Annotated in this window: 45 protein-coding genes and 1 tRNA gene (2 of these 46 only partly in view); 23 read left to right on the forward strand and 23 right to left on the reverse strand. The window is 55.4% G+C overall.

Annotated features, from left to right (window positions below):
- Nucleotides 1–1944 carry the 5' portion of a hypothetical protein gene (locus tag HG66A1_RS04895; RefSeq protein WP_145181113.1) on the reverse strand. 933 nt of this gene lie to the left of the window's left edge, so 1944 of the gene's 2877 nt are visible here — the first part of the coding sequence; its start codon is at nt 1942–1944; its stop codon lies beyond the left edge, outside the window.
- 504 nt (nt 1945–2448) lie between these two features.
- On the opposite strand from HG66A1_RS04895, the gene HG66A1_RS04900 reads away from it, so the two are divergent.
- Nucleotides 2449–2727, forward strand: a complete 279-nt coding sequence (locus HG66A1_RS04900) for a transcriptional regulator (protein WP_145037118.1) — start codon at nt 2449–2451, stop codon at nt 2725–2727.
- A 10-nt stretch (nt 2728–2737) separates the two neighbouring features.
- On the opposite strand, the gene HG66A1_RS04905 is transcribed toward HG66A1_RS04900, so the two are convergent.
- Entirely contained in the window at nt 2738–3706 is a 969-nt protein-coding gene (locus HG66A1_RS04905; protein ID WP_145181114.1) for a bile acid:sodium symporter family protein, read from the reverse strand.
- Between the two features lie 145 nt (nt 3707–3851).
- On the opposite strand from HG66A1_RS04905, the gene HG66A1_RS04910 reads away from it, so the two are divergent.
- The 6 genes from HG66A1_RS04910 (at nt 3852) to HG66A1_RS04935 (ending at nt 12466) form a co-directional block, all read left to right on the forward strand.
- Nucleotides 3852–5318 carry a UbiD family decarboxylase gene (locus HG66A1_RS04910; RefSeq protein WP_197996984.1) on the forward strand — a complete coding sequence of 489 codons (1467 nt, stop codon included), beginning with the start codon at nt 3852–3854 and terminating at the stop codon, nt 5316–5318.
- Between the two features lie 25 nt (nt 5319–5343).
- Nucleotides 5344–6060, forward strand: a complete 717-nt coding sequence (ubiE, locus tag HG66A1_RS04915) for a bifunctional demethylmenaquinone methyltransferase/2-methoxy-6-polyprenyl-1,4-benzoquinol methylase UbiE (RefSeq protein ID WP_145181116.1) — start codon at nt 5344–5346, stop codon at nt 6058–6060.
- Nucleotides 6061–6090: 30 nt separating this feature from the next.
- Complete coding sequence (locus tag HG66A1_RS04920) at nt 6091–6777, forward strand: UbiX family flavin prenyltransferase (RefSeq protein WP_145181117.1); 687 nt, start codon at nt 6091–6093, stop codon at nt 6775–6777.
- 135 nt (nt 6778–6912) lie between these two features.
- A complete protein-coding gene (mutL, locus tag HG66A1_RS04925; RefSeq protein WP_145181118.1) occupies nt 6913–8871 on the forward strand; it encodes a DNA mismatch repair endonuclease MutL in 1959 nt (652 codons plus the stop codon).
- Between the two features lie 1142 nt (nt 8872–10013).
- Nucleotides 10014–11357, forward strand: coding sequence for a DUF1501 domain-containing protein (locus tag HG66A1_RS04930; protein WP_145181119.1), 1344 nt, complete (start codon nt 10014–10016; stop codon nt 11355–11357).
- Between the two features lie 470 nt (nt 11358–11827).
- Nucleotides 11828–12466, forward strand: coding sequence for a hypothetical protein (locus tag HG66A1_RS04935; RefSeq protein ID WP_145181120.1), 639 nt, complete (start codon nt 11828–11830; stop codon nt 12464–12466).
- Between the two features lie 249 nt (nt 12467–12715).
- Here the strand turns inward: HG66A1_RS04935 and HG66A1_RS04940 are convergent, their stop codons facing one another.
- From HG66A1_RS04940 to HG66A1_RS04950, 3 genes are all read right to left on the reverse strand, one after another.
- Complete coding sequence (locus HG66A1_RS04940; protein ID WP_145181121.1) at nt 12716–15136, reverse strand: PAS domain-containing hybrid sensor histidine kinase/response regulator; 2421 nt, start codon at nt 15134–15136, stop codon at nt 12716–12718.
- Between the two features lie 337 nt (nt 15137–15473).
- A complete protein-coding gene (locus HG66A1_RS04945) occupies nt 15474–16046 on the reverse strand; it encodes a TetR/AcrR family transcriptional regulator (RefSeq protein ID WP_197996985.1) in 573 nt (190 codons plus the stop codon).
- Nucleotides 16006–16518, reverse strand: coding sequence for a cupin domain-containing protein (locus HG66A1_RS04950; RefSeq protein WP_145181123.1), 513 nt, complete (start codon nt 16516–16518; stop codon nt 16006–16008). The genes HG66A1_RS04945 and HG66A1_RS04950 overlap by 41 nt, the downstream gene beginning before the upstream one ends.
- A 349-nt stretch (nt 16519–16867) precedes the next feature.
- On the opposite strand from HG66A1_RS04950, the gene aroE reads away from it, so the two are divergent.
- The 3 genes from aroE to HG66A1_RS04965 are packed head-to-tail and all read left to right on the forward strand — an operon-like array spanning nt 16868 to nt 20206.
- On the forward strand, nt 16868–18364 hold the full coding sequence (aroE, locus tag HG66A1_RS04955; protein ID WP_145181124.1) for a shikimate dehydrogenase: 1497 nt from the start codon (nt 16868–16870) through the stop codon (nt 18362–18364).
- 12 nt (nt 18365–18376) lie between these two features.
- Nucleotides 18377–18904: a shikimate kinase gene (locus HG66A1_RS04960; RefSeq protein WP_145181125.1), complete on the forward strand. Its 528-nt coding sequence runs from the start codon at nt 18377–18379 to the stop codon at nt 18902–18904.
- Between the two features lie 24 nt (nt 18905–18928).
- On the forward strand, nt 18929–20206 hold the full coding sequence (locus tag HG66A1_RS04965) for a prepilin peptidase (protein WP_145181126.1): 1278 nt from the start codon (nt 18929–18931) through the stop codon (nt 20204–20206).
- Between the two features lie 111 nt (nt 20207–20317).
- On the opposite strand, the gene HG66A1_RS04970 is transcribed toward HG66A1_RS04965, so the two are convergent.
- On the reverse strand, nt 20318–21088 hold the full coding sequence (locus HG66A1_RS04970) for a hypothetical protein (RefSeq protein WP_197996986.1): 771 nt from the start codon (nt 21086–21088) through the stop codon (nt 20318–20320).
- Between the two features lie 592 nt (nt 21089–21680).
- On the opposite strand from HG66A1_RS04970, the gene hisH reads away from it, so the two are divergent.
- From hisH to HG66A1_RS04990, 3 genes are read left to right on the forward strand one after another with little or no spacing between them, the layout of a single operon-like run.
- Entirely contained in the window at nt 21681–22286 is a 606-nt protein-coding gene (gene hisH / locus HG66A1_RS04980; protein WP_145181128.1) for an imidazole glycerol phosphate synthase subunit HisH, read from the forward strand.
- A gap of 50 nt (nt 22287–22336) precedes the next feature.
- Nucleotides 22337–23077, forward strand: a complete 741-nt coding sequence (gene hisA, locus HG66A1_RS04985; protein WP_145181129.1) for a 1-(5-phosphoribosyl)-5-[(5-phosphoribosylamino)methylideneamino]imidazole-4-carboxamide isomerase — start codon at nt 22337–22339, stop codon at nt 23075–23077.
- Nucleotides 23078–23134: 57 nt separating this feature from the next.
- Nucleotides 23135–24037, forward strand: a complete 903-nt coding sequence (locus HG66A1_RS04990; protein WP_197996987.1) for a DMT family transporter — start codon at nt 23135–23137, stop codon at nt 24035–24037.
- A 60-nt stretch (nt 24038–24097) separates the two neighbouring features.
- On the opposite strand, the gene thpR is transcribed toward HG66A1_RS04990, so the two are convergent.
- Together thpR and HG66A1_RS05000 are read right to left on the reverse strand one after the other, a co-directional pair.
- A complete protein-coding gene (gene thpR / locus HG66A1_RS04995; protein WP_145181131.1) occupies nt 24098–24718 on the reverse strand; it encodes an RNA 2',3'-cyclic phosphodiesterase in 621 nt (206 codons plus the stop codon).
- 39 nt (nt 24719–24757) lie between these two features.
- Nucleotides 24758–27220 (reverse strand): Tex family protein, encoded by a 2463-nt coding sequence (locus HG66A1_RS05000; protein ID WP_145181132.1) that lies wholly within the window; start codon nt 27218–27220, stop codon nt 24758–24760.
- 553 nt (nt 27221–27773) lie between these two features.
- Here HG66A1_RS05000 and HG66A1_RS05005 point away from each other — a divergent pair.
- From HG66A1_RS05005 to HG66A1_RS05015, 3 genes are all read left to right on the forward strand, one after another.
- Nucleotides 27774–28469 carry a hypothetical protein gene (locus HG66A1_RS05005; protein WP_145181133.1) on the forward strand — a complete coding sequence of 232 codons (696 nt, stop codon included), beginning with the start codon at nt 27774–27776 and terminating at the stop codon, nt 28467–28469.
- Nucleotides 28470–28541: 72 nt separating this feature from the next.
- A complete protein-coding gene (locus HG66A1_RS05010; protein WP_145181134.1) occupies nt 28542–30086 on the forward strand; it encodes an ATPase in 1545 nt (514 codons plus the stop codon).
- A gap of 209 nt (nt 30087–30295) precedes the next feature.
- Complete coding sequence (locus HG66A1_RS05015) at nt 30296–31255, forward strand: tetratricopeptide repeat protein (protein WP_145181135.1); 960 nt, start codon at nt 30296–30298, stop codon at nt 31253–31255.
- 80 nt (nt 31256–31335) lie between these two features.
- Here HG66A1_RS05015 and HG66A1_RS05020 read toward each other — a convergent pair whose 3' ends face one another.
- Together HG66A1_RS05020 and HG66A1_RS05025 are read right to left on the reverse strand one after the other, a co-directional pair.
- Nucleotides 31336–32742, reverse strand: a complete 1407-nt coding sequence (locus HG66A1_RS05020) for an aminotransferase class III-fold pyridoxal phosphate-dependent enzyme (protein ID WP_145181136.1) — start codon at nt 32740–32742, stop codon at nt 31336–31338.
- 82 nt (nt 32743–32824) lie between these two features.
- Nucleotides 32825–34105: a Gfo/Idh/MocA family protein gene (locus tag HG66A1_RS05025; RefSeq protein WP_197996988.1), complete on the reverse strand. Its 1281-nt coding sequence runs from the start codon at nt 34103–34105 to the stop codon at nt 32825–32827.
- A gap of 260 nt (nt 34106–34365) precedes the next feature.
- On the opposite strand from HG66A1_RS05025, the gene HG66A1_RS05030 reads away from it, so the two are divergent.
- The 5 genes from HG66A1_RS05030 (at nt 34366) to HG66A1_RS05050 (ending at nt 38706) form a co-directional block, all read left to right on the forward strand.
- Nucleotides 34366–35082 carry a GntR family transcriptional regulator gene (locus HG66A1_RS05030; RefSeq protein ID WP_145181137.1) on the forward strand — a complete coding sequence of 239 codons (717 nt, stop codon included), beginning with the start codon at nt 34366–34368 and terminating at the stop codon, nt 35080–35082.
- 263 nt (nt 35083–35345) lie between these two features.
- A complete protein-coding gene (locus HG66A1_RS05035; RefSeq protein ID WP_145181138.1) occupies nt 35346–36365 on the forward strand; it encodes a sugar phosphate isomerase/epimerase family protein in 1020 nt (339 codons plus the stop codon).
- A gap of 107 nt (nt 36366–36472) precedes the next feature.
- On the forward strand, nt 36473–36712 hold the full coding sequence (locus HG66A1_RS05040; RefSeq protein WP_145181139.1) for a Trm112 family protein: 240 nt from the start codon (nt 36473–36475) through the stop codon (nt 36710–36712).
- Nucleotides 36713–36742: 30 nt separating this feature from the next.
- Nucleotides 36743–37546: a class I SAM-dependent methyltransferase gene (locus HG66A1_RS05045; protein WP_145181140.1), complete on the forward strand. Its 804-nt coding sequence runs from the start codon at nt 36743–36745 to the stop codon at nt 37544–37546.
- A 128-nt stretch (nt 37547–37674) separates the two neighbouring features.
- Nucleotides 37675–38706, forward strand: coding sequence for an IS110 family transposase (locus HG66A1_RS05050; RefSeq protein ID WP_145181141.1), 1032 nt, complete (start codon nt 37675–37677; stop codon nt 38704–38706).
- A 384-nt stretch (nt 38707–39090) separates the two neighbouring features.
- Here the strand turns inward: HG66A1_RS05050 and HG66A1_RS05055 are convergent, their stop codons facing one another.
- The 3 genes from HG66A1_RS05055 to HG66A1_RS31850 all read right to left on the reverse strand — a co-directional run bounded on the left by HG66A1_RS05055 (nt 39091) and on the right by HG66A1_RS31850 (nt 42141).
- Nucleotides 39091–40044, reverse strand: coding sequence for an IS110 family transposase (locus HG66A1_RS05055; protein ID WP_145181142.1), 954 nt, complete (start codon nt 40042–40044; stop codon nt 39091–39093).
- 348 nt (nt 40045–40392) lie between these two features.
- Complete coding sequence (locus tag HG66A1_RS05060; RefSeq protein ID WP_232106755.1) at nt 40393–41289, reverse strand: DUF1559 domain-containing protein; 897 nt, start codon at nt 41287–41289, stop codon at nt 40393–40395.
- 189 nt (nt 41290–41478) lie between these two features.
- On the reverse strand, nt 41479–42141 hold the full coding sequence (locus HG66A1_RS31850) for a hypothetical protein (protein WP_197993824.1): 663 nt from the start codon (nt 42139–42141) through the stop codon (nt 41479–41481).
- Nucleotides 42142–42568: 427 nt separating this feature from the next.
- Here HG66A1_RS31850 and HG66A1_RS05070 point away from each other — a divergent pair, with 427 nt between their 5' ends.
- On the forward strand, nt 42569–43708 hold the full coding sequence (locus HG66A1_RS05070; protein WP_145181143.1) for an MraY family glycosyltransferase: 1140 nt from the start codon (nt 42569–42571) through the stop codon (nt 43706–43708).
- A 120-nt stretch (nt 43709–43828) separates the two neighbouring features.
- On the opposite strand, the gene HG66A1_RS05075 is transcribed toward HG66A1_RS05070, so the two are convergent.
- Nucleotides 43829–43902, reverse strand: a tRNA-His gene (locus HG66A1_RS05075).
- A 246-nt stretch (nt 43903–44148) separates the two neighbouring features.
- Between HG66A1_RS05075 and HG66A1_RS05080 the strand changes: the two genes are divergently transcribed.
- A complete protein-coding gene (locus HG66A1_RS05080) occupies nt 44149–45195 on the forward strand; it encodes an SMP-30/gluconolactonase/LRE family protein (RefSeq protein WP_145181144.1) in 1047 nt (348 codons plus the stop codon).
- A gap of 57 nt (nt 45196–45252) precedes the next feature.
- Here HG66A1_RS05080 and HG66A1_RS05085 read toward each other — a convergent pair whose 3' ends face one another.
- The 9 genes from HG66A1_RS05085 to HG66A1_RS05125 all read right to left on the reverse strand — a co-directional run.
- Entirely contained in the window at nt 45253–46887 is a 1635-nt protein-coding gene (locus HG66A1_RS05085) for an RseA family anti-sigma factor (protein ID WP_145181145.1), read from the reverse strand.
- Nucleotides 46884–47471 carry a sigma-70 family RNA polymerase sigma factor gene (locus HG66A1_RS05090; protein ID WP_232102137.1) on the reverse strand — a complete coding sequence of 196 codons (588 nt, stop codon included), beginning with the start codon at nt 47469–47471 and terminating at the stop codon, nt 46884–46886. Before HG66A1_RS05090 ends, HG66A1_RS05085 begins: the two co-directional genes overlap by 4 nt.
- 188 nt (nt 47472–47659) lie before the next feature.
- Entirely contained in the window at nt 47660–48517 is an 858-nt protein-coding gene (panC, locus tag HG66A1_RS05095; protein WP_145181147.1) for a pantoate--beta-alanine ligase, read from the reverse strand.
- Between the two features lie 46 nt (nt 48518–48563).
- Nucleotides 48564–50066: a hypothetical protein gene (locus HG66A1_RS31855; protein WP_197996989.1), complete on the reverse strand. Its 1503-nt coding sequence runs from the start codon at nt 50064–50066 to the stop codon at nt 48564–48566.
- An 80-nt stretch (nt 50067–50146) separates the two neighbouring features.
- Entirely contained in the window at nt 50147–50644 is a 498-nt protein-coding gene (locus HG66A1_RS05105; protein ID WP_145181148.1) for a thioredoxin family protein, read from the reverse strand.
- A gap of 313 nt (nt 50645–50957) precedes the next feature.
- Nucleotides 50958–52844: a DUF4340 domain-containing protein gene (locus HG66A1_RS05110; RefSeq protein WP_145181149.1), complete on the reverse strand. Its 1887-nt coding sequence runs from the start codon at nt 52842–52844 to the stop codon at nt 50958–50960.
- Between the two features lie 63 nt (nt 52845–52907).
- Entirely contained in the window at nt 52908–55550 is a 2643-nt protein-coding gene (locus HG66A1_RS05115) for a Gldg family protein (protein WP_145181150.1), read from the reverse strand.
- Nucleotides 55551–55609: 59 nt separating this feature from the next.
- Complete coding sequence (locus HG66A1_RS05120; protein ID WP_145181151.1) at nt 55610–56377, reverse strand: ABC transporter ATP-binding protein; 768 nt, start codon at nt 56375–56377, stop codon at nt 55610–55612.
- A gap of 398 nt (nt 56378–56775) precedes the next feature.
- Nucleotides 56776–57671 carry the final stretch of a SurA N-terminal domain-containing protein gene (locus HG66A1_RS05125; protein ID WP_145181152.1) on the reverse strand. Its footprint extends 1690 nt past the window's final position, so 896 of the gene's 2586 nt are visible here — the last part of the coding sequence; the start codon falls outside the window, past its right edge; the stop codon is at nt 56776–56778.

A 57671-nucleotide genomic window follows, 5' to 3' on the forward strand; every position in this document is an offset into this window, starting at 1 on the left:
GGCTATTTTCCGTCGCAGATTTTCGATCAAGCCCTGATCCGACGTCATGATGATGATCGAGGTCATATCAAATTTGGGAATGCGGATCTGCACTCCACCGTTGACCCGTTTCCGGTCCAGGTTACGAATTTCGGTGGTGCTCACTTCCCAGACAGAAGCAGAAACGTTTCCGCCTGGAATGACGATAGTCGCGTCGTTCCCCGCCATCTGGTCCGGAACAAACTGGGCATCGTGACGATACCAGACCGGGAGAATCAGGGTTCCGAACTCGGATTGAATCACGGCGGCCTGCAGTTCCTCCGCTGTCTGTTTTTCCCTGAGCAGCTGCATTTCCCGCTCCGCGAGGCGCTCGTCACGGATCAGGCGATCTTTGCCGGCGGTCTTGAAGTCAGCTCCCAGCTGACCGATTTGGGGCGTTTCACGCTGTCTCAGACTAAAGGGAACGTGTGAAATCACGGTTCCCGCTGCCAGCCAGGGCTCGATCAGGTCGATCTCCAGGTTCAACTGCTCAATCGCCAGTTTTCGTTCCAGAGCACCTGGTGCAGAGGTCTCATCCAGTCTGCTGGTGGTCCAGTAGCCTGCCCCCCTGCAACCTGTGGAAAGTGCGCTATAGGTCTGCAGGCGAATCTGTTCCGGTTCCACTACGATCGGCAGTTTATTCGCAGTCTCCCGCCATTGACTGTTGGCTGCCGTCGGTTCCGTCTGGATCCAGGTCCACAGAAATCGGCCTGGTGCAACCTGTGTTTTTTCGATCAAAGTTTGCCGGTAGTCCAGCAGGCTGATATCGCTGTTCAGAATCCGCGGACTGGAACCGATCATCGAGACTTCACGTGAGATCTGTCGTTCTTTGCCCTGCACGTCCGCCATGATGGGACGTTTGAACTGCTGATCTGCACTCTGAATCTGACCGACGCGGCTGCGGATTTCGTTCCACTGATGACCGGGGATTCGGGTTCCCAGATTCCAGAAGATGATTGGTGCGGTCTGCTCATCAAAGGGGATCAGCGTCGCATCCCGAGAGGGGAGAAACGATCCCTGCGAGTCCTGGGGTCGGGGCGGGGTGGCCATCGCCCACAGACCCTGGCTGCGGAGTTGTCCCAGAAAATTGTAGTCGTCGAACTGGGGGGCCCAGATCACGTTCAGGCCCGCCTGTTTCATCGTGGCCAGGTTCTCGCCATGATAGCGGGACATCCGCGGAAACATCGGTTTCCCCTGCAGTTGAACCCGGTCCAGCAGGAACTCGACAATCGGTTTGACCTGTTCTTTCTGATAAGCGGCAGCAGTCTGCAGTACTGTCTCATTCGGATGGACGATGGGTGAGAGCTTCAGGTCATCCATCAGGAATTCCACTTTATCCGAAGAGGATCGGGTGACGACTAGCACCCGTTCCACATACATCTCGCGTGTATCCAGTTGGCGCAGTTTGCTGCGGCCCCGTAACAGTCCCAGCGACTGATTCACCAGAGGCTCTGAAGTCGTGCACTTCAGTTTCTGCCACTGTCCTTCGTCGGTATAGGTGTCGCCAATCAGATAAATGCGTGCTGCAGCGCCGGTTTCCGGGTCCACCTGGTGGGGCAGCACCGCTTCCAGTCCAATCCGTGTACCCCGGCGGTTCGATTTCAGCCAGAGTGAGACCGTCAGTTCATTGATAATCCGGCTGGCCGGCAGTGCATGCGATAACTCGATCAGCGATCCCAGATTTCCCGTTGAGACCTGCAGATGCTCGCAGGCAGCGCCCGCATGTTGAGCCGTCGTATTGCGGACATGCCAGTTCTTGCGGGCCATGTTGGGATCGAGGCGGACCTGCCAGCTGACACGGGAGGTGTCATCAAAGCCGGCTTCAAAAGACTCGGCGCGCAACGAGAGCGGTACTGATAAAACCAGCGGGAGAACGAGCAGCAGAACCCACGTTCTTGAAATCAGTTCACCGATTTTTCCTGGCATCAATGCCTGTTCTCAGCCCCATCCTGGGATAAAAAGATCTTGAAACTGTACCGGTCAGTCCGGTTTTGATCAGTCTGCAGGTTCAGATCGCTTTCGATCTTAAACCAAACTGGAGTCATACTTTTCCCAGCTTCAGCAGACAGATCACCGTTCAGCATTCTTTACGAAATGTTGAGCCCTGTCCGATTTTTGTTGCACATCGGCAACAGCCACGTTGTTAAAATACAACCCTTCGGTAAATCGCCTGAATCGAGCGATAAACCTCAGTGATTTTAGATGAAATTGCAATCTGGGCCAATACGAAGCCTCGCTTTTTTGCGAAACTGTCTGAACAGATGCTTTTTGTGCTGTATTTGCTAAGTCTCTGTGCGATCATGATTTACTGTGATTGTTTAATTAAAGATTCATATTCGGCATGAAATCTGTTCTATTGGTACCGTGAGTTTTCCATCTGAAATATGGATTGAGCAGCAATCGAAGGTCTCAACTGAGAAATAGAAACTGATGAATATGCGACTGACAGACGATTCCGATAGTGCCAGCCTCCCTCGCGAAGTCATTGACCTGGGCAAGAAAATTGCCGAGCTGCCTCGGGAGCATCAGGTGCACCTCGAAGTTTCCTACTCCCGTGTGGTTGAGTCCGTGAAACGCCGCCGCCGCATTCTGGGACTGATTCAGGAAGCACTCGCACAACTCCGCCTCGATGTGAAATACCTCATGTTCGACCTCGATATTACGAAAAAAGAACGTGATGAACTCAAAGCACGGCTGGAAGAAACCTAAGCGACACCGTTTACTCGTTTGACCCTTCTACCTGTTTTGCCTGGGACGCCGTTCTTCGCGACCAGATCTGTGCCAGAATCGTTCCCGTCAACATACAGCCAAACATATAGAGTGCGGGTGGCAGCGCAATCAATTCCTGATCGGGAAACAATTGCCCCGCCAGCACCGCACCCAGTCCTGCGTTCTGCATGCCGACCTCCAGTGTCAGTGCCCGCCGCTTCGCTTCGTCCAGTTCGAATGCCACTCCTGACAGGTACCCTCCCAGGTACCCCAGCAGGTTGATCACCAGCAGCACCAGCGCCAGTGAGAAAAACACCTGCTGCAGCCGCGCCGCGTTCAGGCTGATAATCGTGGCGATGATCCACAGGATCGAGAAGTTCGCAAACGTCGCTCCATAACGCTGCATCACCCTCTGAAACGAACCAACCAGCAGTGACAGCAGATGCCCGGTAATCACAGGCAGCACCACCTGGGTCAGCAGATTGACAAAACTGTTCTTCGCCAGTTGAACGGCGTCGATTTCCGTTCCCGAAACCGCCAGGTACAGAAACAGAGGCACCACCAGAGGCGAAAGCAGCGTTGCCGAGGTTGTCAGGCAGACCGAATAACTCACGTTACCCCGCGCCGTCAGCGTGAGCACGTTCGAAGCCATCGCACCCGGCACACATCCCACCAGGATAATTCCGATCCGCAATTCAGGCTGGTCCAGAAAGAACAGGCTCATCAGGTAACCCAGGCCCGGCATCAACGTGTATTGCACAAATGTGCCACTCAATACGGTATGCCAGCGTCGGAAGACCTCACGCACTTCCTCCCGAGGCAGCAGTGAACCGATCACGAACATGGTCGCGGTAAACAGATATCCCAGGTACGGCTGTGAATCGTGAAAGGGATGAAAATCTCCCGGGACGACGTCATCCCAGATGACAGCGACACCTGATAGCAGTATCAGCCAGAGCAGCAGAAATCGTTGCAGCATGGTTCACTTTTCCGGAAAGATGGTTGTTTCAGAATCGGAATATTCTATAAGGTTCACAGTCACCATCATTTGTTGACAGTCCGCAATCGGTTATGATTCCTGACTGTAAACAAAGCCTCCCTGAATTACTATGAACAGCACCAGAATGATAAACGCGGACCAGCTGGCTGATTTTGTCGCCGACTTTGAAGAACATGGACAACTCGTCCGCGTCTCTGCTCCCGTCGAGTCGGAACTCGAAATCGCCGCCATCACCGAGCAGGTTCTCAAAACCGCCTCGACTGATCCGCCCCCCGCACTCCTGTTCGACCAGGTCCGTGGCCACAAGGTTCCCGTGCTCACGAATCTGTATGGCAGCCTCCCCCGTATGCTCCAGATTCTCCGCAGCGACAGCCTCGACGCCGTCGCCGACCGCATCGCCGGACTCGTCGCACCGGATCTCCCCGAAGGCTGGTTCGACTCCCTGAAAATCATTCCCCAGTTCTCGCAGCTGCTCAACATCAAACCCCGCACCGTCAAAACCGCCTCCTGTCAGCAGGTCGTCAAACTGGGCCGCGATGTCAATCTGAGCGAGTTTCCCCTGCTCAGGAACTGGCCCGAAGAAGCGTTTCCCACAATCACCGCCGGCCAGATCGTCACACAGGATCCCGAACTCAAGAACCGCTTCGTCGACGCACGTCCGATTCAGGTCATCTCCGATCAGCAGCTCGCCATCCGCTGGAGCCAGCACGATGCCGGCTATCAGCTCCTGCAGCAATTCCAGGCCCGCCAGCAGCAGATGCCTGTCGCCATCGTCCTGGGTGCCGATCCGACCTGTCTCTACGCCGCTCATGCGCCACTCCCTTCGATTACCGATCCATACGCCTTCAGCGGTTTCCTCCGCAACCAGGCACTGGAACTCGTTCGCTGTCGCTCTGTCGATCTCGATGTCCCCGCCCAGGCCGAAATCGTAATGGAAGGCTTCATCGATACAACTGCAGATCCAATGACCGTGGGGCCCGTCGCTAATCCCACTGGTTTCTATAGTTCACCCACTGAAGTTTTCCCTTTACAGTTGTCTGCGGTCACACATCGCTCCAATCCGATCTGGCCCGCTTTGATTCCCGCTGCTCCACCTTCCGAGGCAGGTCTGTTCGCCCAGGTCACCGCGCGGCTCTTTCTGCCGCTGCTCAAACTGCTGGTCCCTGAAATCGTCGACGTCCATTTCCCCGCCGCAGGCATGGGACGCTACCTGTTATTTGTGAGCATCCGAAAATCTTACCCGCATCAGGCACGTCGCGTGGTAAATGCATTGTGGAGTCTGGAACGGTTACTATCATTAAAGATGATCGTGGTGGTCGACAGCGACACCGACGTCCAGGACGAACAACTCGTCTGGTCGCGCGTCTGCACCAACGTGAATCCGGGGCGGGACCTGATTTTTTCCGAAGGCCCCGGCGACGACGACGATCACAGCATGCCGGTGCAGGGGATCGGGCATAAGCTCGGTCTGGATGCCACCCGCAAATCCGCAGCGGAAGGGCACCCGCGTCCCTGGCCCGCCTCCCTGAGCATGCCCGCAGAACTACAAGAGCAGGTTCAGAGCCGCCTGGATGAACTCGGTCTGGCCTGATTACAGAAGAATTGATTGAAACGTTATGAATGTAGATAAAACCGGTTCCCGCGTACAACAGATGTTTGGTGAGATCGCGCCCCGTTATGATTTTATGAATCATTTCCTCTCGGGCGGCGTCGATTATTACTGGCGCTGGCGGACCGTACGGAAAGTCGCCCCTGCCGGCGAAGCACCTATTCTCGATGTCTGTACCGGCACCGGCGACCTGGCGCTCTCGTATCTCAAGAAGACCCGCGGCAAAAACCGCGTCGTGGGGGCTGACTTCACGCATGAAATGCTCCAGCTCGCGCTCACCAAAAACGACAGCGACGCGCTGACCTTCCTCGAAGCCGATACGCAGGAACTCCCCTTCAGCGATAATCAGTTCCAGATTGTCTCGGTCGCGTTTGGACTGCGGAACGTGTCTGATACCCGTCGCGGGCTCAAAGAGATGATTCGTGTCTGCCAGCCCGGCGGACAGGTCGCGGTGCTCGAATTTTCTATTCCCACCAATCCGCTGTTCCGCGCCTGCTACCAGTTTTATTTCAAACATATTCTGCCCCGCATGGGACAACTGCTGGCCCGCAACCAGCAGTCCGCCTATAACTATCTGCCCGAATCGGTCTCGGAGTTCCCCTACGGCAAGGCGCTCGCCGACATCATGGATGAGTGTGGCCTGGAAGGAACCCGCTGGTATCCGCTCACGTTTGGTATCGCCACCCTCTATACCGGCGTGAAACCCGCTGCCCCCGCTTCTTAAGTTTTCGATCCAACCGCGAGGTACTCGCTCATGTCCAACAATGTCGTAGTCGCAGTCACCGGCGCCAGTGGTGCCATCTATGCCGTCCGCCTGGTCGAAGTTCTGATGGCCGCCGGCCGCACCGTGCATCTCACCATCAGTGCTGCCGCCGCACACGTCTTGCGCCACGAACTCGGTCTGAAAATCGACCTGGAAAACTTCGATCCCAAGCAGCTGCTCCCCGATCCCGATAGTCAGCCCAGCGACAGCGTGCTCAGCAAAATGAAACCCACGAGCAGCGAAAGCTTCGCGCTCAGTTCCGTGCTGGGCGAGGCCGAGTTCAAACAGGGAGATCTGATCTACCACCACTACCAGGATTTCTCCGCAGGCATTGCCAGTGGATCGTTCCTGACCGAAGGCATGGTGATCTGCCCCTGTTCCATGGGCACCCTCGGCACCATCGCCGCCGGTTCCGGCAGTAACCTGATTCATCGAGCCGCCGACGTGCACCTCAAGGAACGTCGCAAGCTGATCGTCGTCGCCCGCGAAACCCCGCTCGGGCTGATCCCGCTGGAAAACATGGTCCGCCTCACCCAGGCAGGTGCTACCATCCTGCCCGCAGCACCCGGCTTTTATCACAACCCGGTCACCATTCACGACCTGGTCGATTTCATCTCGGGCCGCATCTGCGATCATCTCGAAATCAGGCATGAGATTCACCAGCGCTGGGGAAAATAACGCCCCGCTTCCCGGGTGAAACTGGTTTAACTCTGTTCATCATCGCTGAACTCCTTCATTGCGATTCCGCCTCGTTCCGGTTAAAAACAGAACTGGAACTGGCACAATTTCTTATCAATCGGACTGATCAAACTCATGGAACGGACCGCCGCCGTGCAATCGCTCTCCCGCATTCACCAACTCGATACCAGCGTGATTAATAAAATCGCCGCCGGAGAAGTCATCGAGCGGCCGGCCAGTGCGGTGAAAGAACTGCTCGATAACAGCATCGATGCCCTCGCGACCCGCATCGAAGTTGACATCATGAATGGCGGCGCCGATCTGATCCGCGTCGTCGATAACGGCGAAGGCATCCACCCCGACGACCTGCTGCTCGCCGTCTCCAGTCACGCCACCAGTAAAATTTCCAACGCGGACGACCTCTTCAGCGTGCAGACCATGGGGTTCCGCGGCGAGGCCCTCGCGTCCATTTCCGAAGTCAGCCGCTTCCGCATCCGCACTCGCACCGCCGACCAGACACAGGGACTCGAGTTCGAAGTCAACACAGGCACTCCCGGAAAACCACAACCCTGCGGCTGTCCACTGGGCACCTCGATCGAAGTTCGACAGCTGTTCGCCAACACGCCGGTCCGCCGCAAGTTCCTCAAAACCACCAAGACCGAATTCGGACACATCAGCGAACAGTTCACCCGGGCCGCCCTCGCGCATCCCCGGCTTTACATGGTCCTCAGACACAACAACAAAGTCATCTTCGATCTCCCGCCGTCCGATAACCTCATCGATCGGCTCCGCCTGTTCTATGGCAAGAAACTGTCCGACCACCTGATCTGGGTCGAATCGCAATTGGAAGACGTCCGCATCTGGGGCTATGTCTCGCATCCCAGCGAAAACAAATCGACCCGCAAAGGACAGTACCTGTTCCTCAACGGTCGCTGGATTCAGGATCGCACGCTGCAGCACGCGTTGACCGAAGCCTATCGCGGACTGCTCATGGTCGGCCGCCAGCCGATCTCGTTCCTCTATCTCGACATGCCCCCGTCCATGGTCGACGTCAACGTGCATCCCACGAAATCGGAAGTCCGCTTCCGCGACAGCCAGTCGCTGTACCGGCAGCTGCTCTCCACGCTCCGCAGCCAGTTCCTCAGCATGGATCTGCAGTCGCAGATGTCGCTTTCGAAAAAAGGCGACCTCCCCGAGCCGTCGCAACCCGCGGTTCCGACACCCGAACAGAAACAGACACAGCTGGAACTGACGACCTGGGCCAAGGAACAGCTTAAACAGGTCGCCGACGATCTTCCCGCTCAGAAAATCAGCGGCGAAGCCCGCATGATTTCGCCCCCCTCCGACCTGGCGGCTCCCTTTACCGCTGCCGACGCGATTCCGCTCTCGCACTTCCAGCAACAGCGCGAACAGGAACAGGCTGGAGCAGGGGAGAACGCATCTCCTACACCAGCTGAACCTGCGGCTCCCTTCATTCCCGACATCGATCGCCCCGCAGATCAGTTCGCGGAAGCCGCTACCGCCGATCTCAGACCGATCCAGGTCCTCAACTGCTACATCGTCGTCGAAGTCAAAGGCGCGCTGACCATCATCGATCAACACGCCCTGCACGAACGGATCATGTACGAGTACTTCCGCAAACGCGTACTCTCTCAGTCGGTCGAAGCGCAAAAGCTGCTCGTCCCGCTGACCATCGAAATGAGCGCCAAGGAAACCGCCCTCATCCTCGACCACGCTGAGATGCTCGCCAGCTTTGGACTCGGTATCGAAGAGTTCGGCGGCAACACACTGCTGGTCACCAGCTATCCCGTGATGCTGAAAAAAGCGAACCTCGAACAGCTCGTCCGCGACATTGCCGACAACCTGGACAACGCCAAACAGCCCTCCCGCCGCGATTTGCTGGATGAACTCATCACGATGATGTCCTGTAAAGCCGCCATCAAAGCGGGACAGCGCCTGACGCAGGAAGAAATCTACAGCCTGCTCGAACAGAGGCACCTCATCGACGATGCCCACCACTGTCCCCACGGTCGGCCTTCCGCACTGGTGCTCAGCCACGCCGAGCTCGACCGTCAGTTCGGACGCATGGGTTAAACACCGCACTCCAATTTCATCGTTGATGCACAGTGTCGGTTCCCACTCTCGCTGCACAAATAGAACTTGATCCGCCCCTCCCGATCCGTATGGTATTCCCCCTCTGGCTCGCGCGCGAGGCGGGTTCGCGTGCACCGGAACAGCCGGAACTGGTGTCGCATTCACACCTGAATTGGCGTCGCTGTTCACTCTCGGATCACTGGAACCTGTCGCATACATTCGCATTGTGCTCCCTCCCATGTTCAGGGCAGACCAGGACACACTCCGGCCAGACAGGGACAAAATCCAGGCCACACCAGGACAAAATCCGGCCACATCGGGACAAAATTTTGTCTTGACCTCCCCGTGCCGATCGGCAGAATCAGACCCATGATCAAAACAGGATGTTGGGGCAGTGCCTGTGTGCCTGCCCGCCTGGCGACACTCCACTTGCTTCAACGTCCAATGGACCTCCATAGAAAGCTCCCCCCGTGAGCGGAATGGCGCCAGCCACCGGTAAAACAGGGAGCGTCAACCCTCCCTCCCCGGCAGCCAACCTCCTCTACCTGCGAGATCAAAAAACAGAAACAACCAATCCTACAAATCGGCACCAGCAAGAAAAGACGAAGACCATCCACGGCACACCGACCACTACTGAATATCAAGCAGCACTTTGAATTAACCATCGCCTCGCCGCGGCAACTCAAAACTTTGGGACCACCCGCGGTGTGTTTCACAAACCAAGATCCACGCGTAGGGGCGCCCTTGTGTGGTCGCCCGCCTAAAGACAGACAATTTGCTTCCAATTCCAATGGCCCCCGGAAATACATCTCGGGTAACCCCGGATGCAATCCGGGGCGAGCAGGAGGTCACAGCTCACTCACACAATTCAGGACCGGTTTCAGCCATCATCTCTCCATCACAACTGAAAGATCTTTTCGTGTCTTTCGTGCTTTTCGTGGTAGTAAGCCCTTCGCACCTTTCGTGGTAGTCAAACCTCACAAACTAAACCTCCTTTAGTAATCCAGAACCACCGCCAACTTCTCTTCCCGACCCGTTTTCCGACCGGTACAATATTCCTGCTCACCCTGGCTGGTCAGAACCGAACCGGCAACCACCCGCCAGCTCACTACCGAGTCCCGCCCGTTTGGAGAACCCCCGCGATGCTCTCGATCCCCGGCTCATCACAGCGACAGTGTAACGGCTCGCGCCGGCAGTTCCTCAAGATCGGCGGACTGGCACTGGGTGGACTCTCGCTTCCGCAGATTCTCGCAGCACAAGACCAGGCCGGTACTCCCGCCGGCAAGCTGGGCCACAAAGCCATCATCATGATCTTCCTCTCCGGCGGTCCCTCCCACCAGGACATGTACGATCTGAAGATGGACGCCCCCTCGGAAATTCGCGGTGAATTCCGCCCCATCGACACCAATGTCCCCGGCATCCAGATCTGCGAACACATGCCCCGCCTGGCCGCGATGATGGACAAGTTCGCCGTCATTCGCTCCCTGCACGGATGCCCCGATCAGCACGCCTCCGATCTCTGCATGAGCGGCTGGCCCATCGGCGACGGAGAGCGGCAGTCAGGGCATCCCTCCCTTGGCGCGGTCGTTTCCAAAGTTCAGGGGCCGGTCGATAAAGCAGTGCCCCCCTTCGTCGGACTCAGCATCAAAAGCCGCCACGAACCGTACGGTAATCCCGGCTTTCCCGGTTTCCTGGGCAAAGCGCATGCCCCGCTGCAGCCGACTGGCGAAGGTATGGACAACATGCGTCTGCAGAGCATCACCCTCGATCGCCTCCGTGACCGAAAAGCGTTACTCGCCGGCTTCGATGCCTTCCGCCACTCCGCGGATCAGGCCTACGACGGTCTCGACGCCTATTCCCAGCGGGCCTTCGATGTGCTTACCTCCAGCAAACTGGTGGAAGCCATGGACCTCGAAAAAGAAGAACCCGCACTCCGTGACCGTTACGGACGGGGCGACGATTCACCCGCGTTCGGCGAAGACGCCGGCCCACACTGGATGGATCAGTTCCTGATGGCCCGCCGCCTGGTCGAAGCAGGCGTCCGTTGTGTCACGCTCTCCTTTGGCAGCTGGGACCGTCACCATTCGAACTTCGCCCGTCTGCCTCTGCAGCTCGCGAAACTCGACCAGGGCATCACCGCTCTCGTGGAAGACATCCATAACCGCGGTCTGCAGGATGACGTCAGCGTCATCGCCTGGGGCGAATTCGGACGCACGCCCCGCATCAACGAAAACGCCGGCCGCGACCACTGGCCGCAGGCCTCCTGTGCACTCCTCGCCGGGGGCGGCATGCGAACGGGTCAGGTCATCGGCTCCACCAACCGCCTGGGCGAAGTCCCCCTCGATCGACCGCTGCACTACCAGAACGTCTTCGCCACCCTGTACCGCCAGCTGGGAATCGACCCCGCCACCACCACAATCCCCGACCACGCCGGCCGCCCGCAATACACGCTCGATCTCCGCGACCCCATCGCCGAACTGATCTGATGGTGCGACCACGAATTGCTTGAAATATTTTCTACCACGAAAGACACGAAAAGCACGAAAGAAAAAGGGCTGGTATCGACATATCGAAAACAGTGAAAAAGGGTAGCCCCGAATGCAATTCGGGGTGAGCGGAGCGAACAAGAGGTCGCAGCTCATGCATCCAATTTCAGAACCAGGTCTCCTATGAACAAGCCGCATGAGGCACAACGATCACCAGTAGGCCATTTCGCAGAGACTTCCTGTTGTCTGCGACAATACTGGATTACATCCGGTACCCCCTCCCGGATCGATTATCTAAAATGACCGGATGCATCTCTTCTCCAGCCCCCATCTGATTTCCATTCGTGTCTTTCGTGGTTCCTCCCCACAATAAATCACAGTTTTTGATAGCCCTCAAGAAACGCACCTGTTTACAATAGGCCATCCGCCATTTCTCGTCCCTTGATTCCCATTTCAGGAAAGTGACCGCGATGCTCAAATCAACCCTCTGCTTCTGTCTGGCTGTGATGGTTCTGGCTCCCGCATTATTACAGGCGGAAAAGAACGCCACACTCAAACCGGCTCTGGTCAAAACCGGTCAGCCCACTCAGAGTGAAGCATTCGACCAGAAGAAACTCGGCAAGCAGTGGGGCGCCAACAAAGGGGAATGGACTGTCTCGGAAGGTCTGCTCGTCGGTAAAGAACTGCCCGCCGACAAACATGCAGCCGTGCTGACCTGGAAACTGCCGAACCGCAACTCCATGCTCCGCTGCTCGTTTCAGCTCAAGGATGCAAAGTTCTTTCACCTGAGTCTGAATCATCCCAAAGGGCATCTGTTCCGCGTGATGATCGACAAGAATGGAATGATTCTCCGCACCGACAAAGACAAGAAAGACCCGAAATCAAAACCGATTACGCTGGCAAAAGCCCAAGGCAAACTCGATCCCAACCAGTGGTACACGCTGCAGCTCGAAATGCAGGGCGATCAGGTCGTGGCCCAACTGGATAACGGCTTGAAAGTCGCCGGCCAGCATCCCTCACTCGACAGCCAGAAGACCGGCTACCGCTTCGTCCTCAAAGGCGACACACTCCTGCTCGACGACATGGCCGTCTGGAACCTCGACGATTAACCGTCACACATTCCTCCCAGTGAGCGGCAAGGCGCTAACCGCCGGTAATCACGGTTGTCGTTGACCACCAGAACCGGCGACGGGTTCCCTTCCGCTCACATCATCGGGTGAGCCCGAATGTAATTCGGGCCGAGCGCAGCGAGCAGGAAACCGTCAGTGCCAGCAAAAAATCAGCAACAGAATTGTAGCGGAGAACCTGTGTGTCCTCCCGCCGGAGTGCCACGTCCATTCACAAATAACAGATCAGCCCTACTCAGCCTCTCGCTGATCCCTGCGGGAATACTTCCACACGATCTCCACCAGCTGAGCATGATCGATCGGCTTGGAAAGGTAATCGTTACACCCGGCCTGCAGGCACTGTTCCCGGTCCCCTTTCATCGCATCCGCGGTCAACGCGATGATCGGCGTCTCAACCCCCTGGGCACGTAAAACCGCGGTGGCTTCCAGCCCGCCCAGGCGCGGCATCTGCATGTCCATCAGGATGACATCATACGCCGCGTCGCTCTCCCGGGCCGCCAGAATAGTGTCGACGCCTGCCTGGCCGTCTTGCGCCAGCTGAACCGTCGCGCCCGCTTTTTCCAGGAAGTGCTGACAGATGTGGCGGATCTCGCGGCGGTCGTCGACCACCAGCACCCGGCAGTTGAGCACGGGCAGCACGTCTGACTCTGCAGCGGTCTCTTCTGCTGACAGTGTTGTCAGGTCCGGTTCGATCAGCGGCACATCTTCCAGTGAATCCAGTGGCAGCCGTACGTGAAAGACCGAACCCTCGCCGACCTCGCTGGTCACCCAGATCGAGCCGTCAAGCATCCCTACCAGCCGTTTGCTGATCGCCAGCCCCAGCCCACTGCCGCCATACGCGCGGGTCACCGAAGTGTCCCCCTGCGAGAACGGCTTGAACAGTTTTTTCTGCTGCTCTTCAGGGATGCCGATCCCCGTGTCCTGCACTGCAAATTCAATCTCGGGAGGCTCGGAATCGGAGATGAGCCGCACACCCAGTCGGACTTCACCCTCGTCGGTGAACTTGATGGCATTGCCCAGCAGGTTGATCAGTACCTGCCTGAGACGAATTGAATCTGTCTGGATCGTCTCGGGGACCTTGCCCACGAACTTGACGGTCAGATCCAGCTCTTTCTCTTGTGCCCGCACATGCATCAGCGACTGGATCTCGCCAATCAACACCGGCAGAGATACCGGTTCGAGCTCGACCTCCAGCTTCCCGGCTTCGATCCGTGACAGGTCGAGAATATCGTTAATCAGTTCGAGCAGGTATTCGCCGTTCCGCTTCATAACGATCACACACTGCCGGTCGTCAGGCTCCTGCAGACGTTCCAGCAGCATGTCGGCGTAGCCCGCGATCGCAGCCATCGGCGTCCGGATTTCATGGCTCATGTTGGCCAGAAATTCACTTTTCGCCAGGTTCGCCTGCAAGGCCGCCTGCTCACTTTTACGCAACGTCTCTTCCAGCTGCTTGCGGTCGGTGATGTCCTGAATGATACAGCTGACGGCCCAGACCGCTTCCGTTTCATCCACGAGGGGATGAAAATTCATCAGCCAGCAGTGACGCTCCTCATCTCCGGGAGTCTGGGCATAGATTTCGTAGTTCTCAACCGGTTTACCTGTTTCAAACACGGTCTCATACAGGGGCTGAATCTGATCGGCAATCCCCGGCATCAGTTCTTCCACCTGCCGGCCCAGTTGCTGATGACGGGAGATCCCGTTCATCTGTGCGTGCCGCTCATTGATACGCAGACAGCGATGCTGCTGATCAATTAAACTCATCCCCACCGGGGCGGTTTCGTAAATCAGTTCCAGCTCCTTCAGTCGCTGGCTGGCCCGCGCCTCGGCGGCACTCAGGCTCTCTTCCGCCCGTCGCTGTTCGTGAATGTCACTCACCGTGCCCACCCATTCCCGGACCTGACCAGACTGATCGATCACGGGAACCGCTTCGGTAATCACCGGGCGATAGCTCTGGCTCTCCGCATGCCAGATGTGCCCCTGGATCTGGCGGCTGGACCGGTCTTTCGTTGATGAATTCCAGAGGCCCGTGATTTCAGAACGGTCTTCCGGCAGCACCGCATTCAGCCAGCCGCTGTCTTTGTGCTCAGTCCAGGGTTGCCCCGTGAATCGCTGCCAGGACGTCTGGGGCACGATAAAATTCCCCTGCGCATCCGTCGTCCAGATAATACTGCTGGTGCCGCTTAAAAAAGCTTCATACCGGGCCTGCAGCCAGCGGAGATCGCGTTCCACCTGCTTGCGTTGTTCTATCTCACTGAGCAGTTGCTTGTTGGTCGCCATCATGGAAGGCAGATGCAGCATCCGCGGCGCATAGCGGATTAAAATAATCACCGCGATCCAGGAAACGACAGCGGTCGCCAGCTTGAGCAGTCCCGAGACCCGATAAATCGGATACCAGAAGATAATCGCTTCCACCAGGTGCACGGTGCCGCACAGCAGAATGAACGCTGCGAACAGACCAAACAGTTTCGTGAACGGGAAATCTTTTCGCTTGGCGGCAAAGTACAGCAGCACAATCGGAATCGCGGTATAAGCCGACCAGGTGCCGATGTCCGACAGGATGTGCAACCAGCCTTCACCGTCGCTCCAGTTCCCGCAATCCCAGCGGGGGGGATAATCTGATGTGTCAAAAAGTTTGGTGAAAAACTCACCCATCTCTGCAGCCTTTTCTGTTGAACCAGGGGGACTTCTGGCGTTGTTTCCAGGCTGACTCCTGTGAGCGTAAGAGATCGGTGGACCACTACAGGATGTCGTCTAGGTTGTATCAATACGGGCAGGTTGCTCCTGGGAATCAGTTACGCCTGTACCAAGGGAGGCGTCAGCGTAACAACACAGGAACCTGAATAGATCTGGATCATAAAGTCTATTCTAACCCGGTGCTGAAAATATGAAAGGCTGGAAACAGTCCGGGTTTAGATTACAGAGCACCGGGCCCCGCAGTCGAACATAATTTCATCGACAGGCGCGATGGTAACGAGTCGACATGCGACAATTAGTCGCACTTCTGGATCGGCAACTGCTTCCGACAGGCGGAGAGAATCTGTCGGGACAGGGCAGGGGAGTTGACCGCGCGCGCCAGCGACAGACCGCCGAAACAGAGGGCCAGCGTTGCGAGAATTTCCTGGCGGCTGAATTCGTTGTCCGAGCGCTCCTGAAACTGCGCGACCATCCACTGGATGACCTCCTCGAACCGGGTCTTCGTCTCTGCATCCGCACGCCCCAGGTCGGACAGCAGAGGAGGGATCGAACATCCCTCCTCCACCTGTTCGCAATGCTTACTCGACAGGTACTTCTGCATGATTTCGATCAGTTGCTCCGGCGTTTCACACTCACTCAGGGCGCCGTTCATCGCTGCCTGATCTTCGATGAAAGAATGCACAAAGGCCTCGCCCAGCACGTCGGACTTTGAATTGAAATGACCATAAAACGCGCCGGAAGTCATTCCGGCGGCTTCCATGATGCCATCTACGCCACTGCCGACGTACCCCTGTTGTTTGAACGTACGCAGGGCGGCGTCCAGAATCTTATTCCGGGAGCGTTGTTTCCGATCCGGGGGCTGGTTCATCTGCAGGACTCTCTTTCCAGACAATCGGGTGTTGTTCCAGGCGTTCGCCATCCAGGGTGCCGCCGGTCACACTGCTGTCCGCACGGTACTGGATCACCAGATAGTATAACGGCTCCTCGCTGTGGTTTCGCCAGACGCGCGGCACTTCAGGCGAAAGTCGAATAAAGAATCCGTCCGAAACCTCAATCAGCTCCTCCCCCGCCTGAAACTGTCCCCGGCCCTGGATCACGAAGTAAATCTCGTCGTTAGCCTGGTGGCGATGGACGAACGGCATCTCGCGGCCCGCGGGCAGTACATTGACCGACATCTCCAGCCCGTCTGAGTTCAGCAGCTTCCGTAGAAAATATTTCCCACGGACCGGCATGGGCGAATCCGGCGGCGTGAGCTTGAACCGCGTCCAGCTCTCCAGTGGGCCCGCTTCAAAGCAGTCGTAGCCGTCTCCATGCACGCTCTGATCTGTCGCTTGAATCATGATTTTCTCCTGGTGAAAGTATTTGAATCTGTGAATATAACGATCGTTATATAACGTTCGTTATATTTGGTCAACCCGAATTCCGGTGGTGGTATAATCCCTCTAACCCCACCAGTCGTTGTCGGAGTGAGGGGAAAAGTCTGTCGGCCCTCCGCAGAGTTCCATCACAGAGCCTGAAACCGGGCAATAAACCTGACTTCCGGTCAGACTCTTGTTTGAGTCGCTTCAGGAGATTGGTTACACTGGGGAACACTTTAATGTCGCTTACTGATTCCAGGTTTAGGGGAAGGTACGTCCGGAACCGTCCGTGGAATCGTTCAGATCCCATATAGAAAGTCGAAACAGTCCCATGATTTGTGTCAGCATCGGTCGAACCCGGCACAAAATGATGATGATGGAACATCGCTCGCTCTCCGAGAAGGGGGCCGAACTCGTTGAATTAAGGCTGGACTGGATTGCCCGGACGCCAGACGTCACGAAACTGATTAAAGACCGGCCCACCCCGGTTGTCATCACCTGCCGGCGTCCTGAAGATAAAGGACGCTGGAAGGGTTCCGAAGAACAGCGGCAGGCCCTGCTGCGAACCGCCATCGTCTCCGAAGTCGAATACGTCGACATTGAAGATGACATCGCTGATAAGATTCCCCGCTACGGCAAAACCAAACGCATCATCAGTCATCACAACTTCGATGAGACCCCCGATAACCTCGAAGAGATTCACGAGTCGCTCTGCAAGAAAGACCCGGATATCGTCAAGCTGGTCACGATGGCCAACTCCCCCGGCGATTCGATTCGCATGCTCAAGCTGGTGGCCAGTGCCAAAGTTCCCACCGTCGGATTCTGCATGGGTGAGTACGGCGTAATCAGTCGTATTCTCTGCGGCAAGTACGGTTCTCCCTTTACGTATGCCACCTTCAGTCGCGAACGGGAAATGGCACCGGGGCAGCTCGCCTTTTCTGAAATGACCCAGATCTACCGCTACGATCAGATCGGCCCCGAAACACCCGTCTACGGTGTGATCGGCGATCCCATCGCCCACAGCCTGAGCCCGCTGATTCACAACATCGCCTTTCGGCACGATAAACTGGACGGCGTCTATCTGCCTTTCCGCGTTCCGAAAGACCGCCTGGAAGAGACGCTGAAGGAATTCGAGTTCCTCAACGTCCAGGGTTACAGCGTGACCATTCCGCACAAAGAAGGCGCCCTCAAGTTCGCGGGTGCCGCGGATCAGGCCTCCCAAACCATGGGAGTGGCCAACACCCTCTATAAAGATGATAAAAACGTCTGGCAGGCCCGCAATACCGACTACGATGCCGCCCTCGACAGCATCCGGCTCGGCCTCGATCCGGAAGGTAAATCCTCCGATGATCCCATCGACGGCAAACAGGTACTGCTCCTCGGTGCAGGCGGTGTCTCGCGTGCGATTGGTGCCGGGATCATCAATGCCGGCGGTGCGTTAACGGTTACCAATCGCAGCCGGGTACGCGGCGAAAAGCTGGCCCAGGATCTCGGTTGTGCCCACACCACCTGGGAAAACCGGGGCAGCGGACACTATGACATTCTGGTCAACGGCACCTCGGTCGGCATGCATCCGAATGTCAATGAAACGCCGTTCGCCCAGAACTTCATCCTCGATGGCATGCTGGTATTCGACACAGTTTACAATCCCGAAAATACGCTGCTGCTCAAACAGGCACGCGAGCGGGGCTGCAAAACCGTTTCCGGAATCGAAATGTTCGTACGCCAGGCGGCAGCGCAATACAAACTGTTTACCGGTAAGGAAGCCCCCCTGGATGTGATGCGGAACACGCTTCGCAAGGGGATTTCTGCGGTCGCGAAACTCTAAGGAACGCCTGGCATGTCCCTGATCACCCTGATTGGCTACCGAGGCAGCGGCAAGAGCAGCGTCGCCGCCCCCCTGGCCGAACAACGCGGTTATAACTGGATCGACGCCGACGATGAAATCGAACGCGTCGCCGGGAAAACCATCGCCGAGATCTTCGCCGAGGGAGGCGAACCCCACTTTCGCCAGATCGAACGGTCGGTCATGCAGCAACTGCTCTCCGGCGATCAACGCGTGATCGCCGCGGGAGGCGGTGCGATCCTGAATGACCAGACCCGCGCGGAAATGAAACAGGCCGGTCCGGTGATCTGGCTCAAAGCAGACGCCGCCGACCTCATCCAGCGAATCGACGGCGACAGCACAACCGGCAGTCGGCGTCCGGCGCTCACCGCCAGCAACTCGCAGCTCGAAGAAGTCGAGACCCTGCTCGCACAACGCGATCCCTTCTATCGCGATGCCGCCACCCTCACCATCGAGACCGGCGGCAAAACGGTCACAGAAATCGTCGCTGAAATTATCGCCGCCCTGGATGCCGATTCTTAATCCACAACGAAAGCATTTCCGATCATGACCCCCTTTGGTATCAATCCTTACCTGATGCTGACACTGCTGTTCCTGCTGGGAACCGCACTGGGGCGGATCATCAACCTCTGCATCGAGGAAATTCCCCGCGAGGAAAAAGTGGGGGCCGCCTGGAAACGGGTCTTCCGTCGCATGCGGCACCTCGGCTCCCGCTATCATCTGCCCCTCATCGGGGTCTATCTCACGCGGTCGAAAAACTCGAATTATTCCTACCGCCGCTCGCACCGAGAAGCACTCGTGGAACTGTTGAACGGCGTGATTTTCGTACTGCTCTACTGCGCCGAAGTTCCCCTGGGAGCCGGCGCACTGCTCCAGGACAGCGGCCTCTTTTCCTCCTATGCACCCGACCTGGTGACCGTCGATTCCTGGCTCTCTCCCGCGGGACTGCTCAACCTGCGTTACTTCTATCACCTGGTGCTGATCGAATCCCTGATGATCGCCACCTTTATCGACTTCGATCACAAAATCATCCCCGATGGCTGTACCATGCCCGCCCTGTTTGTGGGGGTGGTCGGCGCGTTTGTCTTCGGAGTACTCTACCTGGTGCCGGTCTGGTTTCAGGAGCCTTCGGTGGTCCGCCTGTTCGGAGTTTATTTCCCGGAAGATTATCGGCACCACTTCATTGTCGAAAAGATTCCGCAGTGGGTCGTCACCTATCCGCACCTGCACGGGCTGGCCGTCAGTCTGGTAGGGCTCGTGGTGGGCGGCGGTGTCGTCTGGGCCGTCCGCGTCATCGGTCAATGGACGTTACGCCAGGAAGCGATGGGCTTCGGCGACGTCATTCTGATGGCCGTCATCGGCAGCTTCCTGGGCTGGCAGGCGACGGTCACCGTATTTGTGATTTCCCCCCTGTGTGCCCTCCTGGTGGTGGCCGTTTCCATCTTCTTCAAGCTCTCGCGCGAGATTCCCTTTGGGCCTTACCTCAGCCTGGGAGCGTTGCTCGTCCTGCTCGGCTGGCCAAAAATCTGGCCGCTTGCCGAACGCATCTGCCATCTGGGACCGCTGCTGCCCATCCTCGCACTATTGATGATGGTCCTGCTGACGGTTTGCCTGTTGTTTACCCAGTTCATCAAATGGATCCTGGGCATCCCCCTCTACTGGCAGGACGAATGGGTCGAGGAATGGACGTCTGCCGACCAGCTGACCTACCAGTCGGGCGAGAATGTCAACGAAACCCAGGGCCGCTGGGATCTCAACACAAACAACCACACCCGGGCCGGACGGGGAACGCAACACTACCACCAGTGGAAAAACGGCCGGTAACTCAACTGGGAGAACTGTTGTCTCAGAAAACCAACCCTCGAGAACGGCCAGGATAACTCATGAGTTTCGGCTTGGGTTCATCGTACGGTTCTACGATGTAATAAATAGAGACTATTCCAGTGTATAATTCTTCCGGTCGCCGATTGGGTCAATGGCGAGCGTTATCCCGTTCGTTTCCGGAGCAAATGTGACGGTCGCCTGTAATGGATCGCACATAATGTCCGTTTGCAGAAAGGAACAAGCGGGATCGTCTTCTTCGGTTTCTTCTAAATTCTTTGATTTCAAGACCCCTTTTTTAAAACGGGTCATCCAAACGTCGGGCAGTGCGCGAACAGTCCACTCTCTTTCTGATCCGTTACCAGGAGAAGCCATCACCCAGTAACCTTCTTCATCTTCGTAGAAACGTGCGGGAGCGCGAACTAACTGAGCTGCCTCCTCTAACTGGCTTCTCGCAACAAGTGCGCAAAATCTTTCAACAGGATTGCCGTCTGTGGTTGGTGAAATACTGGTTTCATCAGGGGTGCAGCTAAAGAGCGACAATAAGACGATGCTTGCCGCATATCGGAAATTCATAGTTTCGATTCCAACATATGGTGATCCGCTATTTTGAATAGACACGTCAATCTGGCTGGTGATCATCGTGTCGTTTGATCTGGCGAATGTATTCAGACTCAGAACCATCCCATCCGCATTGAGAGCAGGTCTTCTGAGAAAAGATGTGATCACAGTTAGAGTAGCCATAAAGATAGTGAGCACACTCGGGGCATAGTCCGTCCATCTGTGATGCGGAGCCAAAAAACAATGATCTACATTCAGCACATTTTTTAGCGGCTGGTTCCATCTCGGGAGGGTTTGCCAAATCCGGTCTGTCTGCAACGCCATAAAATCGTATGTTGGTGTTGCCCTGATCTGACGATTCGAGGAAGCGAATGACCCCCGTTACGGTTTCTGTAAGTTGAAGCGAAAATACGTCCGATTCTGAGATAGAAATGCAAGATGCTGGAATCAGTGTTCCGTACCACAATGCAGCGGAATCCGGTTGAGTGGTTGATTGCGCACGGAACTTCACATCCACAACAGTGAGTTCAGCGAACACCCCACCCGTGTCTCGAAGTAATTTGCAATCGGTGAATATCATGAAGCCGACTCGTGTAATTTTTGATGGACCTTTTATGATTCAGCCTCAATCTAACACCATTATGTATAGTGTCAACTAAAATTCACCTGGGCTGATCTCCACGGCAATTTGATTCATCCGGCTCTGGCATGGCAGCCGTTGCTGGTCCCCTCCGCACCGTCCGGATCAGGCAGTCTGGCACACGCCATTTACAATACAGGGCATTTTTGCGGGCATCATTCACAAAAACGGTTCGAGAGACTAGAATCGGTCGCAAATATAGAACTTTAGTGTGCCAGACGTGTCATTTCAGCGTCAATGTACGCATGAAATTGAGAACTTAGCCTGGAAGGCATTATGATTACAATTGTCGACTACGGAATGGGAAATCTGCGGAGCGTCCAGAAGGCCTTTGAAAAGGTGGGCGCGGAAGCACAGATCTGCACAAACCCCGAGGAAATCGCGAAAGCCTCCAAACTGATTCTGCCCGGCGTAGGCGCCTTTCGCGATGCGATCCAGGCCCTCAAGGATCAGAACCTGGTGGAACCGATTCTGGAACACGCCAACTCGGGCAAACCCTTTCTCGGCATCTGCCTCGGGCTGCAGCTCCTGTTCGATGTGAGTTACGAAGACGGCGAATACGAGGGGCTGGGCATCATTCCCGGCAAGGTGGTCCGCTTTCAGGATCAGCCCGGTCTGAAGATCCCCCACATGGGCTGGAACCAGATCGACGCCACTCGACCGCATCCCCTGCTGGCCGGCATTCCCGAGCACGAACACTTTTACTTCGTTCACAGCTACTATGTGGCCCCCGATAATGACGACGACGTTGCCGCCTGGACGGATTACGGCTGTCGCTTCGCCTCGATGGTCGCTCGCGACAATCTGGTCGCCTGCCAGTTTCACCCCGAGAAAAGCCAGAACGCCGGCCTGAAACTGCTGCAGAACTTCGCTGCGTTTTAATTCGACACCATCCGAAATAAGTATCAGAAAAATAGAAAGTCAGCTCAGCTATGGAAATTCTGCCCGCCATCGATATCCGGGGAGGCAAATGTGTGCGTCTGCGACAAGGCGATTACGGACAGGAGACCATCTTCGGCGACGATCCCACCGAAATGGCCCGCCGCTGGGCTGACGGCGGCGCACAGCGTCTGCATCTGGTCGACCTCGATGGCGCTAAAGCCGGTCAGCCCGTGAATCACGAAGTCGTCCGCAAGATTGTCGAAGCCGTTTCCGTTCCCTGCCAGATGGGGGGCGGCATTCGCGACGAAGCCTCCATTAAGCTGATGCTGGACGACGTTGGTATCGACCGCGTCATCGTCGGCACCCAGGCACTCAAAGATCCCCAGTGGTTCAAAGAGATGGCAACCCGTTATCCGGGGCGGCTGGCACTCGGTCTCGACGCCCGCGACTCCAAAGTCGCCACCGAAGGCTGGCTCGATGTCTCTGAAACCTCGGCCATCGACCTGGCGAAAGAATACGTGGGCGTGGAACTGGCCGCAGTGATCTACACCAACATCGCCAACGACGGCATGATGCAGGGCGTCGATGAAGGGACCATCCAGGATATGATCGCGCTGGCCGAACTCGGTCTCCCCGTGATCGCTTCCGGCGGTGTGACGACCCTCGACGATGTCACCCGCCTGGCCGAAGTCAGCCGCACACAACCCAGGCTGGTCGGCGCAATCATCGGCCGTGCCCTTTACGAAGGGACGATCGCGGTTCCCGATGCCATCGCTGCTGCGACTCCTTAACATGCCGCGACCGCTTGAGTGGGAATGCCGGGGCCCGGCGGACAGGAATCACTGCAAATGACCGACGACGTCGATCGTGGAAAACTGTACCGGGCACGGCTGCTGGTGCTCCTCGCCTCGGTTCTCTGGAGCCTGAGCGGTCTGTTCATCAAGTCGCCGCCGTTCCAGTCGATCCCGGCTGAGGATCGCGGCTTGATCCTGGCCTGCTATCGGGCCCTGTTTGCTGGCCTGTTTCTGCTGCCCCTGGTCCGCTTTCGGCACATGCGCTGGCGTCCCGCCCTGATTCCACTGCTGGTCGCCTTCGCCACGATGAACCTGTTGTTCGTCACCGCCATGACCCGCACGTCCGCTGCCGCCGCCATCTTCCTGCAGAACACCAGCGTTGTCTGGGCGATGCTCTTCGGTTATTTTCTCCTGCAGGAACGCATCGAACGCGGATCGGTCCTGTCCATCCTGATTGTCCTGGCCGGCATCCTCTGCATCGTGGCCGGCGACTGGGCCGGGGAAAACTATGACGGTAATCTGATTGCCCTCACCAGCGGCGTCTGTTACGCACTGGTGGTGATCTTCTTCCGAGTACTCCGCGACGAACATCCGGCCTGGCTGGTCGCCCTCTGCCTGTTGACCTCCGCAGCCATCGTCGCGCCCTGGGTCTGGAGTCTCGACATCACGCTGACCGGCCAGCAGTTTTTTCTGCTGGCACTATTGGGCGTCATCCAACTGGGGACGCCTTACGTTGTGTTCTCACACGCAGTCAAAACAGTCAACTCGCAGGAAGCAGCCCTGCTGGTGCTCACCGAACCGATCCTGAACCCGATCTGGGTCTGGCTCTTCTGGGGAGAAACGGTAACGGTCTCGACGTTTGTCGGCTGTGCACTGATCGTCGCTGGACTGCTGGTTCGCTTCATCCTCTTTCGCCCGCGACAGGTGCTCCCGCAAGAGCGACAATCAGCTTCATAGCAGGGAATACTTCCCCGTCTGTACGCCCTGAGAGTCAAGGGCGTGAGGCCCGGTTGGGCATCACGATTGAGATTCGTTTGAATCCAGGGACTTTGCCTGGTTTTTCTTTTTAGGTGCCGGGGGCAGCCGTACTGTCTGCATCTCATGATACTGGGCCCGCTGCGGTTTCAGTTCGCTGCGAAAGAACTTGAGCGTGTCCAGCGTCGCTTCACCCCACTCCGCATCCCGCCGATCAGCCAACAGCTGGAACAGTTCTTCCGGCGGCTTGGCTTTGATACGGGCCAGTGTCAGATGAGCATGGAAGCCTTTGCGTTCCCGTGGGTAGCCCAGTTTTTCGGTCTCGGCTTCGAGGTACTCTGCCATCTCTGCGAGCAGGGATTCGTCTTTGATACCCGCCCAGACCACATTCGGTCGATCTTCGCGGGGAAACGCACCCAGACCTTTGAAAGCCAGCCGGACGCATTTGAAGCGATTCCGCATCTCTTTCAAAGCGCGACTGACGGGCATGATGTCTTCGAGCTCTGTCGGCCCCAGGAATTTGAGCGTGATATGCATCTGATCTTCGGGGATCGGTTTCACCGCCGACCCCATCTGATTCAGCTTTTCCAGAACTTTACGGAGTCCTCGTGTTGGTTGAACGGGGACAGCGATAAATGTGCGTGCGCGTTGATTCTTCTGCATCGTATTTCTTCAGCAATTCTGCGAGACTCGCAGGTCGTGTTATTTCTTTTTCTGATTCCAGAGCGCCTTGAGTTGATCGAAACCCTGGAGTGGCTGATCTCCGGTTTTCATTTCCTTGGTCAGTTTGGGCAGGGGGGCCTCTTTTTTACCAGGCTTGTTCCGTTTCTTTTTGCCGGGTTTCCGCTTGCGGTTCGCAGCGGAATCGCCCTGGTCCTGTTTTGCCTTGTCCGGCTTTTTCTGCTCGTCGGGTTTCGACGGTCCGCGTTGAGATTTTCGCGGCGGTCGTACTGTTCCCGGTTTGATCAATGTCAGAGAGACGCGGCGGCGTTCCAGGTCGACTCCCAGCACCCAGGCGGTAATCACATCACCCACCGAGACGAACTGATAAGGACTTTCAATGAAATGATTCGCCATCTCGCTGACGTGAATCAGGGCGCTGTCTTTCAGGCCCACATCCACGAACGCACCGAAGTCCACCACGTTCAAAACGGTGCCCTGCAGTTCCATGCCCTCGGTCAGCTGTTCCAGCTTGAGCACACCCTGTTTGAAGATGGGCCCCGGCAGATCGGAACGCGGATCGCGTGGCGGTCGGGCAATGGCTTCCAGGATGTCTTCCAGTGTCGGTAGACCGATCTTCAGACTTCCACTCAGCGCCTGCTTGTCGATCTGGGAAACCTTCTCCAGAATCGAAGCCCGTTCCTGGGCCGATGTTTTCAGACTGTCGGGAGGCAGTTCCAGCTGTTCCAGCACCTTATGCGCCGACTCGTAACTTTCCGGGTGAATCCAGGTGGAATCGAGTGGCTCTTCGCCCCGATCAATTTTCAAAAAGCCGGCGGCCTGGGTGAAGGTCGCTTCGCCGATCCCCGCGACATCGAGCAGTTGTTTCCGACTGAGGAACGAACCGTGCTGATCGCGCCATTCGGTAATCCGTCGCGCGATCAACTGGTTGAGTCCCGAGACGTGTCGCAGCAGCGAAGCACTCGCAGTATTCAGGTTCACTCCCACGTAGTTCACACACGATTCGATCACTTCATCCAGCGACTCTTTCAACCGCTTGGAGTTCACATCGTGCTGATACATGCCCACGCCGAGGTGCTGCGGATCGATCTTTACCAGCTCACTCAATGGATCCTGTAAGCGGCGGCCAATCGAAATGGTGCCACGAATCGTTGCGTCCAAGTCTGGAAATTCTTCACGGGCGACCGGGCTGGCAGAGTAAATACTCGCTCCCGCTTCGTTCACAATCAGGTAGCGTGCTTCGGGGAGATTCTGTTCGATCATCTCGGTGATGATCTCTTCCGTTTCCCGGCACGCGGTGCCGTTTCCAATCGCGACCAGCTTACAGTTGTGCTCGGTCATCATGTCGGCCAGCTTGTTCCGCGCGAAATCTTTCTTCTCTGCAGAGCCGGTCACATACACCAGGTCGGTCGCCACGCAGTAACCGAGTTCATCGAGCACCGCCAGTTTACAGCCTGTGCGCAAACCCGGGTCGATCGCCAGAATCCGTTCTCCCTGCAGGGGAGGCTGCAGCAGCAGGTTTTTCAGGTTCTGGGCGAAGACAGAGACCGCATGTTTTTCGGCTTTCTCGGTCAGCTCGCGACGGATTTCCCGTTCCAGGCTCGGCAGGATCAGACGCTGCAGGGCATCGGTAACCACTTCGGTCAGAAACTCACTGAAACGATGACCTTCCAGCTTGAGGTGACTTACAATGGAGTGTCGCGCCGATTCTTCTTCCCACTCAAACCGAACCCGCAGCGCTCCCGATTTCTCTCCGCGGTTAAGTGCCATGGTCCGATGATGGGGAACCTTCACGGCCCGTTCGGAGTAGTTGAAATAATCGCGATATTCCTGGCCCAGCTCTTCTGCTTTTTTGGTCGCGTTGACCGTCAGTTTTCCGGAACGCCAGGCAATCCGACGGGAGATGTCGCGCACATCGGGATCTTCGCCGATCTTTTCCACCAGGATGTCGGCGACCCCTTTGAGAACATCTTCGGTCGTCTGTGCGCCTTCTTCGTCTTTGATGTATTGTTCCGCGGCGACATTTAAATCCGTCAGCCCTGCATCGCCGGCCCAGATCGCATTGGCCAGTGGTTCGAAGCCATGCTTACGGGCGGCCGCGGCACGGGAGGTGCGCTTGGGACGATAAGGGCGGTAAAGGTCTTCCAGACGTTTGAGCGTATCGGCCTTTTCGATTTCCGCTTTGAGTTCCGGAGTGAGCTGCTGCTGGGCTTCGATCAGACGCAGAATGGTAGTGGCCCGCTCGCGCAATTGACGCTTCAGCTGTACCCGTTTCTGAATATCGCGGATCTGAACTTCGTCCAGGTTGCCGGTACGTTCTTTACGGTAACGCGTAATGAAAGGAACCGTGTTGCCTTCATCAAGCAACGCGATCACATTCTGAATCTGTTGTGATGTGAGTTTCAATTCCTCAGCGATTTGCGCTGCGTCACGTTCTGAGAACTGTGAGCCGGATTGATTCTCTGGTATCTCAACCGCATCCATCTCGATCTCGATTCGTTTCGACCTATGGTTACGAAAACTTGCGATCAGAGCTCTGATCAATTACAGGATCTTCTCTGTCTCTATGTGTGTAGAATAACTGTTTTCAGAGAAAATAGAAATGGTCATTCCAGGTGACCGCCGTCTGTCGGGCGCCGAACAGTTTTGCGATACTCGAAAGTGTAGTGAGCGTACCACGAGTTTAACAGGCTCACACAACAGAATTCCGCTCCTCATCAGTGCCAGTTCTATGAAGAATTTTTGAAGAGGCGGTTTCTAAACAAAGCTGCGCAGGGAACTGCCTCTTTCAAAAAAAAGAGGGTCACCAGGGGAACCAGTTTGGCGTGTCGCGCAGCAGGCTTTTCGCACAGCATCAGTGGGAAATTATCTCACTCATTCTGTCGGCAGAATCGTTTTTCCCGTCAGGACCGGACCTCTTCGCTGCCGATAACTCCAGTACTGACTGTCTCCATTCATGCGCGGTCGGGCTGACGCGAATGATGATTGCGGATTGAGGGAGACACACCAAATCTGACTAACACAGGGGGGAGATGGCATGACGACTGCCGTCAGATGGAGTACGTATCTACTTGTGATTTTTGCATTTAGCCTGACACAGGGGCACGAAGCCCAGGCCGGCTGGCCCTGGTCCTGCGATACCTGCAAAGAGGCTGAAAAAGAAGCAAAATGGGCTGAGCGCGCAGCACGCCCCGTTGGCTCTCGACAGAAATACAAGTTCGGAGAACTCTGGCCTCCCTATCCCCGGCCGACCGGTCCCAAGCAGCACTTCTGGAACCGCTACCATCACGCCCACTACTGGCCTTACCCTTATCAGTGTGAAGATCGGGCTTACGTACGTGATGTCATGGACAGACAGATGCACAATGGCTGGGCCGACCAGACCACGTTGTATGCATATCACTTCGAGAAAGACAGTAACAAGTTAACCGAAGCCGGTTTAATGCATCTCCGCTGGATTCTCACCCACGCACCTGAAAGCCGTCGTACCGTCTTTGTTCAGTCGGCCAATGAATCCATTGAAAGCCAGGAACGTCTGGCCAATGTGCAGTACGCTGCTTCTCAGATGGCCGGCGATGACAACCTGCCTCCCACGATGCTGCGTCTCGCACCGACTTACGGACGCCCCGCACGAGAAGAGGACATGAAATACCGGGCTTACATCGGTTCAATTCTGCCACCCCGGATTCTGTATACACCCGGCGGGGGAACAGCATCGAACGGCGGCAACTAAACCGAGTGCCGCCTGTCGTCTGATTCTAAATCTTTTTTCCTGCTCCGTTTAATTTGAACGTATCGCTGTTGCATGATTGATCGACCTGGTGATGATGAAACGCGGGATGCTGCCGAGGCAGCATTTCGCGCTCAACCTGATACCCCATCAGATGAGCCCCGCATCGCTGCCCCCAAACAGGATGTGGCTGATCTGTACAGCGATCTGTTTCCGCAACATGACCAGCCGAAACCCACAGGGGCTACACCCCGTTCCGCTCAACGGATCACAGGCACAGCAGGCATGCGCAAGCGTTCCCCAGGCGCAGCGATCCCGGCCCCAAAAACGCTCGAAGAAACCGGCCTGTCGCTGGTGCAGTTGTCGGGGCTGGTACTCAAACAGCTGTATCTGCAGGGAAGTGCCCTCGGGCTCGAAATTTCCCGCAGTGCGCATCTGCCGTTCAGCATTATCGATACGGCTCTGATCTTTCTGAAAGAAGAGAAGTGCATCGAAGTCACGTCCGGCAATGTCATCGGGCGGTCTTCTTATCGATTCCACTTAACAGAACTCGGGAGGGTCCGCGCCCGGGAAGCGTTCGAACAGTGCCGCTATGTCGGGCCGGCGCCGGTACCGCTGGATGCCTACGTCCGCCAGTGTCAATTACAGACTGTGGTTGGCATCGAATGTACGCCGGAACGGCTCGAAGATTCCTTTTCCGATTTCATCATTCGTGAAGGGCTTTTGGAAGAACTTGGTCCCGCTGTCTGCAGTGGACGATCCATTTTTATCTACGGCCCGCCGGGTAATGGCAAGACACTGATCGCCAAAGGGTTGGGACGCTTCCTGAATCGGCAAGGCGGCGAGATCCATGTGCCCTACGCGCTGCAGATGGAAAACAGCATCATTACCCTCTTCGATCCGACCATTCATGAGACGACAGACGACCATGAATTCCTGGATGCGTCATCCGTCCAGCGACACACGGCAACCTCTCTACCTGACATGGAAGACTGGAGTAAACCGGAAACCGATTTGCGCTGGCGACGGATCAGGCGTCCGGTCGTTATCACGGGCGGGGAACTGAATCTGGAGATGCTGGATTTACGCTACAACAAAACCAGTAACTTCTACACCGCCCCACTACACATCAAAGCCAATGGCGGCGTGTTTCTGATTGACGACTTCGGCCGGCAACTGGTCAGCCCCAAGGATCTTCTCAACCGGTGGATTATGCCGCTGGAAGACCGGACCGATTATCTCACGCTGGCAACCGGTAAGAAGTTCGCGGTCCCCTTTGAACAGCTGATCGTCTTTTCCACTAACCTGGATCCCAAAGACCTGGTCGATGAAGCCTTCCTCCGCCGGATTCGTCACAAGATTCACATCGGTCCCCCCACACGGGAACTGTTTACCGAAATCGCGCAGCTCTGCTGCCACCAGCGAAATCTGCAGTACGACCCAGTCTTTGTAGATTACCTGTATGACACTTATTACAACCAGGGTCAGTCCCCGCGCTCGAGCGACCCGAGAGATTTACTGGAGATTCTTCAGTCAATTTGTCGATTTAAAGGACAGGAACCCATTCTTTCCACTCAAGTTATCGCAGAGGCAGCACAACGCTTCTTCTGTCAGTTATAAATCCTATCCCAAACATCCTGTCAGATCGGAAGTTACGAAGATCTGTCAGACACCTCGATTGACTCATGATCATTCTGTTCTGTATCGGTTACTGAAACGTTCTGCCAAGCCTCAGCAGTAACGCCGTACCCGTCAGAAGGTCTGATTTTCGGAGTACCGACTGAGAAAATCAAAAAAGTTTCGCTGCTGTATCTCATGGAGGGGATCACATGCCCGTAACACGTTTTACAAAACAGACCTGGCTCGCTGGAATCGCCTGTGCGTTATTGATTTGCAGCGGTTGTTCTTCCATGAAAGATCAGATCGTCAAGAAAAATGATCAGCCGCCGGACACGCTGGAAGAAAAGATTTCCGTCGCGAAAAAGAGGCTGAAGCACCCCGACAAGTTTTACGTGACACACGGCCAGTTGCAGGAAAAGATGGGCGATCTTGAATCGGCCCGCACCTCCTATCAGGTGGCTCTGGGAGAAAATCCCAAATCGATCGACGCTGTACTCGGACTCTCACGTCTGGACCAGGTTGCCGGTCGCAAAATCGAGGCAGAGAAGGGTTTCCAGAAAGCTCTGGAGATGGACCCCAAAAATCCCCAGGTTCGTGCCAGCATTGGTCAGTTCTATGCAGCCGAACAGAAATGGGATAAAGCCATTCCCCTGTTGAGCGAAGCGATCAAAGCCGCTCCCGCGGACAAGAACATCCGCTATCAGCTGGGAATCGCGATGGCCTCTTCAGGAGATTACCAGGGTGCAATGCCACACCTGATCCGCGCCGTCGGCGAAGCGGAAGCACATTACAACATCGGTTACATCCTGAAAGATCGTGGCGAACTGCAGGCCAGCGAACAGCAGTTTCTGCAGGCCGTCCTGCTGAAGCCCGAGTTCAACGAAGCACAATACTGGCTGGATGAAATCCGCCGCGAAAAAGAGAACCGGCTCATGCTGGCTGGAGTCTCTTCCAGTGCCGGTGCAAAGGGAACTGCCAAACAGGCCGCTTACACCAAAGCGAAGCCATCAGCGAAAACAGTGCAGAACGCCGTTTCCCAGGGAATGGCACCCGCCGGAATTCCTCAGTCGCCTCGGCGCATTTCCGCACCTGCAGACAACACCCAACAGCCGCCTCCCGGTATGAACGCAGAACAGATGGAACAGTGGCGCAATCAGCGTCAGCTCTGATCTGAATCAAGACGACAAATAAAAAAACAGGCCCCGCATCACACGGGGCCTGTTTCATTTTCTAACAGTCGCTTCTCCGCTTAAGCGGAGGCAGGAGCTTCCTGAAGTTGAGCAGCCAGCTGTTCGCAGAGCCGCTTCAACAGGGCGATCGATGCTTTCGCTTCGGCTTCGGTCATTGTCATCGGCGGACTGACGCGAAGTACGTTACCGGCCAGGGCACCCAGCAGGTGAATACCGTCGCCACCTTCTTCACCCAGGTAGCAGGTCTTGACCAGATCGATCGCGACTTCCTGGCTGGTCTTGCCACCCAGTTCGGCACATTCGATTCCGAAGACCATGCCTTCGCCACGGACCTTGGCGATGACGCCAGTCTCTTTCAGGCTCAGCAGACCTTCGGTGTAGAGAGCAGACAGCTTCTGTGTGTTCTCCATCACGTCCGTCGATTCGAACTCGTCCAGTGTCGCCAGTACGGATGCAGAAGAGAGCGGGTTGGCACTCCAGGTGTCAGAGGCTTCGCCGTATTTCAGGCTGGCAATGACATCGCTGCGACCCACGGCTGCAGCCACAGGTACTCCGTTTCCAAGGCCTTTACCCAGCACGACGAAATCGGGCTCGACCTGGTATTTTTCGAAAGCGTACATGCAACCGGTGCGGCCGAAGTTGGCCTGCACTTCATCGAAGATCAGCATGATGTCGTGTGCCCGGCAGAAGTCCTGCAGCACTTTGTGGTAAGCCACCTGCGGATGGTAGCTGCCCCCACCGCCCAGGTAAGGCTCGGTGATCAGGCAGTTAATCCGTGAGCCGTACTCGGTCCACATGTCTTCCAGTTCTTTCTGGTAGGCAGCGGTATCCAGCACATCGTCTTTCTTGCTCATGTCGTCGCACTCGGTTCGCGGGAAGCTGATGAACTTCACGCGCGGATCGCGGTCGGCATCTGTTTCCGAACCGGTGACGGCACCCGCCAGACCCTTTTTACCATGGAAACCATAGCGGGTCGCCAGGATGATGTCCCGTGCGGGATCGCGGTGCAGACAGGCCCAGAGAGCCTTCTGAACTGCTTCTGAACCGGAGGCTGCCCACATGACTTTGTCGCAGCGGTTGCCGCCTGTGAAAGACTGAATGTTGGCGATCAGTCGTTTGCTGGCTTCCGTTTCAATCGGGGTGACGGCGTTGTAAGCAGTCAGGGTGACGGCTTCGAAGTATTCACCTTCCCCTTCGCCGGTCACATGTTCTGGCTTCCAGCCCATGTATTCGCTGAACCGCTTCATCCAGCTACGAGGGTTGTGACCCAGGTTCGCCACCAGCACGCCTGAGGTGAAGTCGTACAGACGACGACCTTCCGGAGTCCAGTGGTAGCAGCCGGCGGATTTGGCCAGTACCGCCTGGCTGGGGGTGAAGGTTCGCAGGGCCAGAGGTTCGGTCTGGAACAGTTCGTCCCGCACCGCGTTAGACTGATTTTCGTTATCAAAGTGAATGGCAGTTGTCATGATGATCTCTTTTACATAACAGGTAAATGACAATGGTTAATGAATGTTGATCCGGCACCGGGGCACGAATCTGGTAGCAGGGTTAAACGGTTCCTTCGTAGAGCACTTCGAATTCGCTCGAACCAGGACGATACAGCACCAGGCCACCGTTTTCGTCGTTTACACGCACGACGCAATCCGGTTCGCCCGCAGCCCGTTTTTCCAGAATGGCTTCGAGTGCCTGGACAGCAGCTACGGTCTGACGATCCGCCGACAGGTCGTTGTAATCCAGTGATCGAATCTGCGCCAGACGTTCTGCCCGTTCCGATTCGGGACCGCCGAACTCGACCTGGGCGACTTCTTTCGCAAACTGTTCGATCACTTCAATTCCATAACCCCGCTGCGAACGTTCGTTCCAGGGTTCTACAAACGGAGCGTTGAAGTGGTTGTTCAACGAGTTCTTGATCTCGTTCGGCGTTTTGTCTTCCACGGTGCATTCCACACCGCGTTTACGGGAGTGACCGTTCCACAGACCATTGTCGAAGCGGAACTGAACTTCCTGTTCGACATAGCCGGGGAAGTTATCCGGGGTGACCCACGAAGTCTGAATATCGAAGGCGGCTTCGCGGCCCGATTCGTATTCGTAAACCATCTTCATCTGGCAGCTGTCCCAGGTCGGGCCATCTTTGTCGCCTACCAGACCCCGCTGGCCGGCGGCGGTGATGGTTTTCAGTTTTCCACCAAACGAGAAGTCGATCAGTTTGATGTAATGCACGGCGACATAGGTTCCAGGGTTACGACCGGTAATCCACTGTGCGAACTGCTGACCTGAAATTGCCTTGGGTTCCAGCAGCGAGCAGTACCCGTTATTCACATGCTGCAGTACGCCATCATAAACCAGCGAACGCATCCGCTTATGATCCGGATCGAACAGCTTGTGATAAACCACTTTGGCAGTCACATTGTTTTTCTCAGCGAGAGCCACCAGTTCGTCCAGTTCCTGCAGACAGAGGACTGACGGCTTTTCCACGATTACATGCACGCCTGCCCCTAAAAGCTTCTTGCAGGCATCGAAGTGACGGTCATCGGGAGACGCGACACAGGCGAAGTTCACTCCCGCTTCGATCATCTCTTCGATGGCGTTATCACCGACGAAGCTCTGGAAGCCGCCGACTTTGTCGCCGCGCTCTGCCAGGTACTTCTCGGCCCGGGATCCGGTGCGGGTGACCACTGCGTCCAGCGAAACTTCCACCGGGCCGGTAGACCGCTGGTAAAGGTCCTGTTTGTAAACCGTTTCGAAGAAAGGACGATAGGTTTCATCGACGATCATACCGAAGCCAACCATGCCGGCTTTCAGTTTGGGGAGTGTTCCTGCTGGACTCATTAGTTAATCCCTAAGTGAATTCAAAATATGTGGTTTTCGAAGGTGTAAATTCGCGGTTCCTTGCTATAATCAGGGGTGTGGTGCTTGGTGGCCCCCTCGGATAGCCTGAAAGTGAATTCACTTTATGGCGGGTTGGCCGTTTTGTCAAGCCCGCAGATGCGCGGCAGAGGAAAAGATTTCGAGCTTTTCCCGCCCCGGTAGCAGAGTCCCGCCCCGGTATTTCTTGAGAAACTGAGATCCCTGTGAATAAAGAGACAAGTTTGCTGACCGAATCCACGGAATTGCACTCACTTCAGGAAGACGAGAGTCTCTCCCTGGTCGATGAGGTGTACCAGAAACTGCTGCTGCGGATCATTCGCTGTGAACTGCCCGGCGGAACAGAACTGAAGAGCACACAACTCGCTCGCGAGATTGGCGTCAGCCGGACCCCGGTCGTTCAGGCCCTGGCACGCCTGCAGGCCGACGGGATCGTGATTCAGCAGAAAAATCACCGGGCCGTCGTCCGGGAAGGGGCCGAAAACTGGCTCGTGGAAATTCACGAACTCCGCCTGCTGCTCGAACCATCTGCCGCCGGGATGGCCGCCGGACGGATCAGCGCTGCAGAAATTCAGCGTCTGCAGGAGCTGGCTGCCGGGGTCAAAACCTGTCAGCAGGAATACGAAGACGGCGATCAGTCTGTAGAACAGGTTCAGAAGTGGGGTGCCGCTTCCCGTAATTTTGACTATGCCCTGCATCTGAGCATCGCCGACCATTGTGGCAATCTGCCGATCTGCGAAGCCATCCATAAATGCTGGAGCTATAAACGGGTATCCTACTCTGCAGCCGGGGAGACACCCGAAATCATGACGCGGGGGCTCTACGATCACCTGGTGCTCCTCGATTCACTGAAACAGCAGGATGCCGAGACCGCATCCGCCGCGATGACCATGCATTTGCGTAATGCCTCCCGCATGCGACCTGATCGTTTGATTGTCTGATTACGGTTCGCGACGGAATTCTTAACGAGCCTCTGAAAAAGCAGGGGCGAACTTCGCGTAGCTCTTGAAACTTGGCTCCAACCTGTCAAAATGGCCGGGAACTGGTCTGTTTTCGCGGTCCTGTTTTACTGGGAAATCACGCGAAATTTCTGCAGCGCTGGCCGGTTACTTTCAAAGTGGAATAGTCTCCGCCCCGATATGAGTGCTGATTGTTCCACGTTTATCCGCTTTAGATTTAGAAACAAAAAAGGTTGATCTCCGTCATGTCCGATAATCCAAGTGTCATTTTAAGTGCCTTTGCTGATGAAGCCGCCAATCATAAAACCGCTGTTGAACAGATGGTGGCACTCTCCGCGCTGGGATTGAAATACTACAGCCCCCGCTTTATCGATGTGAACGGGGATGGGAACGTCAAGCATGTCGTCGATCTGAATAAATCGGAATACAAGCAGTTGCTCAAACTGCACGATGAATACGGCATGAACGTCACCAGCATCGGTGCCCGCGTTGGTAAGATCAAACTGGTTGACAAAGAAGATGGTTCACACAACGTCTTCGTGCCCTTCAAGGAATACCTCAAGAAAGAGGTCGCCAACACAATCAACGCTGCGACCACCCTCGGCACCAAGCTGATCCGTGGTTTCTCCTTCTACCCGCCTAAGGGTGAAGATCCCAAGCCTTACATGAACCAGGCCGTTGATCAGATCGGGGAAATCGTCGATTTGTGTGCCAAGGAAGGTCTCGTGTACGGTCTCGAAATCGAGCCCAACCTGATCGGGGAAACCGGACCGCTGCTGGCCGAACTGGCCCGCAAAGTCAAACGCCCCAACATGGTCACCATTTACGATGGTGGAAACATCGCCGCTCAGAACAAAGACGCGATGCAGTGCCTGAGCGAATTCCACGACATGAGCAAATCCATGGGCTGGTTGCACATCAAAGATTACGCCGTCGATACGGATCTGGAATGGACGGGCGTGGTTGATGAAGAGCGTCTGAAAAACTTCGTTCCCGCCAACGTGGGTGATGCCGGTCATGAGTTCATCCTGCGGGAACTCCGCGACATGCTCCCCAAGATGGACAAGAAGATGAAAAAACTGGGCGTGCCCGGCGTCTTCCTGGAAGTCGAGCCACACCTCAAAGGGGGCGGACAGTTCGGCGGATTCAGTGGCCCCGATGGAATCGGCGTCGCAGTCCGGGCACTTTGCTCCGTTCTCGATTATGTCGGCATCGACTATGAACTCCGCGGCTTCAAAGACATTCAGGAACTGCGTGGCTTCTAATCAGAGCCGCACTTAAAAGATTGAAGCGGGGCGGATTTCAGAGAAAACTATTGATCTCCGCCCCCTTCTGTTACAATTCAGAGACAGTCGTTCAAGAGTAATTATCAATGGCCTTTGATCCACAACGTTTACAGGACATCATTGCCTGCCCCAAAACCAAAGCCAGGCTGGTCTGCGACGGTGACTTTCTGGTCTCTGTCGATCCGGCGACGCGACTCAAGTATCCCGTTCGCGACGGAATCCCGGTGATGCTCGTGGACGAGGCAGAGGAAGTGTCCCCGGAAGAATGGGCGGCCATCATGCAGCGACACGAACGCAATCCGGAAACGGGAGAACCGGTCTCCTGATTTTCCGTTAATACGGTTTAAGGAGATCTGATGAAACCCACGTCGAAGCTTTTCCGATCCGATATGTTCTGCTTCCGGTTCTACCCACTGGCTCTCCTGGTCCTCATCGGGCTGGCTACATCCGCAGCTGCCGCCGAGCCTGCTGCCACGAAACAGAAGTCCGACACGCAGGACGACCGCTATTCTTATCGCCTCGACGAACACGACCCCAACGGTATCGGCAAATTCTACCTGGGGCGTGAAATCGCCCGCGTGATGGGTTACCAGGGCGCCCCCTGGCTGGAACGCACCACCCGCGAACGGGAAGAACGCCTGTCGTTGCTCCCCAAAGCTCTCAAGCTGCAGCCCGGTATGGACATTGCCGACATCGGTGCGGGCAGTGGCGTGATCTCAGTGATCCTCGCCGAACATGTCACTCCGGGAGGAAAGATCTACGCCGTCGATGTGCAGCAGGAGATGCTCGACCTGCTCAAGAAAAAGCTGGACAAAATGGGCGTCGATAACGTGGTGCCGGTCCTGGGAACACAGAAATCGCCCGGCCTCAAACCGGAGTCCATCGACCTGGCAATCATGGTCGACGTCTACCACGAGTTCGAGTTTCCCTATGAAATGATGCGGGAGATCTCCAAGGCACTCAAGCCCAAGGGCCGCGTCGTGCTGGTCGAATACCGTAAGGAAGATCCGACCGTCCCCATCAAGCTGGTTCACAAGATGTCCGAGGCCCAGGCCAAAAAAGAGGTCTCCCGCCCCGAACTGAATCTCAAGTGGAAAGAGACCATCGGCCTGCTCCCCCGCCAGCATATCCTCGTCTTCGAAAAGACGGCTGACGAATAAATTTCTTCCGGAAACACAATCGTCATGGGTGAAACTATGTAAGAAGGCCGAGCCGGTGGTGGTATTCTTTAACGCGTGGTAAGCATAGTTTGTTACAACCTTGTTTCCACAAAAGAAAGGAACCACTCATGTTTTATGCCGGCATCGACCTTCACAAACAGAGTATCACAGTCTGCGTCGTAAATGAAGCGCGTAAAATCGAGAAACGGAAACGTCTGATGTGCGCCAATGAAGCTGCTATCGTGGCCTTCTTCAAGGAGGTCATCCAGGAACTGGGGCCCTTTCGCGCGGTCGTGGAAGCGACGGCCAGCTACGAATGGCTGATCAAACTCATCGAGCCCCTGGCTGATAAAGTGATCCTCGCCCACCCTGGTAAATTGCGGGTCATCGCTGAGTCCACGCGGAAAAGCGATCGTCTCGATGCCCAGGTTCTGGCCGAGTTTCTGTCAAGAGACATGGTACCAGCCTCGTATCGCCCAACCCCTCGGCAACGCGATCACCGCGGCCTGGTACGTCAGCGGAGCTCCATTCAACGCCGGATTACTTCGGTCAAGAATCGCATGCGACGGATCATGAGCAACTACAATGCAGATCGACCAGACCTGTTCAGAAAAGCGGGACAAGAGTATGTCAGCAGCTATCCCCTGTCGGCCGCTGATCGGATTTGCATGAATCAACTGACCTCAGAATGGCTTTTCTTTCTCCAACAGTTGAAGTCAGCCAACCAGGCACTGGTCGACTTTGCCGGGACGGCTCCGATTCGTGAACAGCATCAGCGGGAACTGCTGCAGAGTATCCCGGGCGTTGGTTTTGTGATCACTGAAGTCGTGTTATCGGAGATTGCAGACATCGATCGATTCGACTCTCAGAAGCAGGTAGTTGCCTACGCGGGCCTGGCACCGGGACAACGGGAAAGTGCCGGGAAGATGAAGGAACTCCACATCGAAAAGGCAGGTTCCCGTTATTTGCGCTGGGCGCTGGTGGAGGCCGCCTGGCAACTGGTGTATCGGGTACCGCGCTGGAAGACGATCTACGAGAGGTTGAAAAAACGCTTGAAGGCTAAAAAAGCCATCGTGGCGATCGCCAGGCGTCTGCTGGGAATGATGGTCGCGATCATGAAATCAGGCGAACCATTCACAGCGACACACCAGCCTGCCTGAAACAGGCTGACGAGTAATACAGATTTGAATTAATAACATCAGAGACAAAATCAATCGGGAATGTGTGAACGACCCCGACCGGGCCCATGAAGGCGGGGAAATGTCTGCGACCTTCGTCAGGGTGAATGGGGCGTTCTTCGTACGGATGTTTAATGGCGACGGCCTGCAACAGTGGTCGATCCCGAATAGATGGTTGAGCGTACCGCTTGATTGTGTCTCAGAAAGGAATCCATGCGCAAAGAATTAAATCACTTGACAAGATGTTCTTCATAGATGGGCCCGAATGCAATTCGGGCCGAGCGCAGCGAGCCGGAGGTCGCAGGAAATCGAGCGAGCTTCATTAGACTTACCAACCAATTTTCAGGTAGCGACTGTCTTAAAAAATCAGATTTTAATCACGTTTGCCTCCCATTTTTTCCCTTCTTTGACCATGGTGTTGAGAATGATGAGCAGTTTCCGCATGGCGGCCACGAGGGCGACCATTTTGGACTTTCCATTTTCCACGAGCCGTTTGTAGAACGCTTTGATCCTGGGGTTGTGATTCAGGGCCGTGACGGTGGGCATGTATAACCCGTTCCGGATCCGGACTCGTCCCCCGCCAATCGTTCTTTTCCCACGCAGAGTTCCACTGTCACGGTTGGTGGGAGCCAGGCCGATCAGCCGCGCGATCTGCTTTCGATTCAGACTCCCCAGTTCCGGAAGGTCTGAGATGAGCAGGGCCGCGGTTGTGCCGGCCACACCAGGTACTGACTGCAGGATTTCAGAGCGCTCGCGGGATTCTTCATCCGCGTCAATCAGCTCCTTCAGTTTTTTCTCGATGTGTTTGAGCTGTTTTTTATAGAACTGGATTGAATCGCTAATCATTTTGGCCACTTCCCTGTCCGGGGTGGTTTCCAGGCGGTTCTGCTCCTGGATGATCATCTTGCTGACCTGCTGCCTGCGAGCACTGAATTCCCGCATTTTCTGCTGGACCTGTGTTAAAAGTGGGGTAATCCGCGGCTGCATCACCTGGGCAAATTCCATGATCGTGTGCGCGTCAATCTGATCGGTTTTCGCCAGCCGGTTCTTGGCGCGGGCAAAGTCCCGGATCTGCCGAGGGTTGACGACGGCGACTGGAAACCCATGCTTGTGTAGACAGGCAACGAGTTTTCGTTCCAGTCCTCCCGTTGCTTCCAGGCAGATCAGTTTGGGCTGAGTCTTCTGAAGCACCTGCATGAACTGTTTCATCCCGTCGGGTGTGTACTCATAAACGGAACCTTTGGGACGACCTGAAATTCTGGTATCAAACTTAGATTTTGAAATGTCAATTCCGACGTGATCTGTGTTATGCTGTTGCATGCTAAGGCCCTTCCTTGCTGATACGAGCTGGTGGTGGTGCACCGCTCAGGCGACTGTACGGGTTAAGGCATGGAGAAGCGAGTGGCGATCAAGCTACAAATCGGTCTTTAGGACCAGGGGCAACCACGATCTGACACTCGCCACCAATGCTTCCCGCCTTTAAAGGCGGGAAGCATTGGCTTTATCTGCCTATCAAATCAAAGAACTGCAGACAGTCAAGAGCAGATACAAGGGGCAACCCTGCGTGGTTGCCCGCAGTATTGAGTTCATTCTCATTTCAAATCAAAAAAAGCCTGCTCACAACCTAAGCTGTGAGCAGGCAACTTTCATATAAGCCATCAGCGCGATTTAATACTCGCCGATCACTTCACCTCCTGAGATCGTACTCAGCCCTGTATAAACACCGAAGTCGATGCTGGAACCAATGAGCCGCACGGAACCGTCACCCAGCAGGAACTGGGCGAAGCCGATGTGCGGTGCCGAGACATCCCGGTCATCACTCTGAGGTGAATTGGGCACATGACCCGACTGGAAGAGCACCATGTGACCATGGTCGTCCGTCGGATCAGAGATATCACGCACGGCACCAGCCCAGGTCGTTTCGTACTCGAAATGGTTCCCGTGCGATGCCCCATTGCGGAAGGCACCGTTCTGGCGTTCTCCTACGCAGAGCGTATTCGACATGCCATCAATGATGTCACGTGCGCGGGTGGAACTGTTGCGGCTGAACATCCCCGCTCGTTTCTCCTGGGTCGCATCCAGATCCGGCGGACCGAAGTTGGCGACATAGCAGCCCATCGCGTATCGTTCCGCGGAGCTTCCCATCTCCACGAAATTGTTCTCGGAAACGGAGTCTGAAGGACAGAGCAGCCCCGGGATCTGTTTTTCCCGCGCCGTCAGGTTGGCGGCGTCGAAGATCGGCAGGTTGAAGTTAAACTCGTTATACAAGTTAGCCTGATCGATCATCGGCAGGATCATCGCCACCCAGCCGAAACCCAGTTGATTTCCCGAAGCGCCGGGCCGGTAAATGTAGCCGGGAGGATAACAGCCATGCGTATCATGGTAGTTATGCAGCCCCAGGCCCAGCTGCTTCAGGTTATTTTTACAGGACGTTCTGCGCGCTGCTTCCCGTGCCTGCTGGACGGCAGGCAGGAGCAGGGCGATCAGAATCGCAATAATGGCAATGACCACCAGAAGTTCAATCAGTGTGAACCCTCTGGGGCGATGCGGTTGGACTTTCATCATTTTACTTTCTGAAAGAATGTGCGCAGCGGTACCGACAGTTTCTGCGCGGACCGGCAGTGCACGAAAGACATTCTGGAACTAGGTGCGCAAACCGAACCTGTCAAAGTGGGGGAAAGTGATATCCCCTCACGTCAGGCGCAGCACACGCACGTTCCCTGAGGCAGATCGACAATGATCGCGTCAGGGGAATTACGAGAATGAAGCAGAAAGCAAACGTTGTGGTGGAGGGACGGGGGGCGTGTCGCGGAGTCGTTGATAACAGGCTTCCGCTGAGTTGAGATTCGCAAAACAGTCTGCGCGTAAAGGTACGCGGCCACGCTCGGGAGGCGCGACGCACATCCAGGACGAAACCAGTTCCGATATCAGCCGCTCCCAGGGAATCGCCGAGAATCGCAGACCATCCGGGAGGCTGCCTGTTTCCTGAACGCTGGTCTCCGAAGTTGCAGGGGCGACAGCGACCTCAGTGGCAGCTGGCTCTGAGGAGGATGCAGGCAGTTGGACTGTGAATTCCCACCAGAGCAACCTGATGTGCATATGCTTATGAGGCGACTGGGCTATCTTAGTGGCAGGCTCTTCCTGATCGTTATGAGAGTGTGCATGGCCGTGCCCATGGCTGTGACCTGCATGCGAATGGCTGTGAGCGTGACCATGCCCATGGGAATGTGAATGACCGTGTCCGTGGGTATGACTATGTCCATGCGAATGACTGTGCCCGGAAGAGTGGGAGTGCTGGTGCGCACTCTCTCCGCCGGAGTGGGTATGCTCAATCTGTACCTGGAGTGACTGGAGCAGAACTCCCAGCACTCCCAGGACACCGATGATCCAGGAAAAGTAACGCAGACGTTGTTTCATTACAGTTTGACGATAATTCTCAGCTCCCCCAAAATCAATCACCGCTCCAATTCTGATGAGAGTTCTTCACAAAATGGCAGTATTCAGTCTCTTCAGGTGAGGTTTTATATGTTCAGGTAAGGTTTGTTGAACAAAGGGCTTTTCTCATATCAATGACCGTCAAAATGCAGGTTTTCCAGCTGAAAACAGGGGTTTCATAACGGATTGACCCGTTTTTCGCTTAATAGTATACTTCGCCGCGACTTGCCCCCCTCTCTTAAGGAAATCAGCGGTTCGCCGCTGCGTGAATTTCAGGGGGGACAACCTGGAAGTGGGGAAGTTTGGATCCTGTCTGAGGAATCCGGACTTTCACGGAAAAATGATCAACAGTCTGACCTGATCCGAAAGCGCAATTCAGTCAGGGCCAGATAAGGGCTAGCGTGAAGTAATGGTGTTTGACAGTGTAATCACATCAACTGTGATGCTTATCGGCGTCTCCGTAGCGACTCTGGTCGGTGCGCTGCTGGTCATCCGGCTGGCCCCCACTCTCGGGTTGGTGCAGAAGCCCACCAATCGCTGTTCCCACATTCAACCGACGCCCCGCGGCGGAGGTCTCTCCTTTGTTGTGATCAGCCTGCTGGCGACGACGGTCTGCCTCTGGAATGAAGTCAGCTCCGGATCGCTGTTGACCGTACTGCTCTGCGGCGGTGCGCTGATTGCGGCGATTGGATTCTGTGACGACCTGTATCAGCTTTCGATTAAAAAACGCCTCGGAGCACAGATTCTGATTATCGCTGCCTCCGTTTATGCACTCCTGCCGGCTCCCGCGATTGAACTCTGGGGAATCCGGCTGCAGTCTGATGTCATCTGCTGGGGGATCACAGCCCTGGCTCTGGTCTGGTGGCTGAACCTGTTTAATTTCATGGACGGCATCGACGGACTGGCGGGGATGGAAGCCACTTGCATTCTGACCACCGCCGGCGGTCTGATGTATTATCAACAGGGAGCCGCATCGTCACAGGTTCTGTTCCCCATGCTGATCCTGACTGCCAGCCTGGCTGGCTTCATACTGGTCAACTGGGCTCCCGCGAAAATCTTTATGGGTGATGTCGGAAGTACCTTTCTGGGTTACACGCTGGGAATGCTGGCAGCAACCACCGTGTATTCCGGTGCCCTGAACCTCTGGGTCTGGCTCATCCTGCCTGGCGTCTTCTGGGTGGATGCCACGTTTACATTACTGCGGCGCATGCTGCGGGGAGATCGCTGGTACCAGGCACATCAGAGCCATACCTATCAACGCGTTTCCCGCTACCTGGTTGAACCGGAAGGGAAAAACCTGACCCGCAAAGCCGCCCATCGCAGAGTTACTCTCATCGCTCTGGCTCTGAATGTCTGCTGGCTCTTGCCGCTGGCAACAATGGCCCTGATCTGGCCTGCCTGGGGACTTCCTCTGGTAATGATCGCCTGGGCGCCACTGGTGGCACTCGCCGCTTACTATGGTGCAGGTAAGCCTGGAAATATTCCGCTGGCTGCCGAAGGGAATGTCTCTCCCTCTACGCTACGGAAAGAGCTGCCTCTCAAGATCTGAACCGAGGTGCTGGCTGTGATCGTAACATCACGGGAGACCTGTTCCATCTGCAGGGAATAGAAGAGGCGGAGCCGCGACTGTCTGATCAAGTCGCTGAAGGGGCCTCAAGAGAGAAAAAAGGGTGAGTAACGGGGTTCGAACCCGCGACCTCCGGAATCACAATCCGGCGCTCTAACCAACTGAGCTATACCCACCATATGTGTCTTGATCAGACTGATTTTAATCGGTTTTCAGGCTGCTGAAAAGTCTTCAGGGACCCGAATCGGTTCAGAGCCTACGTTATCGAAGCACCTTTCGGGATGCAAGTATTCCAAGCCCCTGATTCAAGAATATTTCCTCGATACGTGCATCTCCTGCACACAATCTGTAGAATTGATACTTCAATATTCCCCGATGAATTCACTTGATCTCATAGACTTACAAAACAGGGAAAAAAGCGCATGAAAACCATTCCACTCTCCTGTCTGCTACTGGTCTCAAGTCTCCTCTGCCTCGCCCCCTCCCAAGGGCACGCGCAGGACTCGACCAATTACCCCACACTGGGCGAAGTCATTCGCATCGATCCACGTCTCGATCAACTGATAGACAAGGATGCGAAGATTGAGGTTCTCTCCTCCGGCTTCGATTGGTCCGAAGGTCCTGTCTGGGTTGGAGATGCGAAAGACGGTTATCTGCTCTTTTCCGATATTCCCCGCAACTCAGTCATGAAATGGAAAGAGGGGACTGGTGCGTCTCTGTTCATGAAACCCTCGGGTTACACCGGAGTCGCTCCCTACGGAGGCGAGCCAGGCTGCAATGGTCTGATTCTGGATCCCCAGGGACGGCTGGTCTCCTGTGAGCATGGCGATCGGCGGATTTCCGTCCTCACCAAAAAGGGGGGCAAGCGGACGATGGTCGACAACTACATGGGCAAACGCCTCAACAGCCCCAACGATGGTACATTCAAATCCAACGGAGATTTCTACTTCACCGATCCCCCGTACGGTCTGCCCGATCGTTATAACGATCCCCGTCGCGAACTCGACTTCTGTGGCGTCTACCGCCTGGCCACTGACGGATCTCTGACTCTACTCACGAAAGAAATGACTCGCCCCAACGGCATCGCCTTCTCACCGGATGAAAAAACACTGTACGTCGCTCAGTCCGATCCTGAAGCCGCCCTCTGGAAAGCATTCCCCGTCAATAAGGATGGGACACTGGGGCAGAGCAAGGTCTTCTGTGATGTCACCGAAAATGTCGGCAAGCTGCCCGGACTGCCCGATGGTCTGAAGACCGACCTCAAAGGGAACGTCTTCGCCACCGGACCAGGGGGCTGTTATATCTTCAGTCCCGAAGGAGATTTGCTGGGACGCATCAGCACCGGCGAACGGACCGCCAACTGTGCCTGGGGTAATGACGGTTCAGTCCTCTACCTCACCGCAGATACTTACCTGGTTCGCATTCAGACCAAGACCAGGGGACACGTCGGACCTACCAAGGCCAAATAAGACGGTCGCCCCATCAGACGGTCTTAGAGCTAAATCACCTCCCTCCCGGTGTTCCCCTCAGCGGGACGCCGGGGGAGCGGGAGGCACAACTGGTGTCTGGTTCTGACTGTTCTTAAACACAAACAGCACTCTGACCGGGGGTTTATCCCCGCCAGCGGATCGCTGGTTCGTTGTCAGTTTCTGATCAGCAGCGTACGGCAGCAGATCCTGGTTCGGCTTGGAGGCAACCAGGGGCGCCTCGGGTGAAGCTGACCTGGCCTGACTCAGTGTCGGGAGTGGCGTCGCGCGTTTGTACTCTCTAGCGCGTCGCGTGAGCTGTTCGGCAGGCACCTGCATCCGATAGCGGGTCTGGTAACCTGTGTTTTCGTTCGAACGCGCCAGACCATCGTTAGCAGAAGTATCGTCGCTGGTTTTGCTATCCTGCTTTTGATTGCCGCCCGCCTGGAAGGGAGTGTCAGCTTCGGCTGCTGTGTTATCCGCCAGCAGACGTGGCAGGTCTTTGACGCTTTCCGTCAGTGAAGATTCATCGATAGCCGGCTGCAGGGACAGGCCCAGCAACTGACTCTGATTCAGATCTTTCTGCAGATCATTCAGCGCCGAGGCCACCTGGGTATCGGAGGCTTCCACGAAGACCGCGAACAGTTCATCCTCTTGAGCCGATTCCGTCTTCTTTTCACCGGCGCCGTTACCGTTCTGGGAATTCAGGCGATTTAGCTGACGTTCCACTTCAGATTGCTTTTTCTGATTGACCGGAATGTTATTCTTGCTCAACAGCAGTTCCATGGTGCCCAGTGCCTGTTTCACATCGACCACACGTACTTCGATCACCGCAACCTTGCCATTGATATCCTGGAAGTAAGGCAAGACGTCGCCAATGCGAATCGCGTCCATGGGAATATGCGAGGGCAGACCTGTCATCGGAGGAATTGTCGGAAACGTGAGACGATTCTGGGCTTGGACTTCCGCCATGCGTTGCATGACTTTCTGCTCTGCAATCGTGTTTTTAATCGCAAAGTCGGCCGTCTCTTTGCGGGCCAGATCGGCACCGCCCACCCCCGGTTGTCCTTTCACCAGCTCGCTTTTCGCAGCGGCAGGGGCTGACATCCGCAGGGAGACAGAAGGCGCATTTTCAGGGGGAGCTGCCGCCGTTTTCATTTTCAGGTCAGTGACCGGTTTGCCCTGGTAGCTCAGAGTGTGGTGATAAGCATCGATCTGCTCACCTTCCCGCAGCGCGACCACTGATTCAGGAGCGGGTTCGGCCTGACTCATTAGTGTTGTCTGTTGATCGCTAGAGGTCATCTGCCAGTTGGTACCTGCGTTCGGCTCTGGAATATTCAGCAGTAAAATAAATAAGACCAAGGCTGCCAGAGAAGAACAGGTACTGATAGCGACCGCAATCCGGTAACGCAGCATCGAAGGACCCGACGGGGCCGGAGCCGTCGCGGGTGTTGCTGCAGTGGAATTCAACAGGGTTTCCTGTTCGATCCGTTTGCGGATCGAGGGCGCCAGTTCGGGGGGCGCGGATTCCGTCGCTGTCTCCTGGATCAACCGGGAGATCTCACCGAACTCGTGCAGTTCCTGTCGCGCTGCCGCTGAATCTTCCAGCAGCGACTCCAACTCCCGGCTTTCCTCGTCAGAGGATTCCCGGTCGAAGTAGGCGGACAGGTTTTCGTTAGATGATGGACTACTCATTTTGATTCACTTATAGATGACTCGTGGTCAGACTCGGAAACACGGGCCAGGGGTGCCTCCTGGAACAACGCGTTCAGTTTCTGTTTCAGTTCATTCCTTCCTCTAAAAATGCGGCTGCGGACCGTTCCCAGCGGAACGTCCGTGAGCTCAGCGATTTCTCCGTAAGACAAACCTTCCAGCTCCCGCAGAATCAGCGGGGTCCGGTATTCTTCCTGTAATTCATTCAACGCCTGGTGGACAATCTGTTTGCGCTCGGTGCGTTCTGCCACGTCGGGAGGGTGTTGGTCGGGGTGAGGATCTTCCAGCCATTGACCTGACTGGTTATCCTGCGGATCAATGGGGGTGGCGGATCGTTTCTGTTTTCGTTTCTGGGTAATCGCTGCATTAAAAGCGATGCGGAACAGCCAGGAGTAAAAGGCGGCTGTTCCCCGGAATGTGTTCAACTTGAAAAATGCCTGGGTAAAGCCTTCCTGGGCGGCGTCGCGCGCATCGTCGCTGGAGCCCAGAATCCGCACCAGTGTTCGATACAGACGGTCCTGATATTTTAGAACCAGCTGATCAAACGCCTCAGTACGACCTGCCAAACACTCTTGAATCAGGTATTGATCATTGTTGGTCACAGTAATAGAGAGACGAAACCAGGCTCAAAGAAGTTCCCACGGTTCACAGAAAACCGCAGTTTTGCACAAATTCGATCAACGCTGAGATGGTATCTTCTTACTTTTCAGTAGCTTACGTCAATATCAATATCAATTCGTGAGATCGACGTGATTCAAGTCTGCGAATCAGCCGTCAGCTCACGATTATCGATCAATCGTGTGGAACCGGACCAGGCGGCGATCAACGCGACCATCCGGCTTTGCGCGGTTGAGAGCTCTTCCAGGGTATCTGGATCAGCAATCGTCGCATAATCGAGTTTGATCAGCGGCGTTCCCGACAGCAGCTCCCGCATTTCTGTTTTGATGCGCTCAAGATCCGTCTCACCCGAGGCGATTCGCTCCTCGGCCAGTGCCAGCGCTCGAGAAAGGGACAAGCCTGATGCTCTTTCTTCCGCTGAGAGATAAGCATTGCGGCTGCTCAGCGCCAGACCATCGGCGTCCCGGATAATAGGGCACGTGATAATTTCCACCGGAAGATTCAGATCGAGACACATCCGCCGCACGATGGCCTGCTGCTGATAATCTTTCGCCCCGAAATAAGCTTTGTCGGGCAGGCAGCTGAGCAGGAGTTTGGTGACCACGGTCGTGACGCCGCGGAAATGATGCGGACGGGTTGCGCCCTCCAGTGTCTCCGTCAGTGTTTCCACATCCACATGCGTTGAGAAGTGGGCCGGATACATCATGTCTTTGGTCGGCGTCCAGACCAGGTCCGCCCCCGCAGCCTGGCATTTCTCCAGGTCTGCAGCCAGCGTTCGCGGGTACTTGTCGAAATCTTCATTCGGGCCGAACTGTGTCGGATTCACGAAGATCGAAACCACAACGAAATCGCACTCTTTTCGTGCGGCTTCCACGAGGCTGGCATGTCCCTGATGCAGGGCACCCATGGTCGGCACAAAACCGATGACGGCACCTCCCTGGCGGACAGCACGTACTCGCTGCCGCAGTTCCGGGATTTCAGCAACCATATCCATGCGCGCTTACTCCGATCTATGGGTAAGATCTCGTCCTGTCAGGCGACTAGGATTTTTTCGGAGATGGCTTCCGGTTTCCGCCACCCCGTTTTCCGGATGAACGACGCGAAGAGCGTTTCGGACGTCGGCGGCTCTGATCGTCAGCTGCTTCCGGATCCGATTTCTTGCTGTCTCCCTCTTTGGCCTCTTTGGCTTTGTCCTGGCTGGAAGACTTGCCGCTTACCAGCTTGGGGTTCAGCAGATAAGAGATGGCTTCTTCCCAACTTGGTACGTTGGGATATTTGTTTTCGATCTCTTTCTTGCGGGGACGCGGTGCTTCGGAGCTGTCTGTTTCATCGTCAGAATCAGAATCAGAATCAGAATCAGAGTCAGACTCTGCAGCAGCAGGCTTTTTGCGACGACGAGAGCGGCGCGAGCGTTTTGGCTTCTGTTCGGTCTCATCTTCGTCCTCTTCATCAGAGGCTTCATCGTCGACTTCCAGTTCCTCAACTTCGTCTTCCGTCTCTTCCTCATCCTCAGCGGTTTCAGAAGTTTCTTCTTTCTTACGCGAACGTGAACGTCTCCGGCGTCGACGACGTCGGGGCTTCTTCGGTTCTTCCGCTTCTTCTTCCTCGGAGTCTTCTTCTGCTACAACCGTCTCTTCTTCTTCGGCGACGGCTTCGTCCTCCAGATCCTCTTCGTCTTCTTCCTCAACTTCGAAGGAAACTTCTTCCGAAATCAGACCGAAGCCGAAGGAATCGTCGTCGTCCAGACGTTCGTCTGTCCGTGCGGTGGCAGGGGGATTTTCTGCGGTTTTCTTTTTGCGACTACGCGAACGACGGGAGCGGGCCGGTTTCTCCTGGACTACTTCCTCAGCTTCAGCAACCGCTTCCTCATCATCATCTTCGTCGTCTACTTCTTCAACTACGTCGTCGTCTTCATCCTCCTCCTCTTCATCATCATCAGAGGCGGCGGGGCTCTTCGCTGACTTGGAATCGTCTTCGTCCCAGTCCCAGCCGTCCAGAGCATCCCAGTAGGTGTCTTCTTCGTCGTCATCATCTTCGTCGGAAGACTCGGCTGCGACTTGAGCGGCGGGTTCGAAATCTTCTTCGATCTCGTCTTCCTCGTCCTCTTCGTCGTCATCGAAGGACGCGATCACTTCATCTTCGTCGTCGTCCTCTTCTTCGTCGTCGGCTTCAGCGAAGACATCGTCATCGTCGTCTTCTTCCTCGTCATCTTCATCAGAGGTGAGTACTTCGGGCTCATCGTCGTCGTCGTCATCGAAGATGGCGGAACCAAATCCGCTTTCATCATCGTCTTCATCCGTCTCCTCCTGAACACGGGAGACGGCAGCAGCCGACGGCTCTGCAGGGGCCGGGGTTTCCGGTTCCTCAGAGGTAGCCTCAACGTCTGCCTCGTCATCTTCGGGCAGATCATCTTCATCAAAATCGACGGGCTCGGGTTTGACCTGCTGGTCAAAATCAATTCCAAACAGGTCACCTGCGAGGGACTCCCAGGAGTCTCCTTCGCCCGACGGATTCTTGCCAAAAGGCTCTTTGCTTTTATTCATACAGCGCAAAATACACGTTCTTTATTGCTTTTACAAGATTTGCGCCATGTGCGAATCAGTGATATCAGCAGAATTCAGACTTATTTTGAGTACTCGATGTGGCGAATCACAGCCTGCAATTTGCGGGCTTTTTCCAGCATCGCGTGATAGCGGGGAACTTTGGAATATCCCACCTGACGCGCCAGCAGGTCTGCTTCTGCACTCAGAACGACTGTACATGGAATCGATTTCACCTTCAGGGTGTCGGCGATTTCCCGATCTTTGTCGAAATCGAGGTGTACAGGCTCAAATGCCTGATTCAGGTAGCGGGCCATCCGTGGATCGGAGAGGGTATCTTTCTCCAGTTTCCGACAGTAAGTACACCAGCTGGCATCAAATACGATGAATACCGGCTTGTTACTTTTCATCGCGGCCTGGTGAGCCGTTTCCAGGTCCTGGTGCCACTTGATCTCTTCCGCGACTGATTCCGCGTTTGAGGCTTTTGAATCTGATTTCAAGAGCTCGATACAGATGCCAACCACGACGACAAGTGAAAAGCCAACAACGGCCCACTGGAGCTTCTGGGGAAGTCGTTTCATTTCGTAGACTCCTTCATAAGTAAGGTAACCTGATTCGGTATCTATACTTATGTGACTGATAACTGATAGACCCGTTTTATGTGAGCAACTTACAAAATCGTTATAAATCGTTCACTGTGCTTTATCGGTATCAGATGAGGAACTTCTATGAATGATTCGATCGGAATTACCGGTTTGTCGGGCACATGGCCCGTAAAGTTTACCTAACCGGAACAGAATTGGGCTCTGCCACGAAAAAAAGCCAAGCCTGAAGCGGGTTCGGCACGATTACCGACCGCCTCGGGCCTGGCTGAATGGACTGTTGTCCCGCCGATTACTCAGAACCAGCTGCCTTCTCGGGAGGCTTGGAATCCGTAGACTTTTTCTCAGATTCCGGCTGCTTGGGGGAGGCTTTTTCCGCAGCAGGCTTAGGTTTTGCCTCTGTTTTGGCGGGCGCCGGTTTACTCTCGCTGTCGGATTTCGCCGGAGCCGGTTTCGTAGAAGGAGCAGGTTTCGGCGATGCAGGCTTCCCACCCGGTTGAGCGGGGGCCTTCATGCCGGGAAGGTTCAGGCCCGGAATTCCCAGAGCAGGATTACCTGCTCCCGGTTGGGCGGCACCCTCTTCAGGTTTATCTGCCGGCTCGACCAGGGCTTTCCGCGACATCCGCAACTTCTCGAAGCTGTTGGCGGAAATCACGTAGTACCAGTCTGCGAACCGCTGATTCAGCTCCTGCACGCGTTCCTGGCCTTTGATGACCTTCCCGTCGTACTCCTTCAGCTGCTTCTCATAGGTTTTGAGAGCCGACTCATACTTCTTCATCGCAGCTGCATATTCCGCTTCCGGATCCGGCTTCTTCTCGTCGGCTTTCTCATCTTTCTTGTCAGCTGCTTTCGCATCGGCTGGTTTATCGCCGTCCGTTTTTTCTTTCGTCTCAGCCGGCTTTTCCGGTTTGGTCGGCTTCTGTGGTGGATCGCCGATAAAGGACGGATCGAAGGTCACTGTCACGAACAGGTAGCGGCTGGTCTTCATGGCATCATTTTCTTCCGATTTGCCTGGTTTCTCTACCACTTCCTCTGTTTTATTGCCAGCTTTCTTCTCTTTCGAATCCGCTTTTTCTGCATCTTTCGCCGGGGCTTTGTCACTCTTCTCTTTACTGCCGTTACCGACTTCGATATCCAGCGTGCTGCCGGTAAAGATTTCACCAAAGTAGAGCGAATAGACCACACCCTGGTTGGTGACTACGATCACTTCCCCTTCGTTGGATACCAGTTGCTGACCGCCCGAAGCTGTCTGGGCCACGATGAAACCTTTGCTCTGCAGGTCGACAAAGTCGAGTGCATTTTTCAGCTGCAGCTGTCCTGACTTCTTGAGCTCCGCAGCGATGGCGGCCGGCTTGGGACGGATTCCCTGAATCTTGAGGTCGACCAGCGTGTTGATCATCTGGTTGACATCCGCAGTATTCAGTTTCTCAGTTTCGGTATTCAGGCCTTCGAGTTCCCAGGGAGAACTGGAGTTCTTGCGTTTCAGCGTCGAAAGTTCCTCGTCCACCAGGCGACGATTCTTTTCATCGATGGAGTATTTATTCACGATGATTTCCACCAGGCGATCCCGGTCGACCTTCAGCAGGTCCGGTTCAATCCAGTCCGAGAAATCAGACGAAAGATCCACGTTGAGCTTGGTCCGGTAGACCGAATCTTCGTCGACTTTCCGCACATAGTACTCATTGGGTTGTTCCGGCACCTGTTTACCGATGATAAAGTCGACCAGCGGGGCACCACCCTCTTTGGACAGTGTCAGACGCTGACCGCGACCCTGCAGGTTGGTGTTCGATTCGTCCAGCGGATCGATGACGCCGAACCGTTCATGGTCGCTTTTACGTCGACTTTCCAGGGCACCGCGAACCACTCCTACCAGCGAAGTAGCCGTTTCCGCCAGTTCGTCTTCGGCGTCAGCCGGGTAGTCGTGGTGCGACGGAATTCGCCAGGCACCGTTTTTGTAGTCGACGTTGAAGACTTTGAGCGTCGCGGAATCTTCATCGTAGCTCACCACCCGCAGCGCTCTGGCCTGGGTCGGATCCGTGAAGTCCGGATAGAATTCTTCGCCTACCTTTTCATAACCCGTCAGCTCGACCGGTTGCGAGGCGCGATCGGTTACGAACGCCGCAATTAAGGCAACCACGGCGATTCCCACAAAGGTCAATGTTCTCGTCGTTTCATTCATGGCAAACGTTTTACTTAAAACAAGTGGTTTAAGATGGATTGAAACTGGCCGCGGGGGCTGCGTTTATTTCAGTCTCCGGTCCGGAGCAATATTCTGGTTCTCGTGCTTTAAACGGAAGAACAGGAAACAGATTCCCAACAGGATCGCCGGGAAGGGGGGCACCAGGATCGCATACCAGCGAATCCGGTTTTCGATTTCCCGAATCTGTCGCTCGGTCTGAGCTTTGATCTTTTCGACCTGTTGCTGTTTTTCCCGTTCGATTTTGGCTTCATCGACTTCCAGCCGACGACTTTCGTTTTCTTCAGCCATTCGTAAACGGATCTGTTTTTCCCGGCTGTCCATGGAAGGATCTTTTTCGATCTTTTCCCGTTGTTCTTTGAGACGATCACGGGCTTCCTCCAGCTTGGCATCAGCGACCTCGTTGGCCTTCTCCCGTTCCGCGTTTCGCTCTTTGATGAAAACCGAAGTTTCGCGTTCGACCAGTGTCAGCGTGCGATGCTTCTGACGCCGTTTACGGAGCGAGATATAGGAATCGTCCCCGGCCAGTTGGTCGACACAGTTCAACAGGAAGGTGACGTTGTCGATCTTCAGACCGAAAGCCTGACGCTCGCGGATGTTAAACAGCTCATCGGAAATCAGGTCGGCATCGGCGACAAAGATCACATTCAGGCCTTTCACTTTTGATTTCGGCGTCGAAGTGATGTGGGCCGCCAGGACGTGGGCGTGTTCGTCGATCACACGGACCGGATCCTGCACGATGCGGACCGAATTGAAGAACGGGCTGGTGATCTCACCCCAGGCCAGCAGACCGGAGTTGGGTCCGGTACGCAGCAGCGGTTCGAAATTCAGATCCCGGTCTTTCCGCGGACGGATACTGCCCGGGAAGAAGGTCAGCATTTCCTGTAGACCACTGGTGATGTTACTGTCGAGGCTGAAGGCGCTTTTCGTTCCACTCTTGGGGCTGATGAAGATCAGCTCAGGACGCACGACTTCGGCAAACTCAGGATGCGGATTGAAGTAATCAAATACCACTTCCCCGTTATCCCAGGCAATCTCCAGCAGGTTCATCAGCGGCGTCAGCCGACCTTCGTAAGCCTTGGGCGTTGGCGGCGGTTGACGCATTCCCATCATGCCTCCCGGACTCGGTTTGGGCATACGAGGCGCCATCTGAATGCCTCGTCCTCCTCCGAAGACGGGCAGCGGGTCATCGCAGATCAGCGTCGGTTTCCCTTTCTTGACGTAGTCCACCAGATTCTTGAGCTGGGGTTCGGTCAATGATGAGGGGAGCACCGCCAGCAGAACATCGTAATCGGTATCGCTGATCGGCGAATCGGGTGAGACCTGCTCGACCCGGTACTGTTTCTTGAGTTCACTCACAATCAGCCACGGAGGCTGGTTGCCGCCCATGCTCATATCCAGACCACCAAAAATGCTGGCATCGGTATTCAGAATGCCGACCGTCAGACGATCATCTTTGGAGACTGTGCGGATGGAACGGGTCAGTTCGTATTCGATGGGTGTTCCGACATTGAAGAACGGAATCACCACTTCATCGGTTGCGCTCTTCACGACGGCACCCATGAAAATGGTTTCCACGTAAGCCCGTCCACCCCGTTCGGTCTGAACCCGTTGGGGAGAGATGTCCAGCAGCCGGGCTTCCTCTTCTTCCTTGCTGAACGGCTCAACGTCAACGAACCGCACCTGCAGGCGTTTGCCGCCCAGCTGGTCATATTCACGCAGCAGGCCGATCAGTCGTTTGCGAATCGGCACGTATTCCCTCGAGACTTCCGGGCTGATGAAAGCTTCAATGGTGACGGGGTTTTTATCGTCGATCTTGGAGATCAGGTCTTTTGTCGTCTGTGACAGGCTGTAGACTCTTTCGCTCGTCATATCGATGCGGCTGCTGCCGTAGGAGACGATCGCATTCACGCTGATCAGGATCACTGCCAGCGAAATGGTTCGCACCAGGTACTGCAGTCCCATTGAATTCTGTTCATGGGAACTCCAGTGTCGGCGGGTGATGAGCACGCGGTTCAGGTACAGCATCATGATCGCCAGCGAAATGAAGTACAGCACCGAGGCCAGCGGCAGAACTCCGGTATTGAAATCCTGGAACTGTTCGACCAGGCTCAGGCTCTGAATCAGATTACTGGAAGGAGCCACCTGTCCGATGAAGACCGGGATCGCGCAGATCACGGTTCCCAGCACAAACGCGACCGTGGTGCTGCTCGTCAACGCGGAAGCGAACATGCCCGCAGACAGCAGGGACGCACCCGCCAGCCAGTATCCAAAATAAGTCGTAAACATCAGCCCCATATCCGGGTTGCCGATGCTGGAGAGCACAAAAATATGCGTGACCGAGAACAGCAGGGCGATTGTGTAGACCGCCAGTACCGCCAGGAATTTGCCCAGCAGGACTTCCAGGTCCGAAGCGGGCAGGGTAAACAGCAGTTCGTCCGTGCCCAGTTTTTTCTCATCGGCCCAGACACCCATCGTAATCGCCGGGATGATGAACAGCAGCAGCAGGGGATACCACAGGCTCAACTGATCCAGGTTCGCCTGGTTGTTGGCAAAGAACTGCTGGTTGAAGGCAGCGAAGGCACCGGCGACCACGAACACGACAATAAACAGATAGCCGAGCACTCCCGAGAAGTAGCTCTGTACGTTTCGCTTGAAGACGGCCAATACAACGTTGTTCCGCAACATAACAGAAGGGTCCTTACGTCAGCTTTATGAGATAACGAAATTGGTCGGTGAAAATGAAATTATGCGTGTGTCAGTTTGTGGAAGCGTTCTTCCATGTCTTCCTGACTGTTACCCAGCTCATCCACTGGGCCATCGAATACAACCGAACCCTGGTTAATCAGGATCACGCGGCTGCAGACGGCTTTGACTTCCTGCAGAATATGGGTCGATAGCAGAATGGTCTTGGTTTTTCCCAGGCTGCGAATCAGGTCACGCACGGACTGGTTCTGATTGGGGTCGAGACCACTGGTCGGTTCATCCAGAATCAGGATGTCCGGATCGTGCAGCAGCGCCTGGGCCATGCCCACACGTTGCCGAAAACCGCGGGAGAGTTTGCGAATCGGCTTTTTCCAGACGGTGCTCAAGTCGCACTTTTCCATCACAAACTCGAGTCGGTTACTGAGCTCGGCACTCGACATGCCCCGCACGCCACCCACGTATTTCAGAAAGCCCAGTGGCGTCATTTCTTCGTAGAGTGGACCGTTTTCCGGTAGATAGCCCAGTTTCTGACTGGCTTCAATCCGGTGCGTGCTGACATCAAACCCGCCGACGCGGGCCTGACCTTCACTGGGGGACAGAAAGCCGGTCAGCAGTTTCATCGTAGTCGATTTACCTGCACCATTGGGTCCCAGGAACGCTGCGACCTGGCCACGGGGGACCGAGAATGTCACATCGCGGGTTGCAGTGAACTGGCCATAGAACTTACTCAGTCCGATCGCTTCGATCATGTTTTCGGAAGCCGTGCCCGTCGCTGACCCGGCAGGAGCTTGCTGAACCTGTTCCGACATTAGAATAATTCTCCCGATGATTATCTCGTGGTTGATTCAACAGTATGGATGTTCCAGTCCGGTCCGTCCGCCGGACCGCCTCGATTATTGATACGGTCCCAGCCGGTAGACAGCTGGAAGATTTGTCCATTTTTAACTGGTAAGTGTTGAAAATACAACGTAGGTGGTGAGTACGTTTTGAGTTACCTGGATCTTCGTGGCTGGCTCGTTCTCACCGGCTTCCTTCTGTGGGACCGGAAAAACTGAGTCAGATCCGACGGTACCTCTATAGAAATAAACGCCTTTTTTTCGCTTGTCCAGCCGGTTTTACGAAAAATCAGTCCACTGTCAGGGAATAAAAAAATCGGTTGTACCGTCTGCCGATACAACCGATTTGTGTCTGTGATCCTGTTCGAGGATTACTCCTGAACGACTTCGACTTCCTGATCCATAGTTTCAAAGTGCTTCTGGACGTTGTACTTCGCCAGCAGATCTTTGCCCCAGTTCTGGATTGTCTGCACCTGCTCCTGCTGAGCCATCGGCAGGTAAGGTGAGAAGAAGAAGAACAGGTCCGTTTTCAGGAATTCCTGGTACATGGCAGTCTGGCCGCCCGGTGTGGACGGAATCCGGTTGATGACTTTGACCACGTAGCAGATCGACTTGTCGGCATTCAGAGCCACGCCCACATCCCCTTCCTGCATGTTGTCGAAGACCTGTTCCATGAAGTCGTTGCCGGCTCCATCGATGGCAGAAATCGTCGAGAGTTCAGGCCGGGGGAAAGCGAACGGGTTGCTTGCACCGGCTGTCGAGGTCCGCATCCAGCTGAAGGATTCGGTGGTCTGCGTTAACAGTTCCGATCCCTCTTTTTTGCCGGTGATGGTCTGCCCCTTCAGAGCAGTCTGCATGTCTTCGTCTTTCGCTTTAGTGATCAAAGCCTTGAGTTCTTCTGCCCGTTTCTGAGCCAGCGGACGGGCTTTTTCAGTTTTGATCTGGGCAATGATCTCCTGCTTGATTTCGGGATCGTCGAACTTAGGCACCATCGTGTCGGTATGAGCGACTTTCCAGTAAGAAATCAAAGCACTGGAGAAGGAATCTTCCGCTTCGAAAGTCGTGTAAAGCTGATCCATGGGGGTGCCGAACAGCTGCTCGAGCACGGTTCGCGGCTGTGCCGTGAATTCATTCAGAGTGGGTTCACGTGCAGTACCCAGCGGGTATTTCTCAGACTCCATGAGTTCCCGGGCGGTCATCATGGGGGTGATGTTATACACGAGCTTGTTCTTGGCTGCATAGCTCTTGAGCTGCTCGGTGATCTCCT

Source organism: Gimesia chilikensis (assembly GCF_007744075.1).
Taxonomy (GTDB): Bacteria; Planctomycetota; Planctomycetia; order Planctomycetales; family Planctomycetaceae; genus Gimesia; species Gimesia chilikensis_A.

What these genes read in the sequence shown, in the direction of transcription:
- HG66A1_RS04900 (WP_145037118.1), top strand. Translation starts at nt 2,449, where the DNA reads ATGAATATGCGACTGACAGACGATTCCGATAGTGCCAGCCTCCCTCGC.
- HG66A1_RS04905 (WP_145181114.1), bottom strand. Translation starts at nt 3,706, where the DNA reads ATGCTGCAACGATTTCTGCTGCTCTGGCTGATACTGCTATCAGGTGTC.
- HG66A1_RS04910 (WP_197996984.1), top strand. Translation starts at nt 3,852, where the DNA reads ATGATAAACGCGGACCAGCTGGCTGATTTTGTCGCCGACTTTGAAGAA.
- ubiE (WP_145181116.1), top strand. Translation starts at nt 5,344, where the DNA reads ATGAATGTAGATAAAACCGGTTCCCGCGTACAACAGATGTTTGGTGAG.
- HG66A1_RS04920 (WP_145181117.1), top strand. Translation starts at nt 6,091, where the DNA reads ATGTCCAACAATGTCGTAGTCGCAGTCACCGGCGCCAGTGGTGCCATC.
- mutL (WP_145181118.1), top strand. Translation starts at nt 6,913, where the DNA reads ATGGAACGGACCGCCGCCGTGCAATCGCTCTCCCGCATTCACCAACTC.
- HG66A1_RS04930 (WP_145181119.1), top strand. Translation starts at nt 10,014, where the DNA reads ATGCTCTCGATCCCCGGCTCATCACAGCGACAGTGTAACGGCTCGCGC.
- HG66A1_RS04935 (WP_145181120.1), top strand. Translation starts at nt 11,828, where the DNA reads ATGCTCAAATCAACCCTCTGCTTCTGTCTGGCTGTGATGGTTCTGGCT.
- HG66A1_RS04940 (WP_145181121.1), bottom strand. Translation starts at nt 15,136, where the DNA reads ATGGGTGAGTTTTTCACCAAACTTTTTGACACATCAGATTATCCCCCC.
- HG66A1_RS04945 (WP_197996985.1), bottom strand. Translation starts at nt 16,046, where the DNA reads ATGAACCAGCCCCCGGATCGGAAACAACGCTCCCGGAATAAGATTCTG.
- HG66A1_RS04950 (WP_145181123.1), bottom strand. Translation starts at nt 16,518, where the DNA reads ATGATTCAAGCGACAGATCAGAGCGTGCATGGAGACGGCTACGACTGC.
- aroE (WP_145181124.1), top strand. Translation starts at nt 16,868, where the DNA reads ATGATTTGTGTCAGCATCGGTCGAACCCGGCACAAAATGATGATGATG.
- HG66A1_RS04960 (WP_145181125.1), top strand. Translation starts at nt 18,377, where the DNA reads ATGTCCCTGATCACCCTGATTGGCTACCGAGGCAGCGGCAAGAGCAGC.
- HG66A1_RS04965 (WP_145181126.1), top strand. Translation starts at nt 18,929, where the DNA reads ATGACCCCCTTTGGTATCAATCCTTACCTGATGCTGACACTGCTGTTC.
- HG66A1_RS04970 (WP_197996986.1), bottom strand. Translation starts at nt 21,088, where the DNA reads ATGGCGTTGCAGACAGACCGGATTTGGCAAACCCTCCCGAGATGGAAC.
- hisH (WP_145181128.1), top strand. Translation starts at nt 21,681, where the DNA reads ATGATTACAATTGTCGACTACGGAATGGGAAATCTGCGGAGCGTCCAG.
- hisA (WP_145181129.1), top strand. Translation starts at nt 22,337, where the DNA reads ATGGAAATTCTGCCCGCCATCGATATCCGGGGAGGCAAATGTGTGCGT.
- HG66A1_RS04990 (WP_197996987.1), top strand. Translation starts at nt 23,135, where the DNA reads ATGACCGACGACGTCGATCGTGGAAAACTGTACCGGGCACGGCTGCTG.
- thpR (WP_145181131.1), bottom strand. Translation starts at nt 24,718, where the DNA reads ATGCAGAAGAATCAACGCGCACGCACATTTATCGCTGTCCCCGTTCAA.
- HG66A1_RS05000 (WP_145181132.1), bottom strand. Translation starts at nt 27,220, where the DNA reads ATGGATGCGGTTGAGATACCAGAGAATCAATCCGGCTCACAGTTCTCA.
- HG66A1_RS05005 (WP_145181133.1), top strand. Translation starts at nt 27,774, where the DNA reads ATGACGACTGCCGTCAGATGGAGTACGTATCTACTTGTGATTTTTGCA.
- HG66A1_RS05010 (WP_145181134.1), top strand. Translation starts at nt 28,542, where the DNA reads ATGATTGATCGACCTGGTGATGATGAAACGCGGGATGCTGCCGAGGCA.
- HG66A1_RS05015 (WP_145181135.1), top strand. Translation starts at nt 30,296, where the DNA reads ATGCCCGTAACACGTTTTACAAAACAGACCTGGCTCGCTGGAATCGCC.
- HG66A1_RS05020 (WP_145181136.1), bottom strand. Translation starts at nt 32,742, where the DNA reads ATGACAACTGCCATTCACTTTGATAACGAAAATCAGTCTAACGCGGTG.
- HG66A1_RS05025 (WP_197996988.1), bottom strand. Translation starts at nt 34,105, where the DNA reads ATGAGTCCAGCAGGAACACTCCCCAAACTGAAAGCCGGCATGGTTGGC.
- HG66A1_RS05035 (WP_145181138.1), top strand. Translation starts at nt 35,346, where the DNA reads ATGTCCGATAATCCAAGTGTCATTTTAAGTGCCTTTGCTGATGAAGCC.
- HG66A1_RS05040 (WP_145181139.1), top strand. Translation starts at nt 36,473, where the DNA reads ATGGCCTTTGATCCACAACGTTTACAGGACATCATTGCCTGCCCCAAA.
- HG66A1_RS05045 (WP_145181140.1), top strand. Translation starts at nt 36,743, where the DNA reads ATGAAACCCACGTCGAAGCTTTTCCGATCCGATATGTTCTGCTTCCGG.
- HG66A1_RS05050 (WP_145181141.1), top strand. Translation starts at nt 37,675, where the DNA reads ATGTTTTATGCCGGCATCGACCTTCACAAACAGAGTATCACAGTCTGC.
- HG66A1_RS05055 (WP_145181142.1), bottom strand. Translation starts at nt 40,044, where the DNA reads ATGCAACAGCATAACACAGATCACGTCGGAATTGACATTTCAAAATCT.
- HG66A1_RS05060 (WP_232106755.1), bottom strand. Translation starts at nt 41,289, where the DNA reads ATGATGAAAGTCCAACCGCATCGCCCCAGAGGGTTCACACTGATTGAA.
- HG66A1_RS31850 (WP_197993824.1), bottom strand. Translation starts at nt 42,141, where the DNA reads ATGAAACAACGTCTGCGTTACTTTTCCTGGATCATCGGTGTCCTGGGA.
- HG66A1_RS05070 (WP_145181143.1), top strand. Translation starts at nt 42,569, where the DNA reads ATGGTGTTTGACAGTGTAATCACATCAACTGTGATGCTTATCGGCGTC.
- HG66A1_RS05080 (WP_145181144.1), top strand. Translation starts at nt 44,149, where the DNA reads ATGAAAACCATTCCACTCTCCTGTCTGCTACTGGTCTCAAGTCTCCTC.
- HG66A1_RS05085 (WP_145181145.1), bottom strand. Translation starts at nt 46,887, where the DNA reads ATGAGTAGTCCATCATCTAACGAAAACCTGTCCGCCTACTTCGACCGG.
- panC (WP_145181147.1), bottom strand. Translation starts at nt 48,517, where the DNA reads ATGGATATGGTTGCTGAAATCCCGGAACTGCGGCAGCGAGTACGTGCT.
- HG66A1_RS31855 (WP_197996989.1), bottom strand. Translation starts at nt 50,066, where the DNA reads ATGAATAAAAGCAAAGAGCCTTTTGGCAAGAATCCGTCGGGCGAAGGA.
- HG66A1_RS05105 (WP_145181148.1), bottom strand. Translation starts at nt 50,644, where the DNA reads ATGAAACGACTTCCCCAGAAGCTCCAGTGGGCCGTTGTTGGCTTTTCA.
- HG66A1_RS05110 (WP_145181149.1), bottom strand. Translation starts at nt 52,844, where the DNA reads ATGAATGAAACGACGAGAACATTGACCTTTGTGGGAATCGCCGTGGTT.
- HG66A1_RS05115 (WP_145181150.1), bottom strand. Translation starts at nt 55,550, where the DNA reads ATGTTGCGGAACAACGTTGTATTGGCCGTCTTCAAGCGAAACGTACAG.
- HG66A1_RS05120 (WP_145181151.1), bottom strand. Translation starts at nt 56,377, where the DNA reads ATGTCGGAACAGGTTCAGCAAGCTCCTGCCGGGTCAGCGACGGGCACG.